At 62.4% G+C, this 57,671-nt stretch carries 51 protein-coding genes (2 of these 51 running past the window's edge); 26 read left to right on the top strand and 25 right to left on the bottom strand.

From position 1 onward, the window contains the following. Together PQR62_RS06645 and PQR62_RS06640 are read right to left on the bottom strand one after the other, a co-directional pair. Positions 1–1,210, bottom strand: partial view of a methyl-accepting chemotaxis protein gene (locus tag PQR62_RS06645; RefSeq protein ID WP_408156063.1) — the 5' portion only. It extends 359 nt beyond the left edge of the window; the window shows 1,210 of its 1,569 coding nt (coding positions 1–1,210); the start codon lies at positions 1,208–1,210; its stop codon lies beyond the left edge, outside the window. Between the two features lie 201 nt (positions 1,211–1,411). Then, positions 1,412–2,320: a LysR family transcriptional regulator gene (locus PQR62_RS06640; protein WP_408156061.1), complete on the bottom strand. Its 909-nt coding sequence runs from the start codon at positions 2,318–2,320 to the stop codon at positions 1,412–1,414. A gap of 155 nt (positions 2,321–2,475) precedes the next feature. On the opposite strand from PQR62_RS06640, the gene PQR62_RS06635 reads away from it, so the two are divergent. Next, positions 2,476–3,294, top strand: coding sequence for a putative hydro-lyase (locus PQR62_RS06635; protein ID WP_408156058.1), 819 nt, complete (start codon positions 2,476–2,478; stop codon positions 3,292–3,294). 15 nt (positions 3,295–3,309) lie between these two features. After that, entirely contained in the window at positions 3,310–4,197 is an 888-nt protein-coding gene (locus PQR62_RS06630; RefSeq protein WP_408156056.1) for a DMT family transporter, read from the top strand. A 13-nt stretch (positions 4,198–4,210) separates the two neighbouring features. On the opposite strand, the gene PQR62_RS06625 is transcribed toward PQR62_RS06630, so the two are convergent. From PQR62_RS06625 to PQR62_RS06610, 4 genes are all read right to left on the bottom strand, one after another. Beyond that, positions 4,211–5,695 carry an efflux transporter outer membrane subunit gene (locus tag PQR62_RS06625; protein WP_408156053.1) on the bottom strand — a complete coding sequence of 495 codons (1,485 nt, stop codon included), beginning with the start codon at positions 5,693–5,695 and terminating at the stop codon, positions 4,211–4,213. Continuing rightward, a complete protein-coding gene (locus PQR62_RS06620) occupies positions 5,692–6,936 on the bottom strand; it encodes an efflux RND transporter periplasmic adaptor subunit (RefSeq protein WP_408156051.1) in 1,245 nt (414 codons plus the stop codon). Before PQR62_RS06620 ends, PQR62_RS06625 begins: the two co-directional genes overlap by 4 nt. Before the next feature lie 4 nt (positions 6,937–6,940). Further along, entirely contained in the window at positions 6,941–10,156 is a 3,216-nt protein-coding gene (locus PQR62_RS06615; protein ID WP_408156049.1) for an efflux RND transporter permease subunit, read from the bottom strand. Positions 10,157–10,510: 354 nt separating this feature from the next. After that, positions 10,511–10,765, bottom strand: coding sequence for a hypothetical protein (locus PQR62_RS06610; protein ID WP_408156047.1), 255 nt, complete (start codon positions 10,763–10,765; stop codon positions 10,511–10,513). A 68-nt stretch (positions 10,766–10,833) separates the two neighbouring features. On the opposite strand from PQR62_RS06610, the gene PQR62_RS06605 reads away from it, so the two are divergent. Beyond that, entirely contained in the window at positions 10,834–11,730 is an 897-nt protein-coding gene (locus PQR62_RS06605) for an oxygenase MpaB family protein (protein WP_408156045.1), read from the top strand. On the opposite strand, the gene PQR62_RS06600 is transcribed toward PQR62_RS06605, so the two are convergent. Continuing rightward, a complete protein-coding gene (locus tag PQR62_RS06600; protein WP_408156043.1) occupies positions 11,727–12,533 on the bottom strand; it encodes a sulfite exporter TauE/SafE family protein in 807 nt (268 codons plus the stop codon). The two genes, PQR62_RS06605 and PQR62_RS06600, sit on opposite strands and share 4 nt — an antisense overlap. 488 nt (positions 12,534–13,021) lie before the next feature. On the opposite strand from PQR62_RS06600, the gene tauA reads away from it, so the two are divergent. The 4 genes from tauA (at position 13,022) to pdxR (ending at position 17,469) form a co-directional block, all read left to right on the top strand. After that, positions 13,022–14,023: a taurine ABC transporter substrate-binding protein gene (gene tauA, locus PQR62_RS06595; protein ID WP_408156858.1), complete on the top strand. Its 1,002-nt coding sequence runs from the start codon at positions 13,022–13,024 to the stop codon at positions 14,021–14,023. A gap of 63 nt (positions 14,024–14,086) precedes the next feature. Then, a complete protein-coding gene (locus PQR62_RS06590) occupies positions 14,087–14,872 on the top strand; it encodes a taurine ABC transporter ATP-binding protein (RefSeq protein ID WP_408156041.1) in 786 nt (261 codons plus the stop codon). Positions 14,873–14,946: 74 nt separating this feature from the next. Next, positions 14,947–15,819: an ABC transporter permease subunit gene (locus tag PQR62_RS06585; protein ID WP_408156040.1), complete on the top strand. Its 873-nt coding sequence runs from the start codon at positions 14,947–14,949 to the stop codon at positions 15,817–15,819. A 63-nt stretch (positions 15,820–15,882) separates the two neighbouring features. Next, positions 15,883–17,469, top strand: coding sequence for a MocR-like pyridoxine biosynthesis transcription factor PdxR (gene pdxR / locus PQR62_RS06580; protein WP_408156039.1), 1,587 nt, complete (start codon positions 15,883–15,885; stop codon positions 17,467–17,469). A 33-nt stretch (positions 17,470–17,502) separates the two neighbouring features. Here pdxR and PQR62_RS06575 read toward each other — a convergent pair whose 3' ends face one another. Beyond that, complete coding sequence (locus tag PQR62_RS06575) at positions 17,503–18,966, bottom strand: NAD(P)/FAD-dependent oxidoreductase (RefSeq protein WP_408156036.1); 1,464 nt, start codon at positions 18,964–18,966, stop codon at positions 17,503–17,505. Between the two features lie 2 nt (positions 18,967–18,968). Continuing rightward, positions 18,969–19,373, bottom strand: a complete 405-nt coding sequence (locus PQR62_RS06570; protein ID WP_408156034.1) for a nuclear transport factor 2 family protein — start codon at positions 19,371–19,373, stop codon at positions 18,969–18,971. A 272-nt stretch (positions 19,374–19,645) separates the two neighbouring features. On the opposite strand from PQR62_RS06570, the gene PQR62_RS06565 reads away from it, so the two are divergent. Both PQR62_RS06565 and PQR62_RS06560 read left to right on the top strand, forming a co-directional pair. Then, a complete protein-coding gene (locus PQR62_RS06565) occupies positions 19,646–20,992 on the top strand; it encodes an MFS transporter (protein ID WP_408156032.1) in 1,347 nt (448 codons plus the stop codon). 327 nt (positions 20,993–21,319) lie between these two features. Continuing rightward, a complete protein-coding gene (locus PQR62_RS06560; RefSeq protein ID WP_408156030.1) occupies positions 21,320–23,275 on the top strand; it encodes a hybrid sensor histidine kinase/response regulator in 1,956 nt (651 codons plus the stop codon). Positions 23,276–23,301: 26 nt separating this feature from the next. Here the strand turns inward: PQR62_RS06560 and PQR62_RS06555 are convergent, their stop codons facing one another. The 3 genes from PQR62_RS06555 to PQR62_RS06545 form a co-directional block, all read right to left on the bottom strand. Further along, on the bottom strand, positions 23,302–23,460 hold the full coding sequence (locus PQR62_RS06555) for a hypothetical protein (protein WP_408156027.1): 159 nt from the start codon (positions 23,458–23,460) through the stop codon (positions 23,302–23,304). A gap of 155 nt (positions 23,461–23,615) precedes the next feature. Beyond that, the gene (locus PQR62_RS06550; RefSeq protein WP_408156024.1) at positions 23,616–25,238 is read right to left on the bottom strand and encodes a DHA2 family efflux MFS transporter permease subunit; all 1,623 of its coding nucleotides are present in this window, start codon (positions 25,236–25,238) and stop codon (positions 23,616–23,618) included. Between the two features lie 2 nt (positions 25,239–25,240). After that, on the bottom strand, positions 25,241–26,455 hold the full coding sequence (locus tag PQR62_RS06545) for an HlyD family secretion protein (protein ID WP_408156021.1): 1,215 nt from the start codon (positions 26,453–26,455) through the stop codon (positions 25,241–25,243). Between the two features lie 240 nt (positions 26,456–26,695). Between PQR62_RS06545 and PQR62_RS06540 the strand changes: the two genes are divergently transcribed. Continuing rightward, positions 26,696–28,153 (top strand): efflux transporter outer membrane subunit, encoded by a 1,458-nt coding sequence (locus PQR62_RS06540; protein WP_408156856.1) that lies wholly within the window; start codon positions 26,696–26,698, stop codon positions 28,151–28,153. 97 nt (positions 28,154–28,250) lie between these two features. Here PQR62_RS06540 and panE read toward each other — a convergent pair whose 3' ends face one another. The 6 genes from panE to PQR62_RS06510 form a co-directional block, all read right to left on the bottom strand. Beyond that, on the bottom strand, positions 28,251–29,189 hold the full coding sequence (gene panE / locus PQR62_RS06535; RefSeq protein WP_408156019.1) for a 2-dehydropantoate 2-reductase: 939 nt from the start codon (positions 29,187–29,189) through the stop codon (positions 28,251–28,253). A gap of 153 nt (positions 29,190–29,342) precedes the next feature. Then, positions 29,343–29,717 carry a winged helix-turn-helix transcriptional regulator gene (locus PQR62_RS06530; RefSeq protein ID WP_408156017.1) on the bottom strand — a complete coding sequence of 125 codons (375 nt, stop codon included), beginning with the start codon at positions 29,715–29,717 and terminating at the stop codon, positions 29,343–29,345. A gap of 100 nt (positions 29,718–29,817) precedes the next feature. Then, on the bottom strand, positions 29,818–30,618 hold the full coding sequence (locus PQR62_RS06525; protein ID WP_408156015.1) for an SDR family NAD(P)-dependent oxidoreductase: 801 nt from the start codon (positions 30,616–30,618) through the stop codon (positions 29,818–29,820). Positions 30,619–30,992: 374 nt separating this feature from the next. Continuing rightward, complete coding sequence (locus tag PQR62_RS06520) at positions 30,993–31,838, bottom strand: sulfite exporter TauE/SafE family protein (RefSeq protein ID WP_408156013.1); 846 nt, start codon at positions 31,836–31,838, stop codon at positions 30,993–30,995. A gap of 7 nt (positions 31,839–31,845) precedes the next feature. Next, positions 31,846–33,483, bottom strand: coding sequence for a bifunctional protein tyrosine phosphatase family protein/NAD(P)/FAD-dependent oxidoreductase (locus PQR62_RS06515; protein WP_408156854.1), 1,638 nt, complete (start codon positions 33,481–33,483; stop codon positions 31,846–31,848). Between the two features lie 60 nt (positions 33,484–33,543). Continuing rightward, positions 33,544–33,849, bottom strand: a complete 306-nt coding sequence (locus PQR62_RS06510) for an ArsR/SmtB family transcription factor (RefSeq protein ID WP_408156852.1) — start codon at positions 33,847–33,849, stop codon at positions 33,544–33,546. A gap of 190 nt (positions 33,850–34,039) precedes the next feature. On the opposite strand from PQR62_RS06510, the gene PQR62_RS06505 reads away from it, so the two are divergent. Then, a complete protein-coding gene (locus PQR62_RS06505; protein WP_408156010.1) occupies positions 34,040–34,906 on the top strand; it encodes an MBL fold metallo-hydrolase in 867 nt (288 codons plus the stop codon). Positions 34,907–34,947: 41 nt separating this feature from the next. On the opposite strand, the gene PQR62_RS06500 is transcribed toward PQR62_RS06505, so the two are convergent. Further along, positions 34,948–35,508 carry a TetR/AcrR family transcriptional regulator gene (locus PQR62_RS06500; RefSeq protein ID WP_408156008.1) on the bottom strand — a complete coding sequence of 187 codons (561 nt, stop codon included), beginning with the start codon at positions 35,506–35,508 and terminating at the stop codon, positions 34,948–34,950. Positions 35,509–35,783: 275 nt separating this feature from the next. Between PQR62_RS06500 and PQR62_RS06495 the strand changes: the two genes are divergently transcribed. After that, entirely contained in the window at positions 35,784–36,413 is a 630-nt protein-coding gene (locus tag PQR62_RS06495; RefSeq protein WP_408156005.1) for a glutathione S-transferase family protein, read from the top strand. A 60-nt stretch (positions 36,414–36,473) separates the two neighbouring features. Beyond that, positions 36,474–37,460 carry a pyridoxamine 5'-phosphate oxidase family protein gene (locus tag PQR62_RS06490; RefSeq protein ID WP_408156003.1) on the top strand — a complete coding sequence of 329 codons (987 nt, stop codon included), beginning with the start codon at positions 36,474–36,476 and terminating at the stop codon, positions 37,458–37,460. Positions 37,461–37,564: 104 nt separating this feature from the next. On the opposite strand, the gene PQR62_RS06485 is transcribed toward PQR62_RS06490, so the two are convergent. Continuing rightward, positions 37,565–38,215, bottom strand: a complete 651-nt coding sequence (locus PQR62_RS06485; protein WP_408156002.1) for a 3-oxoacid CoA-transferase subunit B — start codon at positions 38,213–38,215, stop codon at positions 37,565–37,567. Positions 38,216–38,227: 12 nt separating this feature from the next. Then, positions 38,228–38,923 carry a CoA transferase subunit A gene (locus PQR62_RS06480; RefSeq protein ID WP_408155999.1) on the bottom strand — a complete coding sequence of 232 codons (696 nt, stop codon included), beginning with the start codon at positions 38,921–38,923 and terminating at the stop codon, positions 38,228–38,230. Positions 38,924–39,163: 240 nt separating this feature from the next. Between PQR62_RS06480 and PQR62_RS06475 the strand changes: the two genes are divergently transcribed. Continuing rightward, positions 39,164–39,724 (top strand): LuxR C-terminal-related transcriptional regulator, encoded by a 561-nt coding sequence (locus PQR62_RS06475; RefSeq protein ID WP_408155997.1) that lies wholly within the window; start codon positions 39,164–39,166, stop codon positions 39,722–39,724. Between the two features lie 66 nt (positions 39,725–39,790). Here the strand turns inward: PQR62_RS06475 and PQR62_RS06470 are convergent, their stop codons facing one another. Beyond that, on the bottom strand, positions 39,791–40,681 hold the full coding sequence (locus tag PQR62_RS06470) for a LysR family transcriptional regulator (RefSeq protein WP_408155994.1): 891 nt from the start codon (positions 40,679–40,681) through the stop codon (positions 39,791–39,793). A 169-nt stretch (positions 40,682–40,850) separates the two neighbouring features. On the opposite strand from PQR62_RS06470, the gene PQR62_RS06465 reads away from it, so the two are divergent. The 3 genes from PQR62_RS06465 to PQR62_RS06455 all read left to right on the top strand — a co-directional run bounded on the left by PQR62_RS06465 (position 40,851) and on the right by PQR62_RS06455 (position 43,272). Beyond that, positions 40,851–41,786, top strand: a complete 936-nt coding sequence (locus tag PQR62_RS06465) for an MBL fold metallo-hydrolase (RefSeq protein WP_408155991.1) — start codon at positions 40,851–40,853, stop codon at positions 41,784–41,786. 55 nt (positions 41,787–41,841) lie between these two features. Continuing rightward, a complete protein-coding gene (locus tag PQR62_RS06460) occupies positions 41,842–42,453 on the top strand; it encodes an NAD(P)-dependent oxidoreductase (RefSeq protein ID WP_408155989.1) in 612 nt (203 codons plus the stop codon). 111 nt (positions 42,454–42,564) lie between these two features. Further along, positions 42,565–43,272 (top strand): DsbA family protein, encoded by a 708-nt coding sequence (locus PQR62_RS06455; RefSeq protein WP_408155986.1) that lies wholly within the window; start codon positions 42,565–42,567, stop codon positions 43,270–43,272. Between the two features lie 49 nt (positions 43,273–43,321). Here the strand turns inward: PQR62_RS06455 and PQR62_RS06450 are convergent, their stop codons facing one another. Beyond that, positions 43,322–43,987: an HAD family hydrolase gene (locus PQR62_RS06450; RefSeq protein ID WP_408155984.1), complete on the bottom strand. Its 666-nt coding sequence runs from the start codon at positions 43,985–43,987 to the stop codon at positions 43,322–43,324. A gap of 138 nt (positions 43,988–44,125) precedes the next feature. Beyond that, the gene (locus tag PQR62_RS06445) at positions 44,126–45,376 is read right to left on the bottom strand and encodes an MFS transporter (protein ID WP_408156850.1); all 1,251 of its coding nucleotides are present in this window, start codon (positions 45,374–45,376) and stop codon (positions 44,126–44,128) included. Positions 45,377–45,503: 127 nt separating this feature from the next. Here PQR62_RS06445 and PQR62_RS06440 point away from each other — a divergent pair, with 127 nt between their 5' ends. Next, a complete protein-coding gene (locus PQR62_RS06440; protein WP_408155981.1) occupies positions 45,504–46,307 on the top strand; it encodes an AraC family transcriptional regulator in 804 nt (267 codons plus the stop codon). A 93-nt stretch (positions 46,308–46,400) separates the two neighbouring features. Here PQR62_RS06440 and PQR62_RS06435 read toward each other — a convergent pair whose 3' ends face one another. After that, the gene (locus PQR62_RS06435; RefSeq protein WP_408155978.1) at positions 46,401–47,819 is read right to left on the bottom strand and encodes an aminotransferase-like domain-containing protein; all 1,419 of its coding nucleotides are present in this window, start codon (positions 47,817–47,819) and stop codon (positions 46,401–46,403) included. 202 nt (positions 47,820–48,021) lie between these two features. Here PQR62_RS06435 and aptA point away from each other — a divergent pair, with 202 nt between their 5' ends. The 8 genes from aptA to PQR62_RS06395 all read left to right on the top strand — a co-directional run. Beyond that, entirely contained in the window at positions 48,022–49,341 is a 1,320-nt protein-coding gene (aptA, locus tag PQR62_RS06430) for an omega-aminotransferase AptA (protein WP_408155975.1), read from the top strand. Between the two features lie 99 nt (positions 49,342–49,440). Continuing rightward, the gene (locus PQR62_RS06425; RefSeq protein ID WP_408155972.1) at positions 49,441–50,934 is read left to right on the top strand and encodes a CoA-acylating methylmalonate-semialdehyde dehydrogenase; all 1,494 of its coding nucleotides are present in this window, start codon (positions 49,441–49,443) and stop codon (positions 50,932–50,934) included. 820 nt (positions 50,935–51,754) lie between these two features. Continuing rightward, positions 51,755–52,948, top strand: a complete 1,194-nt coding sequence (locus PQR62_RS06420; protein WP_408155969.1) for an ABC transporter substrate-binding protein — start codon at positions 51,755–51,757, stop codon at positions 52,946–52,948. Between the two features lie 206 nt (positions 52,949–53,154). After that, entirely contained in the window at positions 53,155–54,015 is an 861-nt protein-coding gene (locus PQR62_RS06415; protein ID WP_408155966.1) for a branched-chain amino acid ABC transporter permease, read from the top strand. Between the two features lie 8 nt (positions 54,016–54,023). Next, the gene (locus tag PQR62_RS06410; RefSeq protein ID WP_408155964.1) at positions 54,024–55,013 is read left to right on the top strand and encodes a branched-chain amino acid ABC transporter permease; all 990 of its coding nucleotides are present in this window, start codon (positions 54,024–54,026) and stop codon (positions 55,011–55,013) included. Beyond that, positions 55,013–55,810, top strand: a complete 798-nt coding sequence (locus tag PQR62_RS06405) for an ABC transporter ATP-binding protein (RefSeq protein ID WP_408155962.1) — start codon at positions 55,013–55,015, stop codon at positions 55,808–55,810. The genes PQR62_RS06410 and PQR62_RS06405 overlap by 1 nt, the downstream gene beginning before the upstream one ends. Further along, complete coding sequence (locus PQR62_RS06400) at positions 55,807–56,511, top strand: ABC transporter ATP-binding protein (protein WP_408155959.1); 705 nt, start codon at positions 55,807–55,809, stop codon at positions 56,509–56,511. The genes PQR62_RS06405 and PQR62_RS06400 overlap by 4 nt, the downstream gene beginning before the upstream one ends. 135 nt (positions 56,512–56,646) lie before the next feature. Next, positions 56,647–57,671, top strand: the 5' portion of a protein-coding gene (locus PQR62_RS06395) for a Zn-dependent hydrolase (protein WP_408155957.1). The gene runs 244 nt beyond the window's last position; 1,025 of the gene's 1,269 nt are visible here — the first part of the coding sequence; the start codon lies at positions 56,647–56,649; the stop codon falls past the right edge of the window.

The following is a 57,671-nucleotide window of genomic DNA, read 5'->3' as shown; positions in this document are numbered from 1 at the left end:
CCAGCGAGCGCACTTCGGAAGCCACCACCGCAAAGCCGCGGCCCTGTTCGCCGGCGCGCGCCGCTTCCACTGCGGCGTTCAGCGCCAGGATGTTGGTCTGGAACGCGATGCCGTCGATCACGCTGATGATGTCGACGATGCGGCGCGAAGACTCGTTGATCGAGCTCATGGTCTGCACCACCTGACCGACCACGCTGCCGCCCTGGCCGGCGACTTCGGAAGCCGACACCGCCAGTTGATTGGCCTGACGTGCGTTGTCGGCGTTCTGCTTGACGGTCGAGGTCAGTTCTTCCATCGCCGATGCAGTTTCTTCCAGCGAACCGGCCTGCTGCTCGGTGCGCGAAGACAGATCCAGATTGCCGGTCGCGATTTCCGATGAAGCGGTGGAGATGGTGTCGGTGCCTTGACGCACTTCGGTAACGATCTTCAGCAGGCTGTCGTTCATGGCCTTGAGCGAATGCATCAGCTGGCCGGTCTCGTCGGTGCTGGCGGCCCTGATATCGGCAGTCAGATCGCCTTGCGCCACGCGCTGGGCAACATCCACCGCTTGCTGCAAGGGACGCGAAACGATGCGCGCCACCGTGATCGCCAGACCCATTGCAATCACCACGATAGCGGCCAGCAGACCGATGATCCAGGTCTTGGCTGCGGCATAGGTGCTATCGGCTTCGGCATCGGAGCGCTTGGTGCCGTCGTCGTTGATCTTGGCCAGGCCATCCAGCTGTTCGATGGATTGACGGAACAGTTTGTTGGAATCGCCCTTGAACAGATTGCGTGCTTCCTCTTTCTTGCCTTCGCGCGACAAGGCCATGATCTGCTTGTTCACCGCCAGGTAATCGCTCAGCGTCTTTTCCAGCTGGGGAAACAGCACTCGCTCTTCCGGCTCGGAAATCAGCGCCTGATAAGCCGCCTTGTCCTTGTTGATCAGTTCCATGCGGGTCGCCATGGCCTTTTCGGCATCGGCGAAGTCCTTATCGTCGGTTGACATCACGTGCTGCAGCTCGGAGATACGGAAGCGCGGCATCGACGCCTGCATTTTCTGAGCCAGCTTGATGCTCGGCAACCAGTTTTCGGAGATGTCGGTAGAGGCCTTGTTGACGTTGGCAAGTTGCCGGATTGAAAACACGCCGAGCACGATCGTCAGCGCAATGACGACGACGAAAGAAAGAATCAGTTTCTGAGCAATTTTCAGATTGTAGAACCAGCGCATGATGACCTCGACGGATGGATGACTGATGCAAGTGTAGGCAGCTGCAAGCTCAGGCATATCGCAGAGAACACCGTTGTTTCACCCCTGTATCGGTCCTTCCGCGCGTGCTGTGACAGACGTCTGACGCCGGGCTGACAGCCTTGTCAGAAAAGGCGAGCCTGCGCATGATTCAGACGCGGAAAATTACTATGACGCATGCCTTCACTTGCGCACCTGAATCAGTCCGCATTCACCGAATACTTCTTTCGCCAACGGTACGATCTGTTCACGAGCAGCCGGCGCCAGTTCTTGCAGATAGGAAAGAAAATAGCCGATCGGCGGCACCGCAGGACGCGCCTTCAACACTTTGAGCGCGCCGCTGTCGGCGGCTTCCTTCGCCATCAGTGCCGGCACCACGGCGATGCCATGGCCGGCGGCCACCAGCTTCAGAATCAGGGCGATCGAATTGCAGCTGCCGCCCAGGCGCAGGCCGGAGGCATGCGCGCCGAACCAGTTGATCATGGATGATTGCAGCGAAGACGGCGCCGGCAGACTGAGAACGGTGCAGCCGGCCAGTGTCGCCGGATCAGCCTGCCGCCCCGGCGCCTGGAACGAACGCGGCGCCACCCAGCGCAACTCGACGCTGCCCAGCGGCTCGTCCACCACGTGGGCGGCGGACACCGGGCTGCTGAGGATCGCCATGTCCAGCTCGCGCGCATTGAGCTTGCGGCTCAGTTCGGTGCCGATGTCCACCTGCAGCTCGACCCGCAAACCCGTGAACTGCATTTTCAGGCGCGTCAGAAAGGTGCTCAGGCCGGTCATGGCGGACGATTCGTTGACGCCCAGTCGCAGCACGCCCAGGCCCGGCGCATCGCTGCCGAGGCCGCTGCTGAAACCGTCGGCCAGCGCCAGAATCCGCTCCGCCAGTTCGAACAGCGGCCGCGCCTCGGTCTTCAGTTCCAGCTTGTAGCCGCTGCGGTCGAACAATTGCTCGCCGACCAGTTCTTCGAGTTCGCGCAGACGCGCGGTCACCGCCGGCTGGGTCAGGCTCTGGTGCCGCGCGGCGGCATGCACACTGCCCAGGCGAGTGACCCAGTAGAAGCTTTCAAGTTGTTGCAGGCTGGGACGCATGATAAATATTTATTATCGTGAATGGATTCAATCGTAATTATCTTTAATTATCTCCCCGGCCTAAAATTTCTGCCAGATGCTTGCGCCAGGCTTTCCACAGACTGGGCTGCAGGCTCAATTTTTCATCCCCTGCCTTGCCTGCCACGGAGAATCCCATGCTGCACAATCTGAATCTGCCCCAGCCGGCGCTCGACGCCGCTTCCGCTCCGGCCGCCTGCCGCCGGTTGATACGCAGCGGCGCCTGGTCGGCCCCGACCGCCGGTCTGGCGGCGCGCCATGTGCAGGTCAATCTGGTGATGCTGCCGGCCGCCGAAGCCGCCGATTTCGAACGCTATTGCCAGCGCAATCCCAAGCCTTGCCCAGTGCTGAGCATTTCCGAGCCGGGCGAATTTGCGCCGCCGGCCCTGGGCCAGGATCTGGATCTGCGCACCGATGTGCCACGCTACCGCGTGTTCGAAGGCGGGCGCATGAAGGCTGAAGTGGAAGACATCAGCGCACTGTGGCGCGACGATCTGGTGACCTTCGCCATCGGCTGTTCTTTCACCTTTGAGCATTCTCTGATCGAGAGCGGCATTCCGGTGCGTCACATCGAGCAAGGCCGCAATGTGCCGATGTTTCGCACCAGTATTCAGACCAGCCCGGCCGGCAGATTCGCGGGACCGATGGTGGTCACCATGCGTCCGCTGAAGGCGGCCGACGCCATACGTGCGATCCAGATCACCTCGCGCTTTCCGGGCGTGCATGGCGCACCGGTGCATATCGGCGACCCGGCCCTGATCGGCATCAACGATCTGGCGCATCCCGAATTCGGCGATGCCGTCAGCGTGGCCGACGATGAGCTGCCGGTCTTCTGGGCCTGCGGCGCCACCCCGCAACTGGCCGTGCTGCAGGCCCTGCCCTCGTTCTGCATCACGCATGCGCCGGGTCACATGCTGATCACCGATCTGCGCAACAGCGATTACGCCGTGCTTTAAGTTGCCGCCAAGCGCATGCCTTCATCCATCTTCTATGGCGTGCTGGTGGCGCTGATCTGGGGCGCGCAGCCGGTGGTGTCGCGCTATGGTTTTCAACTCGGACTGAATGCCGCCGACGCCACGCTGGTGCGCTATCTCGCCAGCGGCTTGCTGATGCTGCCGTATGCCTGGCGCCGCGGCCTGGGCGATGCCTGCGGGCTCGGCTGGCGCAAGGGGCTGTGCCTGTTCCTGCTGTCCGGTCCGCTGTTCAGCCTGATTCTGATCGGCGGCGTCAGCTATGCGCCGGCCTCGCACGGCGCGCTGATCCATCCGGCGCTGGTGCCGCTGTTCGGCGCGCTGATCAGCCGCTTCGGCCTGCGCCGGCAAGAGCGCTTTTCACTGATCAGCATGGGGCTGCTGCTGGCCGGGCTGTTGCTGATCGGCGGCGATAGTCTGATGGATGGGCATGCGCTGGCTTCCGGCGCCTGGCGCGGCGATCTGCTGTTCGTCCTGTCGGCGCTGATGTGGGCGCTGTACATGGTGCTCAACAAAAGCTGGAACACCAGACCGCTGGATGTGGTGGCGCTGGTGCAGGTCTTGTCGCTCAGCTATGTGCTGCCCTATCTGCTGTTGCACGGCATGCATGCGTTTGAGCATCCGCCCGGGCTGCTGGTGTTGCAGGCCTTCTATCACGGCGTGCTGGTGAGCGTGGTGGGCGTGGCGCTGTTCAATTGGGTGGTGAGCAGGCTGGGCGTGAAGGCACTGATGTTCAACGCGCTGTCGCCCTTGTTCGGCGTGGCGCTGTCATCGCTGCTGTTGCAGGAAAGCCTGAAGCCCTCGCTGCTGATGGGCGCGGCGCTGATCGTCGCCGGTCTGGTGTGGTCGCTGCGCGGCGCCCGCCAGGCGCCTCAGACTCAGAGCTGAATCCGGATATGAATCAGGACGCCGGCCTGGCGGATGGCTGAGCGGCGTCGCCCACGGCAGGCGCCTCGCCGGCCATGCCGCGCTCCTGCCAGTCGCCGCCCAGGGCCTTGATCAGAAACACCGAGGTCAGCAGACGCTGCCCCATCAGTTGCGCCGACTGCCGCTCATTACTGAGCAGCGTCTGCTGCGCGGTGATCACTTCCAGATAAGTGGCGACGCCGCCTTCGTAACGGCTGTTGGCGATATCGAGCACCCGGCTGGCGCTGCGGATGGCCGATTGCGATTGGGCGTAGGCGCGATCCAGCGCAGCGATGCCGGTGATGCCGTCCTCCACTTCCTGCATCGCGGTCAGCACGGTGCGCTTGTAGCCCGCCACCGTGGCCTCGTAATTGCCGCGTGCGAAATCGACCCCGGCGCGCAGGCGGCCGCCGTCGAACAGACTCTGGGTGGCGGACACGCCCAGCGACCACAGCACGCTCGGGGCATTGAACAGCGCGCCCCAGTTGCGGCTGTCGACGCCGTAGGACGGCGCCAGCATGAAGCTGGGATAAAAGGCGGCGCTGGCGACCCCGACCTGGGCATTGGCGGCGGCCATGGCGCGCTCGGCGGAGGCGATGTCGGGACGTCGTTCCAGCACGTCCGACGGCACGCCCAGCGGCACCTGCGGCAGATTGATCGCCGCCAGCGACGGCGCCAGTGAAAACAGCGGCGCCGGCGTGCCGGTCAGCGTGGCGATGGCGTGTTCGTATTGGCCGCGCTGGCGACGCAGCACGTCGACCTGGGTCAATGTGTTGTCGAGCAGCGCCTGCTGCTGGGCGACGTCGAGGCCGGAACTGGCGCCGAGATCATGGCGTGAGGTGGCCAGATCGAGCGCTCGGCGCTGCAGGGCGATGGAGCGCGTCAGCACATCCATTTCCAGATCCAGCTCGCGCAGGTTGAAGTAGTTGCTGGCGAGATCGGCGCTCAGCAGCAGGCGGGTATTTTCAAAGTCGGCCGCCGATTGCTGCGCCGATGCCTGCGCGCCTTCCACTGCGCGCTGCACGCGGCCGAACAGATCGGCTTCGTAACTGACGTTCAGGCCCAGCGCAAAATCGTTCTGCACCGTGGCGTAGTTGGGCGAGTTGTAATTGGTCAGCGGCCGGTTGGCGGAGATGCGGCCGCGCTGCGCACGCGCGCCGAGATTGACCTGCGGCACGGTGGCGGCATCGGCGATGCCGGCGGTGGCGCGCGCCTGCGACAGACGCGCAGCGGCAATCGCCAGCGTCTGGTTGCCGGCCATGGCTTTTTCCTGCAAGGCATTCAGTTGCGCATCGCCGAAACGCTGCCACCAGGGACCGCGCAGCTGCGCATCGTCGGGACGGCTCTGGCGCCATGGCGCTTCAGGTTGCCAGCTCGGCGGCATGTCCACTTGAGGCTTGCGATAGTCGGGTCCGGCGGCACAGCCGGCCAGAGTCGCCACGGCGAGCGTCAGCGCACTCAGCAGCAGAGCGGTGTTCACGACGCGGCCTTTGCTGCCGGTGCGGCTTTTTTGTCTCCGTCCTTGCCTTCCTTGGCCGGCGCCAGGGCAACCTCATCGCCCTCGGCCAGCGAGTCGGATGGATTGAGCACCAGTTTTTCATCGCCGGTGAGACCGTCCAGTACCTCGACCGTGAGGCCGTAATTGCGGCCCAGCTGCACCTTCTTCAGACGGATGTGATTGCCGGCATCGACTGCCGCCACCATCGCACCGTCGCGGCGGAACATCAGCGTATCGGCCGAGATCACCATCGCGCCGCTCGGTTTGAGCGGCAACGCCACCTGCACGAAGGCGCCGGGCAGCAAGGTGTTGCCGGGATTGGCCAGGGCCACTTCAATCTGCATCGCGCGCGTGGCCGGATCGATGGAGCCGGCGGTGCGTGCGACCTTGCCTTCGAACTTGCGGCCGCGCAGTTCGGCTTGCGTGATCACCACGCTCTGGCCCGGCTTGACCAGTTGCGCATACGACTGCGGCACGTTGACGTAGACGCGCAAGGGGTCGGTCTGCGACAGCACGAACAGCGGACGGCCGGCGCCCGGATCGATCAGGTCGCCGACATCCACGTTGCGGCGCGTGATGGTGCCGGAAAACGGCGCCAGCACGCGCTTGAATCCTTCCACCTGCTTGAGGCGGCCGACGTTGGCTTCGGCCGCCGCCAGATTCGATTGCGCCTGCGAGTAAGCGCTGCGGCGTTCATCCACTTCCTGTTGCGAGACCGCGTCCTTCTTGCGCAAGGCTTCCCAGCGCGCCATGGAGCTCTTGGCCAGCTCCATGCTGGAAGCAGCCTGCGCGCGTGCGGCGACGGCCTGCGACAACTGCTGATCGGTTTCCGGCGTATCCAGTTCGGCCAGCAGATCGCCCTTCTTCACTTCGGCGCCGATGTCCTTGTACCAGCGCTTCAGATAGCCGCCGGCGCGCGCCGAGATCGGCGACTGCACGAAGCCCTGCAAGGTGCCGGGCAAGGCCAGCGTCTGGCCCTGATCGCTGCTCCTGGCGGGCGCCGTTCGCACATACTGTTTGGCGCGCTCGGCGGTGCCGGCGTCCAGTTCGCGCGCGTTGGCGGCGCGGCTGACGACGGTGCGCGCAGCGCCCGCAGCCAGCAGCAGCATCACCACCAGCAGGATGATTTTGGAGCGCCTTACCATCTGGCGCCGCGTCAGCAATTCGCCATCGTCGGATGCGAGCGAATGGATGCCGAGTTCGGAATGACGTTCTTGCGACATTGCTTCAGGTCTCCTGTTGCACGGTGCCCGCCGGCGGCAGGCGCTGTTCGCGCTTCTGCTGGCGGCGAACCAGTCGTTGATGCACGCCGGCAAACACTACCGGCACAAAAAACAGCGTGGATACGGTGGCGAACAGCAGGCCGCCGATCACGGCGCGACCCAGCGGCGCGTTCTGCTCGGCGCCTTCACCCAGTCCCAGCGCCATCGGAATCATGCCGATGATCATCGCCAGCGCCGTCATCAGCACCGGACGGATACGCGTGGCGCCGGACTCCAGCGCAGCGGCCAGCGGCGTCGCGCCTTCTTCGCGGCGCTGGCGTGCGAACGACACGATCAGAATACTGTTGGCAGTGGCCACGCCCATGGTCATGATGGCGCCGGTCAGCGCCGGCACGCTCAGCGTGGTGCCGGTGATGAACAGCATCCAGGCGATGCCGGCCAGCGCCGCCGGCAAGGCCGCGATGATGATGGCGGCGTCGATCCACGACTGGAAGTTGACCACCACCAGCAGATACACCAGCACGATCGCCATCGCCAGGCCGACGCCCAGACCGATGAACGAGGCCTGCATGGTTTCGACCTGACCGCGTATCACCACCTGGCTGCCGCGCGGCAGCTTGGGCTTGATTTCTTCCACCAGTTTTTCAACCTTGCCGGCCACGCTCGCCAGATCGGTGCCCTGCACACTGACGAAGACATCGATCGCGGGCAGGATGTTGTAGCGCGAAGCCACCGCGATCTGCCGCCCCTGCCGCACATCGACCAGATTGCCCAGCAACTGCGTATTGGCGTTGCCCAGACCGGCGGCGGCCGCTGCATTGGCGCCGGCGCCGACCGGAATGTTGAGCAGCGAATCCAGCGAATCGACGCTGTACTGCGGCGACTGTACCGCGATGTTATAGACCACGCCGTTCTGCGGATTGAGCCAGAAGGCCGGCGAAGTCTGCGAGCTGCCGGACAAGGCGATCAGCAGGTTCTGGCCGACGTTGGAGGCCGACAGGCCGAACTGCTGCAGACGCGTGCGATCCATCTGCAGATCCAGCGCCGGGCCATCCAGCCGCTGATGCACGTGGGCATCGACCGCGCCCGGCACTTGCCGGATTTTCTTGGTCAGCTCGGCGGCCAGCTCGGCATTGCGCGTCATGTTGGGGCCGGTGAATTGCACGTCGATGGCGGCCGGCAGACCGAAGTTGAGAATCTGCGTGACGATGTCGGCCGGCTGGAAGAAGAACTCGATGCCGGGGAAACGCTTGGGCAATTCGGCGCGCAGCAGGCTCACCAGTTCTTCGGTCGGCCGGTGCCCTTCTTTCAGCGCCATCAGCATTTCGCCGTCGAGCGTGCCGATGGTGCCGGCATTGCTGTACGAAAGATTGATGCCGCTGTTGGGCACGCCCAGATTGTCGAGAATGGTCTCCAGCTCGTCGGCCGGAATCATCTCGCGTATCGCGCGTTCCACTTCGTCGGCGATACGCGCGGTTTCTTCGATGCGGGTGCCGGTCGGCGCGCGCATGTGCAGACGGATCTGGCCGGAATCGACGTTGGGGAAAAAGTCGCGGCCGAGGAAGGGGAACAGCAAGGTCGAGAGCACGCAGAAGCCGAGGAAGGCCAGCGCGAAATTGCGCCGGTGCGCCAGCAGTGAGGACAGCACCAGCGTATAGCCGCGCCGCACGCGCTCGAACTGGCGGTCGAAACTCAGATACACGCGCTGCAGCAGACTGCGCTTGCCGTTGTCGATCTGGCCGTGGCTGCCCATCAGCAGCATCACCAGCGTCGGCACCAGCGTGCGCGACAGAATATAGGAGGCGATCATCGCGAACACCACCGATTCGGCCAGCGGCACGAACAGGAAGCGCGCCACGCCCGACAGGAAAAACATGGGCACGAACACGATGCAGATACACAGTGTGGAGACGAAGGCCGGCACGCCGATCTCGCCGGCGCCGACGATGATGGCGTCATGCAGCGGCTTGCCCAGGTGCATGTGGCGTTCGATGTTTTCAATCGTGACGATGGCCTGGTCCACCAGAATCCCGACCGAGAGCGCGAGGCCGCCCAGCGTCATCAGATTGAGCGTTTCGCCAAGCGCCGCCAGCACCAGCACCGAAGCCAGAATCGACAGCGGAATGGTGAGCGCGATGATCACCGTGCTGCGCCAGTTGCCGAGGAACAGCAGCACCATCGCGGCCGTCAGGCCGGCGGCCAGCAAGGCTTCGCTGATCACGCCCTTGACCGCCGCCTTGACGAACAGCGACTGGTCGAACAGCGGCGTGATCTTGACGTCTTCCGGCATGGTCTGCGCGGCCTGCGGCAGCAGCTTGCGCAGGTTGTCGACGATGTCCAGGGTCGAGGCGCCGCCGTTTTTCAGCACCGACAGCAGCACGCCGCGCGCGCCGTCCTGGCGCACGATATTGGTCTGCGGCGAGAAGCCGTCGCGCACGTAGGCGACATCTTTCAGATAGGTGGTGGCGCCGCCGTTGGTGCGCACCGGCAGCTCGTTGAGGCCGGCCACCGCATCGGGCGAACCGTTCATCTTGACCGTGTATTCAGTGGCGCCGAACTTGGCGGTGCCGGACGGCAGGATCAGATTCTGGGTGTTGATGGCATTGACCACGTCGATAGGCGCCAGCCCGCGCGCCTGCAAGGCACGGGTGTCGAGATCGACGGAAATCAGACGCGTCTTGCCGCCATAAGGAAACGGCACGGCGACGCCGGGAATGGTGATCAGCTGCGGCCGCAAGGTCTGCACGGCGGCGTCGAACACGGTCTGTTCCGGCAGGCTGGGGCTGGACAAGGCCAGCTGCATCACCGGAATGCTGGAGGCCGAATACTTGATCACCAGCGGCGGCGTGATGCCGGGCGGCATCTGGCGCAACTGCGACTGCACCGAGGCCACCACCTGCGCCATGGCATTCTGGATATTCGCCTTGGGCTGGAAGAACACCTTGATCACCGCCACCCCGGACAGCGATTGCGATTCGATGTGTTCGATGTCGCTGACCACGGTAGTCAGGCCGCGCTCGTTCTGGGAGGCGATGCGCTGCCCCATTTCCTGAGCCGACAGACCGTTGTAGTTCCAGATGATGCTGATGACCGGAATATTGATTTCCGGAAAAATGTCGGTCGCCATGGTACGCAGCGTCAGCGGCGTGGCGAGCACGATCAGCATCGCCATCACGATGAAGGTGTACGGGCGGCGCAAGGCCAGCGCAACCATGTTCATGGAAATTCGGTCCCGAATTGATGAAGTGTCTGAAGCAGTCCGGATTATTACCCGTCACGCGCGATCCGGGACCTGCGGACACTACGTATGCAGCGGCATGCGTAACGTCATCCCTCGCGCCGCCGTGGTGCCGGCCAGCCTGTGTGCTTCCCTGCATTTTGCATGCCCGGCCTGCGCGCTGACTGCCGGCGCGCAATGCCGTGCCCCCGTTTTGATGCCTGTGTCTGATGCGTGTCTATTGCTTTGTTGGTGCAATGCATGCCATCCGGCCCGCTTCCCTTTCCTGTGCCGCCGCGCATTTTCCCCTTGCACGACAACCCCGGCTTTGCTTCTATTTCTTCGTGATCAGGCCGATCAGCGCCGGCTATTGTAGCGGCAGCCAGCACGCCGTGCGGCCTTGCCGGCGGGAATTTTTTCTGACAGAAATGTCAGAAAGCGCAGCCGCGCCAGCATTGAACTGCGGCGGCGCAGCAGAAATGCACGTTTGCTCGTTTGGCGGAAAAAGCGCGGCCATTTTTCGCGCGGTCCGACATTCTCATTTGACGGGAATTGCGTGGCGAGCGAGCGCAGCCTGCTCCCCTGCCGCCGGCTGCTGCTGCCGTCCCGCATCTTCGTCCTCGCTATGGCACACTGCTCAACTTACACATAGAGAGCTGCCAGCACCCGCCACCCTCCGCATGGAATTTTTACGCACCCGCATCGAAGCCAGCGTGCTCGCCATCAGCCGGCCGCCGGGCAGTACCGACTTCTTGTTGCCGCCCGGCGATCCCGGTTTGTTCGGGCCGGATTCGGCCGCCTGGCAGGTGCACAGCGATTTCACCGCCATGCTGATCGGCGGCGTCAGCGCGCTGCTGCTGCAGATGCTGCATCCGCTGGCGCTGGCCGGGGTGTGGGATCACTCCAGTTTTCAGAGCGACATGCTGGGACGGCTGCGGCGCACCGCGCAGTTCATCGCCGGCACCACCTTCGGCAGCCGCGCCGATGCCGAGCGCCTGATTGCGCTGGTGCGCCGGATTCACCTCGGCGTCAGCGGCACTGCACCGGATGGGCGCAGCTACCGTGCCAGCGATCCTGCACTGCTGAGCTGGGTGCATGCGGCCGAGGTATCGAGTTTTCTGGAAGCCTATGTGCGCTACCGCAACCCGCACTTTGCGCAGGCGCGGCGCGATCTGTATCTGCAGGAAATCGCGCTGATCGCCGAACAGCTCGGCGCCGAAAACGTGCCGCGCTCGCAAGCGGCAATGCAGACCTATCTGCAGGAGATGCGGCCGCAGATGCAGTGCGACGAACGCACGCGCATGACGCTGCAACTGGTGCTGAACGCACCGGCGCCGAATGCGCTGGCGCTGCCGTGGACGCGGCTGATGATGCGCGCCGGCATCGATCTGCTGCCCGCCTGGGCCAAAGAGAAACTGCAGGTAAAGCCTTACTCGCCGCTGCAGCGCGCATTGCTGCAGCGCTCGGTAATGCTGGCGGCGCAGCCGATCCGCTGGGCGGTGCGCAACGGATCGGTGCATCTGGCGCGCCGGCGCATGGGATTGCCGCCGCAAGCGCCGCCGCTCGCGCACGACTAGGCCACCAGCGCCACCACGCCCGATGCCAGCAGCAAGGCCGCCACGCTGCGGTTGAACCAGATGCGCGGCAGCAGATGATAGATGCGCTCGCCGATCAGCACGCCTGCGGCGAAAGCCGGCACCAGTACCAGCGTCGATAGCAGCAAGGGCACATGCACCTGATGATTGGCTGCGAGGATCAGCACCGCGCCTGAATACAGTACGGCGAAATATCCGAGCAGATTGGCGCGCAGGATTTCGGTGGCGGCCTTGTGTTCCGATGCCGATGCCGCGGCCAGTCCACTGAAGTAATACACCGCAGGCACGCCGCCGATACCGCTCAGCGCGGTCATGGCGCCGCTCAGGATGCCCGCCGCGGTGGCCGGACGCGCACCGCCCCGGTGGTGCCAACGCCAGCCGCGCATGTGCAGCATCGTCACGATCAGCACCACCACCCCCACCAGTTTGTTGAGCCAGGGCAAAGGGTGGCTGGCGATCCAGTGCACGCCCAGCGCCGTGCAGATCAGCGCCACTGCCGCCATGCCGGCCAGCGACCGCCAGCGCACCAGCCGCGACCAGCGCCGCCAGCCTTGCAGCGAGGCGGCGCAATTGATCAGCACGATCAGCGCCCCGGATTCCGGCGACGGCAGCAGCACGCCGAACAGCGGCGCCATCACCAGCGCCGCGCCGAAACCGGTCACCCCCTTGGCCATGCCGGCCAGCAGACTGATCAATGCCAGCAGCAGCATGGCCAGCGGCGGCGCCGACAACATCATGGCGCCACTGCCGAAGCGACCGGCAGGCGCCTGTCTGGCGTCATCCATGAGTCTGAAAGAGAAGGCGCGCAGCCATGCTTGCGCGGCGTGATGGAAATGGTCTGCATGGGCCGGCCTTGATTGAGTTGGCGCAATCATTGCATTGACTGAGACCAATGCATAAGACCAAGAACGGCAATCGATGGGTCCAGCAATGCAACGCACAAAAACGGTGCCGATATCAGATGCGTCGCACAGAAGAAGCGCAGCACCGGCCTGTGTTTGCGCAATCTCCCGCGCGCCGTGCGCCAGGCACCGGCAACGCCGGGCGGCGCATGCCGGGGCGCGGCAGGACTATGCGTCTGGTCCAATCGAAAGCCCGCTGTGGCACCATCGTCTGGCGCGCTTTCTGCGTCACAGTAGATGTGTTGCGGCACACCATGCCGACAGCTTCCTTGCTTAAATCACATCTCACTGAGGGGTATCACATGAAAGCATCCGTATTGCGCCACACCGTCGCCGCCGTCTGTCATGTACAAGCAAAAAAATGGGTGCGCATGTCGGCCCGCCTGCTGGCGTCGGCCTGCCTGCTGTGCGCTGCCGGCAGCGCGCTGGCGGCCGACAAGGAAGTCACCATCGCCTTTCAGGACATGATGGTGCCGTGGCGTTATGCGCAGCAGCTGGACGAAGCCGCCAAGGAAACCGGCTACAAGGTCAGCTATCGCAAATTCGGCGGCGGCGGCGATGTGATCCGCGCCATGGCCTCGGGCAATGTGCAGATCGGTGAAGCCGGTTCCAGCCCGGTGGCGGCCGGACTCAGCCAGGGTCTGCCGATCCAGCTATTCTGGATTCTGGACAACATCAACGACGCCGAGGCGCTGGTGGCGCGCAATGGTTCCGGCGTGACTTCGATGGCGCAACTCAAGGGCAAGCGGCTCGGCGTGCCCTTCGTCTCGACCAGCCATTTCCATGCGCTGCTGGCGATGAAGAAGGCAGGCCTGTCGCCGTCCGACGTCAAGGTGCTCAACATGCGTCCGCCTGAAATTGCGGCAGCCTGGGAGCGCGGCGACATCGACGCCGCCTACATCTGGAATCCGGTGCTGGCCAAGATTCAGGCCAGCGGCAAGGTCGTCACCACCTCCGGCAAGATTGCCGCCGACACCGGCATCTCCACCTTCGACGGCTTCGTGGTCAACCGCGACTGGGCCAAGGACAACGAGAAGTTCATGCTGAGCTTCGTCAAGATCCTGGCCAAGTACGATGAGATGTATCGCGCTCATCCCGATCAGTGGACCGGCAGCACGCCGCAAGGCAAGGCCATCGCCACCATCAGCGGCGGCGAGCCGGGCGAAGTGGCGGCAGCGCTGGCGCTGTATCAGTTCCCGACAGCGGCGGAACAGGCTTCTTCCAAGTGGCTGGGCGGCGGCAAGAGCGGCGGCGCGGTGAAGTCGCTACAGGCCACGGCGGAATTTCTGAAGGAACAGAAGACCCTGCAGAACCTGCTGCCGGACTACTCGGTCGGCGTGACAGATCAGTACGTCAAGGCCATCGCCAGGTAATTTCAATGCCATGCGGCGCATCGCCCTTCGCGGTGCGCCGGTTTTGATTCTCGGAGATCGAGCATGCTGGAAATCAACAATGTGTCCATCGAATACGCTGCGCGCAAGGGTCCGCCCAGTCTGGCGCTGGACAATGTTTCGCTGTCGATTGCGGCCGGCGAATTCGTGGTGGCGCTGGGCGCCTCGGGCTGCGGCAAGACTACGCTGCTCAACACCATAGCCGGCTTCATTCCGGCCACGCGCGGCGAAGTCCTGCTCAACGGCGCGCCGGTGGAAGGCCCCGGCCACGAGCGCGGGGTGGTGTTTCAGAAGCATGCGCTGATGCCGTGGATGAACGTGGTGGAAAACGTGGAATTCGGTCTGCGCCTGCGCAAGATGCCGCTGCACGAACGGCGCCGCATCGGCCTTGAATGTCTGAGCAAGGTCGGCCTGCTGCAGTCGGCCTATAAACAGGTCTACGAATTGTCGGGCGGCATGCAGCAGCGCGTCGGCGTGGCGCGCGCGATTGCTTCTTCGCCCTCGGTGATGCTGCTGGATGAACCGCTGGGCGCGCTGGATGCCTTCACCCGCGAATCGATACAGGAACTGCTGCTCAACTTGTGGGACGAGGCCAAGGGCGTATTTTTCTTCATCACCCATGATGTGGAAGAAGCGCTGTTCCTCGCCACCAGACTGATCATCATGGCGCCGCATCCGGGCCGCGTGGTGCATCAGATGGAATTGCCGTTCGCGCGCCAGTATCTCGACACGCGCAACGCCCGCGCCACCAAGGCCAGCCCGGAATTCATCGCGGCCCGCGAGAAGGTCTTGACGCTGGTGCATGAAAGCTCGTCGGGGGGCATGCACTGATGTCTTCATCATCGTCTTCCCTGCCGCCCTTAGCCACATCAACATCCGCCGGCGCGCCGCCACTGGAGTCGTCCATGCAATCCGATCCCGCTGCTTCCGCTCAGGCTCATGCTCCGGCTTCCGCCGCCAGCCTTGCCCGCAAACGCAAAAAGGCCGCACGCAATTACGGCGTGCTGGGTCAGGGCAGCACCTGGGCCATCAGCAGCATCACCATTCTGGCCTTGCTCGCGCTGTGGTGGCTGGCCACTTCGCTGAACTGGATCAAGCCGCTGTTTCTGCCGACGCCGCGCGCCACCTTCGACGCCTTCGTCAGTGCGCTGCAAGGCAATACCCAGGGCGATACGCCGCTGGCGCAGCATGTGCTGATCAGCATCACGCGCGTGATGTCGGCCTTCGTGCTGGCGGTGCTGACTGCTGTGCCGGTCGGCATTGCCATGGGCACCTCGCGCATTGCGCGCGGCATCGCCGATCCCATCATCGAGTTCTACCGGCCGCTGCCGCCGCTGGCCTATCTGCCGCTGATCGTGATCTGGCTCGGCATCGATGAAAGCGCCAAGGTCACGCTGATTTATCTGGCCTGCTTCGCGCCGCTGGCGATGGCCTCCAAGGCAGGCGTGCGTTCGGTCGCGGTGGAACAGATCAATGCCGCGCGCTCGCTCGGCGCCAGCAACTGGCAGGTGATCCGCCTGGTGGTGTTGCCGGCGGCGCTGCCGGAGATCCTGACCGGCATGCGCATCGCCATCGGCTTCGGCTGGACCACGCTGGTGGCCGCCGAAATGGTGGCGGCCACCGCCGGCATCGGCCAGATGGTGCTCAACGCCTCCAACTTCCTGCGCACCGACGTGGTGATCATGGGCATCGCAGTAATCGGCGTGCTGGCTTATGGCATCGATGTGCTGATGCGCAAGCTGGAGCTGCGCCTGATTCCCTGGAAGGGAAAGATGTAGCCTTGGCGCGCGGCACGTGACCGGACACGGCCATGCCTGGACAAAAAATTCTTGGAGAAAACAGTGCGCAGCAGCGACGCCCATCAGGTCATGTGGCACCAGATTTTTCCCGAGCCGGACCGGCGCGGAACGACGCTGCAGAGCCAGCTGCGGGTCTGCTTCGTCGATGCGGTGCTGGACGGCCGCCTGCTGGCCGGCATGCGCCTGCCGTCGAGCCGCGAGCTGGCGGACATGCTGGCGATCTCGCGCAATACGGTGGTACTGGTTTACGAAAAACTGGCGGAAGACGGCTATCTGGAAAACCGTCCGCGCAACGGTTACTACGTCAGCGATGAGTATCTGCGCCACGTGCGCGAGTCGACCGCCTACAGCGCGACGACCAGTCCGAATCATCAGAATCAGCCCGCCAATGATCTGCGCCACGGTCAGGCAGTCGACTGGCATGCGCGCATGTGCCCGCTGCCGGCCATGAAGTGGCTGGACAAACCCGGCGACTGGCAACGCTATCGCTATCCGTTTCTGTACGGCCAGTTCGATCCCTCGCTGTTTCCGATTGCCGACTGGCGCGAATGCAGTCGCCAGGCGCTGGACGTGAGCTCGATACGCGGCTGGGCGCCGGACGCCATCGACAGCGACAACGCCTCGCTGGTCGATCAGCTGATCAAGCGCGTGCTGCCGCGTCGCGGTATTGCCGCCAAGCGCGAAGAAGTCTTGCTGACAGTGGGCGCACAGCAGGCCCTGTATCTGGTCAGCGAATTGCTGGTGCCGCCCGGCTCGACGGTGGCGGTGGAAGACCCAGGCTACATGGATGCGCGCAACATCTTTCTGCGGCGCGGCGCCTTGCTGCAGGGACTGGGACTGGATCGCGACGGCGTATTGCCCGATCCGGCCGTGCTGGCTTCATCGCAGACCGTGTATTGCACGCCCAGCCATCAATGCCCGAGCGGCGTCACGCTCAGCACCGAACGCCGGCTGGCCTTGCTGGCCTGGGCCCGCGAGCACGACGGCATCCTGATCGAAGACGATTACGACGCCGAAATGCAATACGCCGGCAAGCCTTCCCCGGCCCTCAAAGCCATCGACCATGACCGCCGCGTGATCTACATCGGCAGCCTGTCGAAAACCTTGTCGCCGGGATTGCGCATCGGCTACGTGGTGGCGCCGGCCGAGGTCATCGTGCAGTTGCGGGTGCTGCGGCGGCTGATGATCCGCCATCCGGCCACCAACAATCAGCAGGCGGCGGCGCTGTTCATTTCGCATGGTCACTACGACCGTTTTCTGCATCTGATGCGGGATGAACTGGCGCGCCGCGCCGCGCTGCTGATCGAGGCCGTGCGCAGGCACCTGCCGGAGATGGATTTCGTGGCGCCGGACGGCGGCTCGGCCTTATGGGGATCGTTCAACGGCAAGGCCGGCACGGAAGTGAATGCGGTCAATGCGGTCAACACGATCGATACGCGCGAGCTGCGCAAGACCGCGGCTGAGCATGGGATTCTGTTCGAATCCGGCGAAGCCTTCTTCCTGTCGCAACAAGGGCAATTCAATTGCATACGGCTGGGGTTTTCTTCGATTCCGGCCGATCGCATTGAGCCGGGCATCAAGGAGCTGGCGGCCTTGCTGCCACGACGGCGCGGTCTGAAGCTGGCCTGATTTCGGCCGCATCCGCTTGCAAGCGGATGCGGTTCACAACCATTCGTCCCGCAACCAATACCAGCGATACAGCATGTTCTGCCCGAGGCGGCGGAACGGCGCGGCCCATTCGCCCTGATTCGGAAACGGCAAAGGACTGTCGTAGATCGGCAGATCGATACTGGCATCGTGCTTGCCGGCCACGCGTTCAGCCATGCGGCGCCCGGCATGCGCGGAGAACGACACGCCGTTGCCGCCATAACCGAGCGCGTAGTAAATGCTGTGCGCCGGATCGGGCTGCACCACGCGCGGCATCATGTCGTGGCTGACATCGACCCAGCCCCACCACGAGTAATCGATCCGGATGCCGGCCAGCGCCGGAAACTTGCGCGCCAGGCCATCCACCAGCAGACGGTAGTGGGCGTCCTTGCCGGCATCGGCGCCGGTGATGGAACTGCGGCTGCCGATCTGCACCCGGTTGTCGGGCAGCAGACGATAGTAGAAACGCAGGGTGCGGGTATCGGTCAGGGCCTGATGCGTGAGGAAATTGGTGGCCTGCAGTTCGGCCGGCGTGAGCGGGCGCGTGACGATGGAATTCGACAGCACCGGAAACACCCGGTTTTTCAGCAGCGGCGTGAGACCCGGCGCAGCGTAAGCGCCGGTGGCAATCGCCACCGCACGCGCCCGCACCACGCCGCCCGGCGTGCGCAGATGATGCACGCCGCCCCTGGTCTCCCAGCCGGTCACCGGGCTCGACGGATGTACTTTGGCGCCCAGCGCGCGCGCCTTGCTGAGATAGCCGAAAGCCAGCTTGAGCGGATGCACGCAGATGCCTTCCGCCTCGTGCATGGCGCCGGCCGCTTCCTGATCGCCGCACCAGTCGCGCCGCACTTCGTCGCCGCTCAGAATGCGCGTGTCGTAGCCGAACTGTTCGCGCATGACGCGCGCCTCGTTCCCCAGAAAGGCCATCTTCTTGGGGCGGTGCGCGATGTAGAGATGGCCGCCGGGTTGCGGGTCGCAATCGATCTGCGCCACCAGATCCTTGAAGGTGTCGAAGCCGTAACGGATTTCTTGATCCAGCCGCAAGGCGGTTTTCAAACCCCAGCGCTCTATCCATTGCGAACGGTACAAGCGGCCGCTGGCGTTTTGCCCTTGTCCGCCGTTGCGGCTGGTGCAACCCCAGGCGACCTGATTGGCCTCCAGCACCGTGGCGCGGATGCCGTGCTCCTGCGCCAGAAACAAGGCCGTGGCGAGGCCGGTGAAACCGGAGCCGATGATGACCACGTCGGCATCGACATCACCGGCAATCGGGCCATCGTCTTCAGGCGGCTGACCGGCGCTGGCGACCCAGTAGGTCGGCGCGTAAGCGCGGTTGTGGCCGATGCCGGGCGAGACCAGCGGATCGTAGCTGGGATCGTAGGGCGCAGCAGCCGGAGCAGCGGCGGCGGTAATTGCAGAAGAAGTGGCGAAGGCAGAGTAAGGGCTGTGCATGGCGGCGTCCGTCGGGTTCTTCGACATGCTCAGGCCGGCAGACGCGGACGGTCTTTGCGGAACACATTCTTTTCCAGAATCTTGCCGTCGCGGAACACGAACAGATCGACGCCGTCGGACTCCGAACGCGTGCCGTCGGCGGCGGTGCCGGTGAAGGTCCACTCCGACACCCCGCGCTGGCCGTCGGCGCTGAGCCAGTGATGGCCGTTGCGCCACTGGGCGTCGGGAAAGTTGGTCCAGGCGCCGGCGAAAGCCTTGCTGACCGCAGCGTGGCCGACGTGGCGCGTGCCGCAGGCATCCGGCCCGGCGGCGGTGAGGAAGACGCACTCTTCATGCATGAAACTCATCAGGGCCGGCAGATCGTGGCGGTTCCAGGCGTCGGAAAACGCCTGCAGTATTTCGATCGTAGCGCTGCCTTGCTTCTGTTGCGACATGGATAACTCCCGGACTGATGGCCCCGGACAGGGCGATGGACACAGACTAAAGGCGCGCTGGATCCAGCCATAGAGCCAGGACCCGTTTTCGATCAGGCCAGCATGTTCAATGACGACCGGCAGATAGACGCGACCGACAATTTTCATCGACATTTCTGCTCGACATTTCGCCGTGCAGATTTGTGGCAATGGCATGGAAGCTGCTTCTCCACAAGTGAGCCGTCAGCGCTCACCCACGCGCCATTTGCCCACGCCGCCCAAGAGGATCCGCCATGACCATTTCTTCCACCGCAGCAACACCGCCGGGCGCAGATGCGCCGGCGGAACGCGATCAGACCTTCCGCCGCATCGTCTGGCGCATCATTCCCTTCGTCACGCTGGTGTGGTTCCTGGCCTGGGTCGACCGCGTCAACGTCGGCTTCGCCAAGCTGACCATGATGAGCGATCTGCAATGGTCGGATGCGGTCTACGGCGCCGGCGCCGGCATCTTCTTCATCGGCTATTTCATCTTCGAGGTGCCGAGCAATCTGCTGCTGCAAAAGATGGGGGCGCGCACCACCATCATGCGCATCACCATAGGCTGGGGCATTACCTGCATCCTGATGGCCTGGGTGCAGTCGCCGACCCAGTTCTACATCCTGCGCTTTCTGATGGGCGCGTTCGAAGCCGGCCTGCAACCGGGCGTGATCCTGTATCTCACGTTCTGGCTGCCGACCCATCGGCGCGGCAAGGCGCTGGCGATCTTCGTCTCGGCTTCGGCAGTGTCGCTGGTGGTGGGCAGTCCGCTGGCGGCCTACATCATGGAGTCGACACAGGGCCTGGCCGGCTACAAGGGCTGGCAATGGTTGTTCCTGGTGGAAGGCATTCCTTCGATTCTGGCCGGGCTGGCGGCTTACTTCGTGCTGACCGATCGTCCGGCCGATGCCCGCTGGCTGAGCGCACGCGAGAAGGCGCACGTCGCGGTCGAACTCGATGCCGAAGATCAGGCGCTGGGCCCGCGTGAACACAGCTTCTTCGGCTCGCTGCGCAGCGCGCGCATGTGGGCGCTGATCATGGTGTTCTTCTGCATCATCGCCGGCAATGCCACGCTGGTGTATTACGGCCCCAGCCTGGTCAAGGAAGTCGGCGTGACCGATATCAAGACGCTGGGCTGGGTCATGGGCGGCATCTATTGCTGCGGCTGGGCGGGCATGGTGATCAACGGCTATCTGTCGGACCGCTTCAAGGAGGTGCGCGGCCACACTGCCGCAGCCGCCGCCATCGGCGCGCTGGGTCTGTTGCTGGCAGCTTATTTCCTCAATGAAAAAAGCATGATGGGCGTGATCCTCTCGCTGGCGCTGTCATCGGCCGGCACCATGGGGGCGATTCCCGTGTACTGGCAATTGCCGGGCCGCTATCTGTCGGGCAGCGCCATCGTGATCGGTCTGGCGGTGATCAATTCGGTCGCCAATCTGGCCGGTTATTTCTCGCCGCAACTGCTGGGCTATCTGAAGACCTCGACCGGCCGCTATAGCCAGGGACTGACCATGATCGCGATTGTCGAATTCATGGCGGTGGGCATGATCTTCCTGTTCATCGGTAAAGCTGCGCCGGTGCCGACGCCTGCGCTGGCGCGCTGATCACGGCGGGCGCAAGGAAAGCTTGCTTTAACGACAAGCTTTTCGGCCTTGCATCTGCCGCACATCCAAGACCGTCGCCGGAATTCTGCGGTGACGGTTTTTTTGATCCGGCCGCAAGTTTCTAGCGCCTGGAAAAAACAGCTGCACGCGAGAACCTCAGGCTTCAGTAAAATGTCCTATCCCCCGGATCAACGAGAGTTGCAGGCAGATGGCTTCCTTACTGGAACAGAACATGGCAAACAGGCTGGTTGCATTTCCCCTCCCCTCTGGCCCTGCCCAGACGCTTGCCGACCATGCATTGGCCTGGCCCATGCGGAGTAAGGCCGCATGAGCGAGCTGCGTCCTTCCCGCATATTGCTGATCGACGACGGCGCCGATGCGGAGGCCTTGCCGGGCCTGCTGCAACTGCTCGAAGTCGCGCCCACGCTGGCGCTGTCGCGCGAGGAAGCGCTGATCAAGATCGGGCAACTGTCCTTCGCGGCGATCCTGTTGACGCCCGGCATGGCGGCCGCGCACGGACTGGAACTGGGACGCCGGATTCGCGCCCATCCCGAATCGCAATGGACGCCGCTGATCTTCTTCACCTCCAGCGCCTTTGCCTTCGACAGCGAACAGGCCTGGTCGCTGGAGGCCGTTGATGTGATCGACCTGCCGGCGCCGAAGGCCGCGCTGCAATCCAAACTGCGCTTTCTGAGTGAACTGTTCCGGCGTCGGCAAACGCCGGCGGCTGATCCGGCCTCATCGGCCGACGCCGAAGACGAACGCCTGCGCGCGCAGCAGGAGTCGGAACAACAACTACGCACCTACGAAACCATTCTGTCCAACACGCCCGATCTGGCCTACGTGTTCGACCTCAACTATCGCTTCACCTACGCCAACAAGGTCTTGCTGCAAATGTGGGGCCGCAGTTGGGAAGACGCCATCGGCAAGAATTGTCTGGAGCTGGGCTACGAGCCCTGGCACGCCGAAATGCACGGCCGCGAGATCGATCAGGTGCGCGCGACCGGCAAACCGATACGCGGCGAAGTGCCCTTCAATGGCGAATTCGGACGCCGCATCTACGATTACATTTTCGTGCCGGTGTTCGGGCCGGACGGCGAGGTCGAAGCCGTAGCCGGCACCACGCGCGACGTGACCGAACGCAAAGAGGCCGAAGAAAGCCTGCGTCTGAGCGACCGCCGCAAGGATGAATTTCTGGCCATGCTGGCGCATGAATTGCGCAATCCGCTGGCGCCGATCAGCACCGCCGCGCATCTGCTCAAGGTACAGGCCGGCGACAACCTGCGCATCCGCCATGTGAGCGACATCATCTCGCGCCAGGTCAAGCACATGACGGTGCTGGTCGACGATCTGCTGGATGTCTCGCGCGTGACGCGCGGGCTGGTGGATCTGGAGCAGGACGATCTGGATCTGAAGCTGGTGGCGGCGAATGCCACCGAACAGGCGCGGCCCTTGTTCGAGACGCGCAAGCATGTGCTGCACATGCGCATGGATGCCGGCGTCATGCAGGTGCGCGGCGATCGCACGCGGCTGATTCAGGTCATCGTGAATCTGCTCAACAATGCCGCCAAGTACACCCCGCCGGGCGGTGAAATCGGGCTGGACCTGAGCACCGCCGGCGATGTGGTGAGCATCAGCGTGACCGACAACGGCATCGGCATGGATGCCGAACTGCTGCCGCATGTGTTTGAATTATTCACTCAGGCCGAACGCACGCCTGACCGCTCCCAAGGCGGACTTGGCATCGGTCTGGCGCTGGTGCGCAGCATTGTCGCGCTGCATGGCGGCGAAGCGCAGGCGTATAGCGAAGGCCCAGGTCGCGGCAGTCGGTTTTCATTTACCTTACCGCGGCTGGAGCAAAAAGCGGAGGCGCCCGACGCGCGTGAATTTCCGGCAATGGAAGCGGCCGCCGACCCCGTGCAGCCGCTGCGCATCATGATCGTCGACGACAATCTGGACGCCGCGCAGACGCTGGCCAGCTTGCTGGAAACCCAGGGCCATCGGGTACACGTCGCCGCCAACGGTGCCGATGCGCTCAACGATGCCGCCAAGCGCATGCCGCAGGTATTCATTCTGGATATCGGCCTGCCCGACATGGACGGCTACGAACTCTCGCGCCGTTTGCGCTTGCGTCCGGAGATCGCGCACGCCATCTATATCGCCCTGACCGGCTACGGCCAGACGCATGACAGGCTGCTGTCAAAGGTGGCCGGGTTTCACCATCATTTCGTCAAGCCCATGGACATGCAGCAACTGCAGTCAATACTGGCGAAGCTGGGCTGATCCGGGGATGATTCCGCCAGGCCGTTTCAGTTGAAGCGGTCCATCAGCGCCGAGACCAGATAGGCCACGATGGCGGCGGTCACCGACCACACCACCAGGCGGTATTGCGGAATGAAGCGCGTGATGAACGGCAGCAGGAAGTACAGCACGACGCCGATCAGGATGCAGGTGATGATTCTTTTCATGGACGAAGCAGGAAGCCGTTAAAGGAAGTTGCGGCTGCCATGATAATGCGTTTTCAGACCGCAGGGGCTCCGATCTTGGCAAGAGGCAACTGCGCCTGATTCTGTATTCCCCGGCTGATCCGGCGCCCCGCCTCTTTCCTGTTCCGACTTTCCTTTCAATGCGCGTCCGGCGAAGGGGCCTTGGGCGCCGCCACCGTGCGCATCAGCGGCACCATCAGCGTGGCCAGCAGGAGGCATAGCATCACTGCGAAGAAGGCATCGGCAAAGGCCTGGGTCTGCGCTTCGCGCAGGGTCAGGCGCGCCAGATTATGCAGTGCGCCGCCAGCTTCGTTGAGGGGATCAAGTCCGGCTGCCAGCAGACCGGCGCCGCCGTTTTTCAGCATGTCCTGCATGGCCTCGTTACCGGCCTGAAGATGTTCCGCCAGCCTGAGAAAATGCAGATTGGTACGGTCATTGAGAATGGTGCCGCACAAGGCAATGCCGATGGCGCCGCCCAGATTGCGCATCAGATTGAACAGGCCGGATGCCAGCTTGAGCCGCTCCGGCGCCAGCGATCCCAGCGTCAGCGTCACCACCGGCGCTACCGAAAATTGCTGCGAAAAACCGCGCAGCGCCTGCGGCAGCAGCAATTCATGCCAGCCCCAGTCATGCGTGATGGGGGTGAAGTTCCACATGCTCAGCGTGAAGCAGGCGAGGCCGAACATCATCAGCCAGCGCAGATCGTAGCGGCGCGCAAAGAAGGCATAGACCGGAATCGCCAGTACCTGAAAAATGCCGGTGGAAAAAATCGCCAGCCCGATATCCAGCGCGCCGAAACCGCGCACGCGCGCCAGAAACACCGGCGTCAGATAGATGGTGGCGAACAGGCCGAGGCCGGTGACAAAGGAAAAGAAACAGCCGAGCGCAAAGTTGCGTTCTTTCAGCGCGCGCAGATCGACCACCGGTCGCGCAAAACTGAGACTGCGCCAGATGAAGGCAATGCCGCTGATGGCGGACACCCATGCGGTGGTGCGGATCAGATCGTCGCCCAGCCAGCCATAGCGAGGGCCCTCCTCCAAGGTGTATTCGAGGCAGCCGAGAAACAGCGCCATCAGAATCATGCCGGCATAATCGGCGCCGCGCAGCAGCGACAGATCAGGCTTGTCGATACGCACCAGCATAGGCACCACCACCGCAACGAAGATGCCCGGCACCAGATTGATGAAGAACAGCCAGTGCCAGGAATAGCTGCTGGTGATCCAGCCGCCGATGGTCGGCCCCAGGGTAGGCGCCAGCGAGGCCAGCGCACCGACGGTCGCAGCCGCCAGCACGCGCTGATTGCCCTGAAAATAGAAGAAGGCGGAAGTGAACACCATGGGAATCATCGAACCGCCGAGAAAGCCCTGCAGCGCACGAAACGCGATCATGCTGTTGATGTCCCAGGCCATGCCGCACAGCAGACTGGCGAGCGTAAATCCGACCGCCGACGCGCTGAACAGCCAGCGCGTGGACATCACGCGCGAGAGCCAGCCCGACAGCGGGATCACGATGATTTCGGCGATCAGATAACTGGTTTGTACCCAGGCGGTTTCATCGGCTCCGGCCGACAAACCGCCGCCGATGTCGGCCAGCGAGGCCGAGACGATCTGGATATCGAGCAGCGCAATGAACATGCCGACGCACATGCTGGCGAAGGCGAAGATCCTGGTGCGGGTGCTGAGCTCAAACGAGGTCACGACGGGCGTGGCGAGAGCTCCTCCCTGCGCCGGCGAACCTGCTGCTGCGTTGGCGACGGCCATGATCAGCTCCGCCTGGGGCGGACAGCATCTTCATCGGCGCGCTCTTGCCTGGCCTGAGCTTGGCTTTTTGAAGATTCGCGCTGATCGACTTCGGCCGTCACGGAAAGTCCGGGGCGCAGTTTGCCGAGGCGCGCATCTTCGCCGTCCAGCATCACGCGCACCGGCACCCGCTGCACGATCTTGGTAAAGTTGCCGGTCGCATTTTCCGCCGGCAGCACGCTGAACTGGGCGCCGGTGGCCGGAGCCAGACTCAGCAGATGGCCGTGAAACACGCGCCCGGGTAACACATCCGCATGAATCGTGACCGGCATGCCCGCTTGAAATTGCGCGATCTGGCTTTCCTTGAAATTGGCATCGACCCACAGGCCTTGCTCCGGCACCACGGACAACAGCTGTGCGCCTATGGTGGCATAGGCGCCGGCGCGGGCGCGCCGATTGCCGATCACGCCATCGACCGGCGCGCGCAACTCGGTGTAGCCGAGATTCAACTGCGCCATGTCACGCTCGGCGTTGGCTTGTGCCAGTGCGGCCTGCGTGCGCTGCTTCTGCGCAGCCAGTACATCCAGCTGCGCCTGTGCCGCGTGCAAAGCCGCGAGCGCTTTCTGGCCGTTGGCCCGGGCCTGCTTGTAATCGGCATCGGCCTTCTGGAAACTCTGCAGCGACACCACCGCCTTTTCCGACAGATTGCGATAGCGATTCTGGTCGTCGCGCGCGCGCTCGGTTTCGGCATTGACGGCGCGTGCGCCGGCTTGCGCCTGTTCGATCACGGCGTATTGCAAGCGACGTTCGGCGTCGATATTCTCCAGCGCCGCCTGCTGCGCAGCGACCTGCGCTTCGGCGCGCGCCAGCGCGGTGCGGTAGTCGCGGTCATCCAGCTTGACCAGCAGCTCGCCGGCGCGCACCTGCTGATTGTCGGTCACCAGCACGCGTTCGATGTTGGCGGCGACCTTGGGTGCGATCACGGTGATGTCGCCGCCGACATAGGCGTCATCGGTGCTTTCCATATAACGGCCGACGCTGAGCCAGTGCTCAAGATAAATACCCGCAGCAATCAGGACTGCCAGCACGACGACGAGCTTTGCGATTCTGGCGCGCGAGGTCTTGTGCGAGGTCTTGTGTTTCGCGCCATTTATTTCGGCGCCGGCCTGCTTGTGCGCAGGCGTGGTTGGTGTGCTCACCGCCGCTTCCGGTACGGTCGCCGTAGCTTGTTCCGTCATGCTTGCCTCTGAGAGTTGGAGTGGATGTCTAGCCGCCGGCATGCGCATTGCACTGCTCGGCAATTCCTTCTGATTGATCAGCCCCTTCATTTCCTGCGTGCCTGAAATTAACAGTTGCTTTCAATTTGATAGTGAGTTTAAACTTCAAACTATCAATTTGCAAGTCACTTGTTATTTTCGTTGTTCCGACCGGAAAAAATCATGCGCACACCTTCCGTCTTACTTCATCTGAGCAGGCATATGCACCGGCGCCTCGGCCGCCGTACTGCGTTCGGTCTCAGTGCGCAGGCGCTGGCCGTTGCGGCCTTGCTCAGCGCCTGCGCCAGCGGCCCGGACTATCAGATGCCAGCCGCTTCCGATGCGCCCTTTCACAACGCCGCATTGCTGCAACAACGCGATGCCGGCGATAGCGCAAGCGCCATGCCGCCGCTGGATCAATGGTGGGAGGGATTCAAGGACCCGCAACTGACGGAAGTCATACGCCGTGCGCTCGATCAGAATCTCGATCTGGCCGCTTCGCTGGCGCGCGTGGAACAAGCGCGGGCGGCGGCCGAGGTCAGCGGCGCGCGTAAATTGCCGCAGGCGGCCTTCAATTCCGACGCCGCACGTGCGCGACAATCTCTGCAGAGCCCGCTAGGGAAAATCGCCAGCAGGCAGCCCGGCTACGAGCGTACGCAAACCTTGTATGAGGTCGGCGCCGGCGCCAGCTGGGAACTGGATCTGTCGGGAGCCTTGCAGCGCGGGGTGGAAGCCGCCGGCGCCGAACAGCAGGCGGCTGAAGCGCAGCACATGGGTGTGCGCATTTCGATTGCGGCCGAGGCTGCCGATGCCTACTTCCGCATACGCGGCGCGCAGGCGCGCATCGGCCTGGCGCGGCATCAGGTCGACACCAGCAATGAATTGCTGCGCATCGTGCGCCTGCGTCTGCAGGATGGCATGTCCACCCGCGGTGAAATGGCGCAGGCTGAATCGCGTCTGGCGCAGACCCGTTCGCTGTTGCCGCCGCTATATACCGAGCTGGAACGGCAACTCAACCGGCTCGATGTATTGATGGGTGCAAGGCCGGGGACATACTCGCAACAGCTTGGCGGGCCCGCCGGCCTCACCGTGGTGCCGGTCATCAGCGTAGCTGACGGCAGCGCTGCACTGCTGCGCCGGCGACCGGATGTGATCGCAGCCGAACGCACGCTGGCGGCATCGAACGCGCGTATCGGCGTAGCCATGGCTGAGTACTATCCCAAGCTTTCTTTATCGGCGCTGGCCGGCTTCCAGAGTCTGGGAGCAGCCGGACTTTTCAGTGCTGACAGTGTGCAAGCGCAGGCCGGTTTCGGTCTGCGCTGGCGCCTGTTCGACTTCGGCCGCGTGGATGCGGAAATCGCACATGCCAAGGGGGTGAACGCCGAAGCACTGGCACGCTATCGCCAGGCCATGTTGCATGCAACCGAAGATGTGGAAAACGCCATCGCGACACTGGCTCAGCTGGAGTTGCAGAGCAAGGAATTGAATGCCGAGGTCGATGCGCAGGTGCGCGCGCGGACGGCATCGGAGGAAGCTTACAAGGGCGGCGTGGTCAGCCTGTCGGAGGTATTGACTGAAGATCGCCTGCTGCTGGCGGCGCAGGATCAGCTGGCGCAGGTGCACGCCGACAATGCACGCGCGGCGGTGTCGGCTTTCCGCGCTTTGGGTGGCGGCTGGTAAGTGCCGCTGAGCGCGCCTGATTCGCGCGGCGAGACGCTGTGACTGCCGTGACATCGGTCTGCTACGCCGCCACGGCAATCACATCCGTGCGCCGATTTCAGCTGGCGAGCGCCAGTCGCTGATTACGCGCTTCATAGGCTTTCAGATGCAGATAGGCCAATTGCAGCAGCGTGGTCTTGGCGCCCTTGGCTTCACCGCGGCGGATCAGATCGCCGACGACATGGTCGGCTTCAATGCGGCCGTTGTTGCTGATGTCGCGGAACATGGAAGCGGTCATGCCCGAAGCGTGATCGCCCAGCATGGCGCGCGTGCGATGGAAGAAGGCTTCGCTCGGCGCATGCTCGTAGGCGGCGGCCACGCCGCTGCATTCTTCCAGCACGCTTTCCAGAAATTGCTGGCCGCCCGGTGCGTGCAGGATATCGCCGACGGCAGAACGCATCATGGAAGTGGTGCTGGCCAGGGTCGCCAGCATGATCCATTTTTCCCACATCGATTGCATGATGTCATCGCTCTGGACCGTATCGAAACCGGCGCCCGACAAGGCGTCGAATATCCTGGCTGCGCGCCCTGGCGCCACACTGTCGCGTTCGCCGAAGGTCAGCGTGTGCGCGCTGTTGAGATGTACGATCGCGCCGTCTTCATCAAGCGTGGTGGCGATCAGGCACAGACCGCCCAATATCTTTTCGGCGCCGAAACGTTCGCTCAGGACATCCAGATGTTGCATGCCGTTGAGCAAGGGCAGGATGGAAGTCTGCGGTCCGATGGCGGACGCCACCGATTCGATGGCATTCTCCAGATCGTAGGCCTTGCAGCTGAGAATGACGAGATCGAAATCCGGTCTGAGCTCTGCGCTTTGCAGCAGTTTGGGTGCACGGATGTCCAGATCGCCTTCGGGACTCTTGATCTGCAGACCATTGGCGCGCAGCGATTGCGCGCGTTTTTCACGTACCAGAAATGTCACATCGCGCCCGGCTTGATGCAGACGTCCGCCAAAATAACCGCCGACGGCACCGGCTCCCACGATCAAAATACGCATGGTGCAATCTCCTTTGCGAGATGAGTTTTGATTATTGATATTCCCCGGCGCTGGCGAAAAAAACAGACGCAAATGCGGACGCGACGCAAGCATGATCAGTGGATGAAACATCGCGGCGCGGCGGCCAGGCCGGCTTTGCTTCCTTGTGCGGGCTTATTGTGCCCGCTTTCCGGAATTGTTTCTGACAGCACTTTGGTCTTCGGGTTCGCTACAGGGAAGATGAACTTCGCCCCAGCGCCTGAGCGCTTCGAGCACCGGCTGCAGGGAGCGGCCTTTCCCGGTCAACAGATATTCGTCGCGCGGCGGGTGCGCGCAGTATTGATGACGTTCCAGCAGGCCGGCCTCGACCAGCGCCTGCAGACGTCGCGTCAGCATGGTCGGCGATATCTGCAGGCGCTTGCGAAACTGGTCGAAGCGGGTCTGGCCCAGCATGGCCTCACGCAGAATCAGTATGCTCCACCACTCGCCGATCAGCTGCAGCGTGCAGGCGACCGGACAGTCGGCATCGGCGAAGGATTTATGTCGCATGAATGAGGGCCGGACGAAAACTGTCGCAGTATGGACGACAACAGCGAGATCGTCCGGCGCAGTGAAAGTGCGATGAGACCGGCATTGATCTGAGCAGTGATCAAGCCTGCTTGTAACGCGCAGCGGCATGCTGCAATGACAGATTCGGCCCCAAGGCCATACGCGCATTCTGCAGCGTTTGCCAGTCGGCGATATCGGGCAGCGACGGAATCGTGACGACTTCGCCGAGATCGAGGCCGGCTAGCGCTGCATCCACCATCTCGTCCACGTTCATCAACATCTCGGCCGGCATCGCGTTGATGTCCGTGCCGGCGCGCTCCCAGATTTCAGTGCGGGTGGCGCCGGGCAATACGGCCTGCACGCGCACGCCATCGGCGCTCAGTTCGCGCTGCATGGATTGCGTCAGATTCAGAACGAAAGCCTTGGTCGCGCTGTAGGTGCCGTTGAACAGTTCCGGCGCCAGGGCGAGTACCGAGGCGATGTTGATGATCGTGCCGGACTTGCGCTGGCTGAAGGCAGTTGCGGCTGCGGCGGCCAGACGATGCACGGCGACGACATTGAGTTGAATCATGGTTTCGTAACGATCAACGTCGGCAGAAATCAGTGTTCCGTCGATGGCCATGCCGGCATTGTTGAGCAGCAGCGTGATGCCGGCGTCGTCGCGCAGGCGTTGCTCCACTTTCAGCAAATCGGCGCGCACAGTCAGATCGGCTGCGAGTACATCAGCCTTGACGCCGGTGTCGGCCTGCAACTTCTGTGCGAGCTGCTGCAATCGCTGCTGATCGCGCGCAACCAGAATCAGATCGTAGCCGCGATGGGCCAGACGTTCCGCGTAGGTGGCGCCTATGCCGGTAGATGCGCCGGTAATCAGTGCGGTGCCGGCTTTGGATGTGTGTGTCATGAAATGCTCCTGTACAAGTTTGTGTCGTGAACTGATTCAATCAGCGAACCCTGGATGAAACCTGAATCCGGCACTGACGCTTTGCGCTGCAGAAATGTTGCTTACGCACAGCGTGTTGATGCGAGGCCGAATTGAAATGAAGAACTCAAACTAACTTTCATAAAGATAGTAAGTAGCATTATAGTAGTAAGATCGCGACTGTCAAGCGCGTGCCCTGAATCAACAGGAAAGCGTGTGGATCAGAAGACGACGCGCGGCTTATCGGGCGATAGCCGGCAAGGAGTCAAGAGTGGAGATGTAGGCGGGATGCCAAAATCGGCGGTGAGGCAGATCCGCACAGTTGTGCAGATCTGGCCTTCAGCGCGCAAGTCTGATCAGGCAGCGGGCAAGATAAAAGGAAGATTGGTACGGATCAGCAAGAACAATGCGACCGCGAAGACGACCAGCGCAAAGATACGCTGCAATAGTCTGGCGGGAATCAAGGGCATCAGCACGCGCCCCAGCAGCATCCCGGCCAGCGCGGCCATGACGAAAATCCATCCGCCGGTACCGATGCGTACACCGTGTATCAGCATGCCGATCACGGCGCTGCCGGAGACCAGCGCGATCACCATCAATGAGGTCGCGACGATGCCGTGCATGCCGACATTGCTGAAGCGGCGAAAGGCCGGCACGATCAGAAAGCCGCCGCCGACGCCGAGCATGCCGGTCAGCAAACCGGCGCAGGATCCGATACCGGCGAGCGTCAGCGTACAGCGCAGATCCCATTTGAGTTTTCCGGTGGCGGGGTCGAGCATGCAATTCTTGTGGCGTACGGACAATGCCTGCGTGTGCTGCTTTGCAAGCGCTCCGGACTCGCCCGCGCTGTTGCGCGATTGCGCCAGCATGCGCACGGCCGCGATCAGCATCACCAGCGCAAACACATTCATCAGCCAGCGAGTCGGCGCGTTATGCGCGATCCAGATACCCAACGGCGTCAGCAATGCGCCGGCCGCAGCCATCAGCAAGGCCGCCTTGTAGCGCACGATGCCCTTGCGCAGGCCGTCGAGACTGCCAAGCAATGCTGCCGCGCCCACCGCCAGCAAGGACACCGGCGTCGCATCGGTCAGACTGAAACCCAGCCCCAGGACCAGCGCCGGCACCGCCAGGATGCCGCCGCCGGCGCCCGTCAGGCCGAGCAGGCAACCGATTGCCGTTCCGAGTAGCAAGGTCAGCAGCATGTTGCGCTCAGACGCTGGTCGCGGTCAGCCACTCGCGTCCCTTGAGCATCAACTGCCAATACACTGTCGGCAACACGCTGGTTTTAAGATACCAGGCGCTGCGTCGGGCGATCGTAGGATCGAGCGGAAAGGTCGGCAACAGCTTGCCGCCGTAGCCGAATTCGGCCAGCACGATCTTGCCTTTCTCCACCGTCAGCGGACAGGCGCCGTAGCCGTCGTAGCGTTTCGGCAGCGGCAAGCCTTTGCGCAGCGCCAACAGATTCTCGGCCACCACAACGATCTGCTTGCGCACGGCCGCCACCGTTTTTGCATTGGGTGCAGAACAGACGTCGCCCAATGAAAAGACATTCGGATAGCGCGGATGCTGCAGGGTGGCATGATCGACGTCGCACCAGCCGGCAGCATCGGCCAGCGGGCTGTTGCGTACCACGTCGGGCGAAACCTGCGGCGGCACCACATGCAGAAAGTCGAAGGATTTTTCCACGCGCTGCGTATTGCCTTCAGCATCTTTCACATCGAACCAGGCCAGCTTGCGCTGACCGTCTACACGCACCAGATTGCTGGAAAAGCTTAGTTGCGCGTCGTACTTGCGCACATAACTCATCAGCGCCGGAACGAATGCCGCGACGCCGAACAAGGCGCCACCCGCATTGCAAAACTCCACCTCGATGTCGCGCAGCACACCCCTGCGCAACCAATGATCGCAAGAGAGATACATGGCCTTCTGCGGTGCGCCGGCGCATTTGATCGGCATCGCCGGCTGCGTGAATATCGCCTTGCCCCTGCGCAGCGCCGAAACCAGTTCCCAGGTGTAGGGCGCCAGATCGTAGCGGTAGTTGGAGCTCACGCCGTTGCGACCCAGCGTCTCTTCCAGGCCTTCTATTTTGTCCCAGGCCAGTTGCAGTCCGGGGCAGACAATCAGTTGCTGATAGCCGATACGCGCGCCGTTCGACAGACCGACCACCCGCGCATCGGCATCGAAATAGGAGGCGGCGTGCGGCAACAGGCTGGAGCCCGCAGGCAGCAGCTCGGCCACCGGGCGCGCGGTCTTGCGCACGTCATAGGCGCCGGCGCCGACCAGCGTCCAGGCCGGCTGATAGTAATGGGTGGAGGCCGGCTCGATGATCGCCAGCTGCAATCCGGGTTCGCGCCGCAGCAGACTGGCGGCGACACCTATGCCTGCTGCACCGCCGCCGACAATCACGATGTCGAAGCGCGCGTCGTCGGCCGGCGCCGGGCTGGCTGACGCCGCTCCGCAAGCCAGCCGAGCGGGTGGTTCCGGGTTCTCTGATTCTGTTGCGGCCGCAGGCTCCGGCATCTGTACCTGACTGAACAGATTCGCCGCGCGACCGCCGCTCAGACAATAGGCGAACACGGGGGCCGGCAAAGTAGCCAGCGCATGGCGCATGGCCGATGCCTGTTCTTCGCCGCGCGTACCTTTGGCGACCGGCAGATAGCTGAAGGCCAAGCCGATTGCTGCCGCCTGCGATGCCAGTTGCTTGCTGGACGCATGTTGCCCGCCATCTTCTTCATCCGGCCGCACGCAAATCAGCGAGCGAAATCCGGCAGCGGCAATCTGTTCCAGCTGAGCCACATCGATCTGGCCGGCGACGCTGAAACCGGCACTGAGTTGGCGGAATTGAATGGACATGGCGCAGTTCTCGTGAAATGGTGTGACAGGTAAATACGATGTGCCCTGAGCGACTTAACTGCGCAAACGTCGCATGACCTTGCCGCAATACAGGCTGGACAGCGTCTGCATGACCTGCACGACTTCAAAACTGGCAAGGCTGTAGTAGATGTATTTGCCTTCACGCCGGGTATTGACCAGACCTTCTTCACGCAACACGCCCAGTTGCTGCGACAAGGTCGGCTGATGGATGCCGATCTGCTCTTCCAGATCGCCGACATTGCATTCGCCCTGGGTCAGTTGGCAGAGAATCAACAGGCGATCTTCGTTCGCCATGGCCTTGAGCAGCGCGCAGGCCTTGCTGGCCGAATCGCGCAGCATCAACGCGCCTTCCGGCGAGATGCCGGTGGCGCCGGCGGATGCGTTCGGGGTGTCGTTTTGCTTCATCGTTCAGGATGCGACCGCAGTCGTTATCGATTGAAAGTGCGGAGGATGGCGAACATATTATTGACAGACAAACTATGAGTCAATAATATATTTTTTTATATATTGTTATCAGCGAGGCCTTGCCATGCAGCAAACACCGGTCGCATGCGTGCAGCATTTTTTCGACGCCAATACCTCCACCTTCAGCTATGTGGTGTACGTCGAGGACGGCGGCGAATGTGCGATCATCGATCCGGTGCTCGACTACGACGCCGCTTCGGCGCGCACCTCGACTGCGTCGGCCGACAAGCTGATCGACTTCATTGAAGCCCACGGACTGAAGCTGCAATGGCTGCTGGAAACCCATGCCCATGCCGACCATGTCTCGGCGGCGCCGTATCTGAAACAGAAACTGGGCGGCAAGATTGCCATCGGCGAGCGCATACGCGAGGTGCAGAAGGTCTTCGGCGGCATTTACAACATGAGGCCTGAAGCTGAAGCTTTCGATCACCTGTTCAGCGCCGGCGAACTGTTCAACATCGGCACGCTGCGCGCGCAAGCACTGCATGTGCCGGGCCACACGCCGGCCGATGCCGCTTACCTGATAGAAGGCAGTATGGCCTTCGTCGGCGATACCATGTTCATGCCGGATGTCGGCACCGCGCGCTGCGATTTCCCGGGCGGCAGCGCCGCCACCTTGTATGCCTCGATCCGCCATCTGCTGGCAATGCCGCCGGCCACTGCATTGTTTCTGTGTCACGATTACCCGCCGACCGGACGTGAGGTCATGCACACCACTACAGTGGCGGAACAGCGCGCGCACAATATCCACGTCAAGGATGAGATCACGGAAGCGGAATTCATCGCCATGCGTACCCGGCGCGATGCGACGCTGAAGTTGCCGACGCTGATGCTGCCGGCGATACAGATGAATATTCAGGCGGGTCAATTACCCGCAGAGGAAAGCAACGGCACGCGCTATCTGAAGCTGCCGATGAATCTGAGCTGGTGAAACCGATACAACAAGCAAACAAGCCTTGACGCAGGAGCCGTTCAGCGCGCGAGTAATATTTCCGGCAATTTGCGCAGGGTCCGCGCGAACGGTGCATTGCTGCCCAGCGTGCGCGACACGATCAGGGCTCCCTGCACCATCACCATCGCATCTTCGGCACGCCGCGCCGCCTCGGCTGCATCGATACCGTCTTCTTCCATCACGGCGCTCAGTAGTTTGATGGTATTGCCCATGCTCTGCCTGAGCATCTGCTGAAAATACTCGGCCGCCTCACCTATCGAAAACAGTTCGGTCAGACAAGGCAGCGCGCCCTTTTCATAGAACTCACTCAAGGCAGCACAGTATTTTTTGAGGCGTTTTTCGGGCGGCCCGTCTTTGCTCAGATTCGGCAGCACCGTCTCTCGCATCCAGCCGCCGACCACCTCCATCGCCGCGCGCGCCATGTCGACTTTTCCCTCGGGGAAATAGTGATACAGACTGGACTTTCCCAAGCCGGTTGCCTCCGACAAGCTGGCCAGACTCGCGCCCTGATAGCCGGAACGGCGAAACTCGGCGAGGAGGCGTTGCGCGACTTCTTCACGCGACAAGGTGGCTGCGGGCATGGCGAAATATTCTCTCTGGTTTGACTGAAATCCTGGCCGTTCAGGCTGTTCGAACAACACGGACTGTGCGTCGCATTATAGCCAAGCACATCAACAACGGCGCCTCAAAATATTTGACATGCCGTTTTTCTTCATCTATTGTACCGATCGTTCGGTTCAGATTCAAGCAATTGCCGCTGAATGAACTCAACAACAGTTTTTCCTGCACTCAATCATTCGCATGCCGGGCATGCGGATGGACATCAACCCGATCAGAACCTATCCAGGAGCACTCCATGCATCCCAAGCCAGCCATCCGTCTGTACAGCTTTCCCTTGTCCGGCCACGCGCACCGCGTGCAATTGATGTTGTCCCTGCTCGATCTGCCGCACGACATCATCAACGTCGACCTGCAGGGCGGCGAGCACAAACAGCCCGCCTTCATCGCACGCAATCCGCGCGGCCAGGTCCCGGTGCTCGTAGACGGTGAGATCACGCTGTACGACTCCACCGCGATTCTGGTGTATCTAGCAAAGCAATACGGCGACAAGCAATGGCTGCCCGAAGACCCGCTGACTGCTGCGCAGGTTCAGCAGTTTCTGTCGCTGGCCAGCGGTGAAATATTTGAAGGGCCGAATCGGGTTCGGCTGGTGAAATTGTTCAAGCGCGAACTGGATTACGACCTCGCCCTGCAAAAAGCGAAAGCTGTACTGCAGTTGCTGGAGACACACCTTCAGCAACGCGATTTTCTGGTCGGATCGGGCCCGACCATTGCCGACGTGGCCTGTTACGCCTATGTCGCGCACGTGCCGGAAGGCGGGGTCGAGCTGACGCCCTATCCTGCAGTACAGGCATGGCTGCGCAAGATTGAGGCCTTGCCACGCTTCGTCGGCATGCCGAAGTCGCCGCATGTGACGGCGGCGTAAACCGCCCCGAGAGCAACCCGACATTCAACAGCATCTGCGCCTCGGCGCATGGAGAATCAGATGAAAGAATTCAATTTCTCAGGCGCCGGCCAGGGTGCTCCGGATGCAGCATTCCATCATGGCGAAATGGCGGCGCAGGAGCGTGCCGGCATGCGCGAGAAAATGGCAGGCATCGGCCCCAAGGTGATACGCAACTTCATGCCTGAACAGCATCGCGAATTCTTTGCGCAATTGCCGTTCATCGTGGTCGGCACCCAGGATGCTGTGGGTCTGCCGCAGGCATCGATCCTGGTCGGCAACCCCGGCTTTGTGACGTCGCCCGACGAGCGTCGCCTGCAGATCCATGCCGCACCGCTGCCAGGCGATCCGGCCGCCGTCAATTTTCATGCGGGCGCGCCTGTTGGCCTGCTCGGCATCGAGCCGCACACCCGCCGGCGCAATCGCGCCAATGGCGTGATCGGTGCGACGGACGGACAGGCCATGGAGATCGATATCCTGCAGAGCTTCGGCAATTGCCCGAAGTACATACAGGCGCGTGTCGCTGCGCCGGCCAGGCCGGCGGATTATCCGGCGCCGGTCATCGAAGCAGGTCTGCTGAATGCGGCAATGCGGGCATTGATAGCAAAGGCCGATACTTTTTTCATTGCCACGGCGGTGAACAGCGAAACCCAGGGCAGACATGGCGCCGACGTTTCGCATCGCGGCGGCAAACCCGGCTTCGTTCGCCTCGGCAAAGATGCGCAAGGCGCCGATACGCTGACGGTGCCCGATTTCATCGGCAATTCCTTCTTCAACACCATCGGCAATCTGCTGGTGCATCCGTATGCCGGTTTGCTGTTTCCCGATTTCGAGCGCGGCGATCTGCTCTATCTGGCCGTACACGCCGAGATCATCTGGGAGGGTGAAGAGGTCGCAACCTATGCCGGCGCCCAGCGTTTGTTGCGACTCACGCTCAGGCATGCGCGGCTGACGCCGGCAGCCTTGCCGCTACGCTGGGGGCCGGCTGAACAATCGCCGTTCCTGAACGCGACCGGCGGCTGGCATTGAGTGCGGCATCGCCCATGCAAGCAAACGAAGCGGTCATCAAACTGAAACGGCAATAAAAAACGCGCATGTTTTGCATGCGCGTTTTTCTTTGAAGCGGCCTGAATTTAAACCGCGCTGACGTCCAGTTCGGCTTCCGTCTTTTCGATCACTTCTTCCTTGCTGACGCCGGTCGCCAGCTCGATCAGCTTGAGGCCGTTCGGTGTGACGTCCAGCACGCCGAGGTCCGTGATGATGCGGTTGACCACGCCGACGCCGGTCAGCGGCAGATTGCATTCCTTCAGAATCTTCTTCGAAGTGCTGCCATCCTTGGCCTTGGCCACGTGTTCCATCAGCACCACCACGCGGCCGACGCCGGCCACCAGATCCATCGCGCCGCCCATGCCCTTGACCATCTTTCCGGGAATCATCCAGTTGGCCAGATCGCCCTTGCCGGACACTTGCATCGCACCGAGAATGGCGATGTTGATCTTGCCGCCGCGGATCATGCCGAAGGAATCGGCGGAGCTGAAAAAGGACGAACCGGCGATGGTCGTCACGGTTTGCTTGCCGGCGTTGATCAGGTCGGCATCCACCTTGTCTTCGGTCGGGAAGGGGCCGATGCCGAGCAGGCCGTTTTCCGATTGCAGCCATACTTCGATGTCGCTCGGCACGTGATTGGCCACCAGCGTCGGCAAGCCGATGCCGAGGTTCACGTAGAAGCCGTCCTGCAATTCTTTCGCTGCGCGTGCAGCCATTTCATCTCTGGTCCATGCCATGTTCTTGTCTCCTCAGGTGCGCACGGTGCGTTGTTCGATGCGCTTTTCCGGCGTGGCGTTGACCACGATGCGGTGCACGAAGATGCCGGGGGTGTGGATCTGGTCCGGGTCGAGCTGGCCGACTTCGACCAGTTCTTCGACTTCCACCACCGTCACCTTGCCGGCCATCGCGACGTTCGGGTTGAAGTTGCGCGCGGTCTTGTTGAACACCAGATTGCCGGCCTTGTCGGCCTTCTGCGCCTTGACCAGCGAAACGTCGGCCACCAGCGAACGCTCCATCACATATTTGTCGCCGTCGAATTCGCGGATTTCCTTGCCTTCCGCCACCAGCGTACCGACGCCGGTCTTGGTGAAGAAGGCCGGGATGCCGGCGCCGCCGGCGCGCAGCTTTTCAGCCAGCGTGCCTTGCGGCGTGAATTCCAGTTCCAGTTCGCCGGCCAGATACTGGCGCTCGAACTCTTTGTTTTCGCCAACGTAAGAAGCGATCATTTTCTTGATCTGGCGCGTGCTCAGCAACTGGCCGAGACCGAAACCGTCGACGCCGGCATTGTTGGAAATGGCGGTCAGATTCTGTACGCCGGAATCGCGCAGGGCGGCGATCAGCGCTTCAGGGATGCCGCACAGGCCGAAGCCGCCGACGGCAACCGTCTGCCCGTCCTTGACGATGTCTTTCAACGCACTGGCGGCGTCGGGATAAACTTTATTCACGAGTCTCCTTTCGGGTTCTTTTGGCGCCGCACGCATGAGTGCGCGCGGCATATTGCCGGACTGCTCGCATCCGTGACAGACATGAGGTTCCATTTAGATGGCGCCAAACATCATAGGACAGCGAAATAGGCCATACAATACGGTAAAACTACCTGGCGCAGCGCAGCATTCGCGGCCAGGTGCACGGCAGCAGATGAGGGGCTGCCGGATGCCGAACAAGCATACACCCGCAGCAAAGACATGAGCAAAGTCCCGACCATCGATTTCGAACAGGTATTCATGCACGCGCCTATCGGCATGTGCGTGTCGCACAACCGCGTGATCCAGCAGGCCAATCTGGCGATGGCCGCCATGTTCGGCTACACGCCGCAGGATCTGGCCCAGACTTCCTTCCTGGAAATCTATCCGACCGCCGACGAGTTCGAGCGCACCGGCCAGCGCCTGGTGCCGATCCTCAACGAAAAGGGTTTTTACTCGGACGAACGGATCATGAAGCGCGCCAGTCAGGAAATGTTCTGGTGCCACGTCACCGGCCATTCGCTGGTGCAGGGCGATCCGCACGCAGCCGGAATCTGGACCTTCGAAGACGTCAGCGCCAAGCGGCCGATTGCGCCCGGACTGACGCCGCGCGAACGTGAAATCGCAGCGTTGCTGGTGGAAGGCAAGACCAGCAAACTGATCGCACGTCAGGTCGAGCTGAGCCCGCGCACGGTGGAAATGCACCGTGCCCGGCTGATGCGCAAGTTTGCTGCATCGACCTCTTCCGAACTGGTGCACAAGCTGCTCAGCATCACGCCCTGAGTTCTTGTTTGCAAGACGGATCCCGCCGGCAACATTGCCGCAAACTCCGCTAACTTATCCGGCGCATCAAAGCTCCAACTTCGCAAACCGTTCCGCCAGAAAATCCAGCATGGTGCGCAAGGTCGCCGGCATATGCTTGCGCGAGGCGTAGACCGCATACATGTCGAGCAAGGTCGGCTCGTATTCCGGCAACAGCTGCGCCAGTTGCCCGGAGCGGATCAGCGGCGCCGCCGAATAGGCCGGCATGTGGCCGATACCGACGCCGGCCAGCACCGCCTGCAGCAATACCGTCACTTCATTGGCGCTAATGCTTCCGCTGACAGCCACCGAGGCCGGCACGCCGTCGCGCTCGAACTGCCACAGGCTCTTGCCGACATAGGAATGGGTCAGGCAATTGTGCAGGGCCAGATCCTCGACCCGCGTCGGCGTGCCATGCCGGCTCAGATAGGATGGCGCGGCGCAGATCACCGAATGGCACACGCCCAGCTTGCGCGCGATCAGATTCGGCTCGAGCCGGGTGGTCATGCGTATCGCCAGATCGATGCGCTCCTCCACCAGATTCACGGTGCGGTCCAGCGCCACCAGGTCCACCGCCACCTGCGGATAACGCCGGCCGTATTCGACCACCGCCTGAATCAGCAAGGTCTGCGAAAACGAGGTGCTGGAGGTGATGCGCAACAGGCCGCGCGGCGCATCCAGCGGCTCGGCCACGGTGTTGCGCAGGTCCTCCGAATATTCCAGCATCTGACGGCAGCGCGGCAGGATGTCGGTGCCGGCCGGCGTCAGGCTCAGGCGGCGCGTGGTTCTGTGCAGCAAGCGCTTGCCGACCCACTCTTCCAGCTCCGCCACATAGCGCGACACCACCGGCCGCGACAGATCGAGCTGCTGCGCCGCCGCCGACAGGCTGCCGCAATCGACCACGGTCACGAACACCTGCATGGCGGTCAGTCTGTCCATGGATGTCCTTGACGACGAAGAGCGGCATCGAAGCTGAAAAAATGAACAATAGGCAAGACTTCACTCATCTGAACGATTTAAGAAACAAACTATGTTCAATTATGCTGTTTTTCGAACATAAATAAAGCCCTAAGCTTCGTTCATCACCTTTTTATTCCGAAAGCCAGCAATGACGAACGCACCGATCAACACCACCCGCCGCCTGACATTCAGGCTGGCTGCCGCCCTGGCCGGGCTGAGCCTGCTCTCCGCCGGCCCGGCGCACGCCGCCGAAACCAAGACCGCAAGCGCGCCGCAAGCGCAAGCACTCAAGCTGCAGCCCTACAACGCCGGCGCCAAGGGCTTGTTCCCGGTGGCCTCGGTATTGATCGAAGGCCGGCGCGACGCGATTCTGGTGGATGCGCAATTCGGACGCGCGCAGGCTGAAGAGCTGGTGCAAAAGATCCGCGACAGCGGCAAGCGCCTGACCACGATCTACATCAGCCACGGCGATCCGGATTATTACTTCGGCCTGGAAACCATTCATGCCGCCTTCCCCGAGGTAAAGATTCTGGCCACCGCGCCGACCATCGCCCACATCAAGGAAACGCGCGCCGCCAAGCTGGCATTCTGGGGCCCGAAGATGGGCGCCGATGCGCCGGGCGCCACCATCGTGCCGCAGGCACTGAAAGGCGACCACCTGACGCTGGAAGGCAAGCGCCTGCAGATCATCGGTCTGAAGGGGCCGCAGCCGGATCGCACGGTGCTGTGGATTCCATCCATCAAGGCGGTGGTCGGCGGCATTCTGGTCAACGGCAATCGCCATGTATGGGTCGCCGATACCCAGAGCCTGCAATCGCGCAAGGACTGGCTGGCCGGCCTGGCCCGCATCGAACAGCTCAAGCCTGAAATCGTGATCCCCGGCCACTACGCGGAAGGCGCGCCGTTGAATCTGCAATCGGTGAAGTTCACCGAAGACTATCTCAAGGCCTTCGACGAAGAGAACGCCCGCACCGCCAACTCGGCCGAGCTGATCGAGGCCATGAAGAAACGCTTCCCGGACGCCGGCCCGACCTCCTCGCTGGAGCTCAGCGCCAAGGTGATCAAGGGCGAAATGAAGTGGTAAGCAGCCATCGCAGCATCAAACTCAGCACAACACTCATCCACATAAAGGACATCACATGAACATCGCCATCATCGGCGCCAGCGGCAATGTCGGCAGCCGCATTCTGGAAGAAGCACTGCGGCGCGGCCACAGCGTGACGGCACTGGCGCGCAACACGGCGGGCATCGCCGCCCGCGCCGGCGTCACCGCCAAAAACGTCGACGTGCTCGACAGCGCCGCGCTGAGCGCCGCCGTCCGGGGGCACGACGCCGTGATCAGCAGCGGCCGCTTCGCCGCCTTCAAATCGGCCGACGTACTGGGCCCGCTCAAGCAGGCCGGCGTCAAGCGTCTGCTGGTGGTGGGCGGCGCCGGGAGTCTGGAAATCGCACCCGGCAAGGCGCTGCTCGACCTGCCCGACTTCCCGGCCGAATACAAGCCGGAAGCCAGCGCCGGACGCGTGTTCCTGGAAGAATTGCGCAACGAAAAGGAACTGGACTGGACCTTCATTTCGCCGTCGGCGCTGTTCGTGCCGGGCGAGCGCACGACCACCTTCCGTCTGGGTAAGGATGCGCTGCTGACCGCTGCCGACGGCAAGAGCTGGATCAGCTACGAGGACTATGCCATCGCTCTGCTGGATGAGCTGGAACAACCCAAGCATATCCGCCAGCGCTTCACGGTCGGTTACTGATGCGCTGATAATCAGGGCTCAGGCGCCAGCGATCCGGTCGCGCGCGCAGCCATCGCGAGCACGCCGTCTTCCTTGTGAAACGGCGTGCTTGTCTATCTCACGGGGAAAAAAGTGAACGCCACTTTGCATTACATTTACGATCCGCTGTGCGGCTGGTGCTACGGCGCCGCGCCGCTGGTGGCTGCCGCGCGCACGGTGTTGCCGGTGGCCGCGCATGCCGGCGGCATGATGGCCGGCAGCAGCAGTCAGCCGGTCACGCCGGCGCTGCGCAATTACGTGATGCCGCACGATCAGCGCATTGCCGGCATGACCGGCCAGAGCTTCGGCGAGAACTACTTCAACGGCTTGCTGCAAGACAGCGGCGCAGTATTCGATTCGGGCCCGCCGATTGCGGCGATCCTGGCGATGCAGGCGCTGGACGGTCGCGGACTCGACATGCTGAGCGCGATCCAGCTGGCCCATTATCGCGACGGCAAACGCATCGCCGATGTCGCGGTGCTGCGCGCGCTGGCGCAAGACCTGAATGTCAACCCGGAAGAGTTCGACCGCGCCTATCGCCATGCCGAAAACGAGGAACTGGATCAGCACATTGCAGACAGCCGCGCATTTCTCAACGAGGTCGGCGGTCGCGGCTTCCCCACCTTCGTCCTGCAGCGCGGCGATGAGCTGAGCGTGCTCGATGCCGGCCGCTGGCTGGGCCGGCCGGATCACTGGCTGGAATTTTTGCAGATGACAATTGCGGCAGATCGCTCTGCAGAATCGTCCGCACAAAATGACGATGCCGCGCAATGCGGCATCGATGACAAGAACTGCGGCTGAAGCAGCGTGGCGCCCGGTCTGCACACGCAGACCGGGCGCCTTCAACAAGCTACACAGGCAAACCCAGCGCGCGCAATTGCGCGGTCGTCTCCGCCGCATCGACATGATGGATCGCGTGCCAGCCGAGCGCACGCGCAGCTTCCACATTCTTCGCCACATCATCGATGAACACCAGCTCGGAAGGCTGCAGATGGCTCAGGTGCCGGCTGTAGCGCTGCAGCGCAATCTCGTAGATGCGCGCATCCGGCTTGATCACACGCTCGTCGCCCGACACCACGATGTCGATGAACAGCTGCAGGAAATCGTAGTTGTCGCGGGCGTAGGGAAAAGTCTCGGCCGACCAGTTGGTCAGCCCGAACAGCGGCACGCGCTGCGCATGCAAGTTGCGCAACAGGCTCACGCCTTCATCCAGCGGACCGCGCAGCATTTCTTTCCAGCGATCGTAGAAGGCGCGGATCAGGCTCTCGTGCTGCGGATGCTGCGCCACCAGAAGCTCGGTGCCGTCGCGCAGGCTGCGTCCCGCATCCTGCTGCACGTTCCAGTCGGAAGAGCAGACTTCCTGCAGAAACTTGATGCGCTCGTTGTCGTCGGCAATCAGGTGCTGATAGACGTGCAGCGGACTCCAGTCGAACAGCACGCCGCCGAAATCGAACACCACGGCGCGGATGCCGCCGGTGCTGAGATAGTCTTTCTGGAAGGAATCTGAAATAGCCATACGCTCCTGCAATTTGAACAGTGGAAGCGAAGATTGTAGAGGAGTCTGGCAATGAATGCGGCGATGCAGCGCTTCAGATCGCAATCATCCCTGGACTATCGAACCCAAAACCGATAGCACAGGCGCGCCCTCATTCGCTCAGACCCTGGCCTCTTTCAGATTCGGCAGCAACGCCGTCAGCAAACCCACCAGCGGCAGGAAGGAGCAGATGCCGTAGACGAAGCGGATGCCATAGAGGTCGGCCAGATGGCCCAGCAGCGCGGCGCCGATGCCGCCGAAACCGAACATCAGGCCGAAGAACACGCCCGAGATCAGCCCGACCTTGCCGGGGATCAGCTCTTGCGCATAGACCACGATGGCCGAAAAGGCGGAAGACAGGATCAGGCCGACGCAGACCGACAGCACGCCGGTCCAGAACAGATTGGCATAAGGCAGCAGCAAGGCGAAGGGCGCCGCGCCGAGGATGGAAAACCAGATCACCGTCTTGCGTCCGAGCTTGTCGCCGATGGGGCCGCCGAAGAAGGTGCCGACCGCCACCGCGCCGAGGAACAGGAACAGCAGATATTGCGAATCCGCGACCGGCAGCTGGAAGCGGTCGATCAGATAGAAGGTGAAATAGCTGGTGAAGCTGGACATGTAGAAGTACTTGGAAAACACCAGCAGCGCCAGCACGATCAAGGCCCTGCGCACCGCTGCCGGCGCCAGCTGATGCCTGGCCGCGGCCCTGGCCTTCTTGATACTGGTCGCCAGATGATGGCTGTACCAGTTGCTCATGCGCAGCAGGATCACGATCGCCAGCACCGACAACAGGCCAAACCAGGCCACATGACCCTGACCGAAGGGCACCACGATGGCGGCCGCCAGCAGCGGTCCGAAGGCCGAGCCGGCATTGCCGCCGACCTGGAAGGTCGATTGCGCGAAACCGAAGCGGCCGCCCGAAGCCAGCCGCGCCACGCGCGAGGCTTCAGGGTGAAAGGTGGAGGAGCCGATGCCGATCAGCGCCGCCGCCAGCAGACAACTGTAGAAACCGCCGGCCATCGCCAGCAGCAGTACGCCGATCAGCGTGAAGACCGCGCCGCAGGACACCAGATAGGGCTTGGGATGTTTGTCGGTGTACATGCCTATCCACGGCTGTATCAGCGAAGCGGTGATCTGAAAAGTCAGCGTGATGAGCCCGACCTGGGTAAAGCTGAGACCGTAGTTGGCCTTGAGCATCGGATAGATCGACGGCAGCACCGCCTGGATCAGGTCATTGATCAGATGCGCGAAGCCGGCCGCCAGCACGATGCGCAGCACCAGCGGAGAGTTGCCGCTGGGCGCCGCGGCGGCAGATGAAGATGAAGAAGCTGAGGCGGCCGCAAGGGCTTCGCCGGAAGAGTTTGCATTCATGGTGATGATCAGGACAAAGTGAGCCGGCGTCGGCGCGACGCGCGAGGAGTCGTAAAACAAGCGAGGCCTCAATGGTATATTGGCATCCATTCATGGCAATGCCATTTTTCATCGAATAAGTGACATCATGGTTCTACGCAAGGTCAGCACCAGCACCGACGCCGCCCGTCTGCAAACGCTGCCGCAGACGGTGGTGGCCTTCAGCCGCGAGCTGGCGCATGACGAATTGCTGGAGCAGCATTCGCATCCGCGCGGGCAGTTGCTGTACGCGGTCGAAGGCGTGATGCAGGTGCGCACGCCGCAGGGTCTGTGGGTCATTCCGCCGCAACGGGCGCTGTGGGTGCCGCCGCATGTGGCGCATGAAATCCGCATGCTGAGCAAGGTCAGCATGCGCACGCTTTATATGCGGCAGGAGGAAGCCGAACGCATTGGTCTCGATTGCCTGCTGCTGGAAGTCAGCGGTTTGCTGCGCGAACTGATTCTGGCGTTGCTGGCCGAAGCCAGCGATTACGACAGCGCCGGGCGCGGCGGCCATCTGGCGCAGTTGATCCTGTCCGAAATCCAGAGCGCCGAACGTATTGCCCTGTCCATTCCCTGGCCGCGCGACCGCCGCCTGCTGGCCATCTGCGAGGCCCTGCTGCACAACCCGGGCAGTCCGAATGCGCTGGAGGACTGGGCCGCGCAAGCCGGCGCCAGCCCGCGCACGCTGATCCGGCTGTTTCCGAAAGAAACCGGCCTGCATTTTCGCCACTGGCTGCAGCAAGTGCAGATTTCAGATGCGCTGCTGCGGCTGGCGCGCGGTGAGAGCGTGGAACGCATCGCTCAGCATCTCGGCTATCGCAGCACCAGCGCCTTCAGCAGCATGTTCCGCCGCGTCATGGGCAAAACGCCGGGACACTATGCGGGGGAAGCCCGGGCGCGACGCTACTGAGCTGGCGGAAAAAGGCGACTGTGTCGCACTGTATTGCTTGCGATTGTCGGCAATCGGCGTTTCGTCGACGGTTGACGATCACCGCGCCGCCGCTCACAGCGTTCTGAAAAACTCGAACAGCTCCGGCACGTCCGCATAACCGACGTTGAAGCGGAACGAAGCCTGCTGCGGCGTCGACAGGTGAAAGAAATCCCCGGGCGCCAGCCAGATGCCTTTTTGCCGCGCACGGTCGGCAATCTCGCGCGCCGACAGCTCGCTGCCCTCCAGCGTGGCCCAGGAAAACATGCCGCCGCGCGCCGTAGTGAACGGCGTCAGGCCGGCTTCGCTGAGCTTGGCGTTGAGCTTGGATTGCGCGCTCAGCAGCGTGGCATTGAGCGTCTGCACGTGACGGCGGTGATGGCCTTCGGTCAGCACGTTATGCACCAGGCGCTCATTGATTTCGGAATTGGTCAGCGTCAGCACCATCTTGGTATGCACGATCTGGCGCGCCAGATCACGCTGACAGGCGATGTAGCCGACCCGCAGCGAAGGCGCGATGGTCTTGGAATAGCTGCCGACATAGATCACCCGCTGCAAACCGTCCAGCGCCGCCAGAAGCGGATCGGTGGCCTGCCCCAGTTCGCGGAAGATATCGTCTTCCACTACCCAGAAACCATGCCTTTCGGCAGCCTGCAGCACGCGCATGGCGCAGGCCGGGGTATACGACGTGCCGGTCGGATTGTGCAGCACGCTGGTGGTGAAGAACAGCTTGGGCCGGTGCGTGCGCGCCAGGCTTTCCAGCATCTCGGTATCGACCCCGCCCGGGGTGCGCGGCACGCCGATGACGTTGAGCCCGGCCAGCCGCAGCATGGCGATCAGATTGCAATAGCCGGGGTCGTCGATCATCACGGTATCGCCATGCTGGGTCATGGTGCGGATGATCAGATCGAGCGCCTGCGTGGCGCCGTGCGAGGTCAGGATCTGGTCGATGCTGACCTCCAGCGACCAGTTGGCCAGGAACTGTGCGATCAGCTGGCGCAGCGGCGCATAGCCGAAGGGATGACCGTAGCCGACCTGCTGCGAACCCGGCGAGCGGATGATGCGACGCTCGGCCTGATGCAAGCCTTCATCGTTGAGCCATTTGCCGGGCAGCCAGCCGCAACCGGCCTTGATCGGCACGCGCTCGTCGGCAAACATTTCCGACAACAGCCAGGCCGAGTCGATCACCGGCTCCGGCGCCGAAAACGCCAGCCGGGTGCTGGCCGGCGCGCCGCGTGCGGAAACGAAGAAGCCGGCGCCGCGCCGCGCCAGCAGCAGACCGCGCGCCACCAGTTGCTCATAGGCTTCGACCACGGTGGAGGCGCCGATGCTGTGGCTGTCCGCCAGTTGCCGCACCGAGGGCAGGCGCTCGCCGGAACGCAATTCACCGCGCTCGATCAGCTGCGCCAGACCGTCGGCCACCTGCTCCACCAGCCGGGCGGCGGTGTTTCTCTGCAAATCCAGTTGCACGCTCTCGCGCGGCGCCTTGGCCATGTCGCATCTTCCTTTTCAGCGGCGTCGCCGTTGGCATCCCTCAGGCTGCCGGCGAGCAAATATGGGCAACACAGTTTACCGAAACTGCCAATACAGTTTCCTAGCTAATTCAAAAGTGTATCTAACAATACTGACGCTGTCTCGCAATAATCATCCATCCCGGGAATTGTCCCGCCTCTTACCCTTACCGATGGTGCCCACGATGACGACCACTCCGAAGGACGGCCTCTCCGCTTACTGGATGCCCTACACCGCCAACCGCAACTTCAAGGCCAGCCCGCGCATGCTGGTATCGGCAGAAGGCATGTATTACCGCGACGACGCCGGCAATGCGATCCTGGACGGTACTGCCGGCCTGTGGTGCGTGCCGCTGGGCCACGCCCAGCCGAAGATCGTCAGCGCCGTGCAGAAATCGGTGGCGACGCTGGATTACGCGCCCTCCTTCCAGCTCGGCCACCCTAGCGCCTTCGAACTGGCCGAACGCCTGAAGAAATATACCGGCGGCCGTTTCTCCAACGTGTTCTACACCGGCTCCGGCTCGGAAGCGGTGGACACCGCACTGAAGATTGCGCTGGCCTATCACCGCGCACGCGGCAACGCCACCCGCACCCGTCTGATCGGCCGCGAGCGCGGCTATCACGGCGTCGGCTTCGGCGGCATGTCGGTGGGCGGCATCGGCGGCAATCGCAAGACCTTCAACTCGGCGCTGCTGCAAGGCGTGGATCACCTGCCGCACACCCACAATCTGGAAAAGAACGCCTTCACCAAGGGCGAGCCTGAATACGGCACCCATCTGGCCGATGAGCTGGAACGACTGGTCGCGCTGCACGACGCCTCCAACATCGCCGCAGTGATCGTCGAGCCGGTGGCCGGCTCCACCGGCGTGCTGATTCCGCCCAAGGGCTATCTGAAGCGCCTGCGCGAGCTGTGCACCAAGCACGGCATCCTGCTGATTTTTGATGAAGTGATCACCGGCTTCGGCCGCCTGGGTACGCCGTTCGCGTCCGATTACTTCGATGTCGAACCGGACATCTTCACCACCGCCAAGGGCCTGACCAATGGCGTGGTGCCGATGGGCGCCGTGTTCGTCAAACCTGAAATTCATGACGCCTTCATGAGCGGCCCCGACGGCATCGAGCTGTTCCACGGCTACACCTATTCCGGTCACCCGCTGGCCTGCGCGGCCGGTCTGGCATCGCTGGACATCTTCGAACAGGAAGGCATTCTGGAGCAGGCGCAAAGCGTGGCCGGCTATTTCCAGGAAGCGGCGCATGCGCTGCGCGGTCTGCCGCATGTGATCGATATCCGCACCATCGGCCTGATCGCCGGCATCGAACTGGAATCGCGTCCGGGCAAGGTCGGCGCGCGCGCCTACGAAGCCTTCACCCGCGCATTCGACGACGGCGCGCTGATCCGCGTCACCGGCGACATCATTGCACTGTCGCCGCCGCTGATCATCAACAAGCAACAGATCGACGAGCTGTTCGGCAAACTGAGTGCGGTCCTCAAGAACCTGGCCTGATCTTGCCGCCACGAATGCGGCGGCCGTCGTGCCGCCGCGCTGACGGCCACCACAGCAGACACAATGCATCAACCTGAGCACAGGAACCTAAAAGGAAACATGGAAAAGATTACTCACTACATCAGCGGCCAGCGCGTCGACACTACCAGCGACCGTTACGCCGATGTGTTCAATCCGGCGCTGGGCGTGCCGGTTGCCCGCGTGGCTCTGGGCACGGCGGAAGAAGTCGACGCTGCGGTCAAGGCCGGCGTCGCCGCGTTCCCGGCCTGGTCCAACACGCCGCCGCTGACGCGTGCCCGCGTGATGTTCCGTTTTCTGCATCTGATTCAGCAACGTGCCGACGACTTCGCGCGCATCATCACGCGCGAGCACGGCAAGACCTTCTCCGACGCGCAGGGCGAAGTGGCGCGCGGCATCGAGATCGTCGAATTTGCCGCCGGCATTCCGCAAATGCTCAAGGGTGAATACACCGACCAGATCGCACGCGGCATCGATGCCTGGTCGATGCGCCAGGCGCTGGGCGTGGTGGCCGGCATCACGCCGTTCAACTTCCCGGCGATGGTGCCGATGTGGATGTTCCCGATTGCGATTGCCTGTGGCAACTGCTTCGTTCTGAAGCCATCCGAACGCGATCCTTCGACTGCCTTGCTGATCGCCGATCTGCTCAAGGAAGCCGGTTTGCCTGACGGCGTGTTCAGCGTGATCCAGGGCGACAAGGTCACCGTCGATGCCCTGCTCGATCATCCGCAGGTCAAGGCCATCAGTTTCGTCGGTTCGACCCCGATTGCCGAATACATCTACGCGCGCGGCAGCGCCAAGGGCAAGCGCGTGCAGGCTTTGGGCGGCGCCAAGAATCACATGGTGGTGATGCCGGATGCCGATATGCAACTGGCCGTCGATGCCTTGATGGGCGCCGCCTACGGCTCCGCCGGCGAACGCTGCATGGCGATTTCGGTGGCGGTCGCGGTCGGCTCTGCCGGCGACCAGCTGGTCGCGGCACTGGCTGAGCGCGCACGCACGCTGAAGATCGGAGAAGGCATGAGCGAAGGCGCGGAAATGGGTCCGGTGGTGACCGCCGCCGCCAAAGAGCGTATCGAAAACCTGATCGGCAAGGGCGTGGAGGAAGGCGCCAAACTGGTAGTCGATGGTCGCGGTCTGAAGGTCAAGGGCTTTGAAAACGGCTTCTTCGTCGGCGGCACCCTGTTCGATCACGTGACGCCGGAAATGACCATCTACAAGGAAGAAATTTTCGGCCCGGTGCTGTGTGTCTTGCGTGCACCGGATGTGGCCAGCGCGGTCGAACTGATCAATGCGCATGAATACGGCAACGGCGTCGCCGTCTACACCCGCGACGGTGGCGTGGCGCGCGAATTCGTCCGTCAGATCGAAGTCGGCATGGTCGGCGTCAACGTGCCGCTGCCGGTACCGATGGCCTTCAGCAGCTTCGGCGGATGGAAGCGCAGCCTGTTCGGCGATCACCACATGTACGGTCCGGAAGGCGTGCGTTTCTACACACGTTCCAAAGCCGTCATGCAGCGCTGGCCCAATACTGCCAGCGCCGGTGCGGAATTCGCTTTCCCCCAGATGAAATAAGCGCAGCAGGATAAGACAAGGGCATGATGCACACCATCATGCCCTTGTTGTTTCAGGCCTCCATAAATGCATGCGCGAAGTCTCATCGATGCTGCGCCCGGCATGCATTTCAAAACGTATTTTCACTTGATGTTCAGCGCAGCATTCAGGCAATATTTCTCAGAGCATGAGAAGCCTTGTCATGAAATTTTTTACGCATTTCTCATAGACGATTCTGTATGGTTTTCGCATTGATACAGAACTGCGGGTTGTTGGTGCAGATGCAGAACCTGATGGTGCAGTCGAGTGTAGAAATTGCACCTCGACGGCGACAAGAAATCAGATGAAAGCAAGCGCAGGACAGAAGAAAAAATATCAAGCCGCAGCAAGGGAATGAGACTATGATTTCGCATCGGTTTGCGTGTGCTGTTGATGTACTGAAGCACGCGCATCCCGGCCAAGGAAACGCATGAAATTCCTGGCGAAAGCGCAATTCCTGAATCACGGAATCAGCGAGGAAGAAGCAAATAAGCGGCGCAACAGACGCCCATAAAATTAAACAAGGAGGAGACCGCATGATCTGTCCCGTCATGTCGCAAGAGCCGACTGCACGCCTGGCGCTTCGCTTGCGTATGCGGCATTGATCCCCGTCACCAGCAAGGCTGTTTTTGCTTACGCAAATACGGCGTGATTTGTCTTGCCCGCAAGGATCGTGCAGCGAATTCCGCAGCCGATTTTCTTCTCATTGCCCCGATGATTATTCACGCATCATGGGCATGGAACTTGCGTTGAACTACCCAGATGTATCCTGTCAATGTCTGTCCTTTCTGGAGATGTGAATATGATCAAGCGTCGTGATTTTCTGAAGCTGTCCGCACTTGCCGCACCTGGCGCCCTGTCTTTCAGCGATGTGTTCGCGCAATCCGATGCGATTTCCTTCGGTTGCCCGGTGCCGATGTCGGGCCCGTTCGCCGCCAACGGCAAATACGCCGACATGGGCATGAAGCTGGCGCTGCAGAAATACGGCAAGGTGCTGGGCAAGAATCTGAGCTACACCACGCTGGACACTGAAGGCAAGCCGGCCACCGCCGTGCGCAAGATGCAGGAAACCATGGAAAAGGGCACGCGCTTTTTCGCCGGCGGCATCCTGTCGGGCGAAGCGCTGGCGATGGGCAAGGAAGCGGAGAAAGGCGGCAGCATTTTCATCACCACCGCCGGCGCCGATGAAATCACCGGCAGCGATTGCAATCGCGCCACCTTCCGCTGGTCGGTGCCGACCTTCGGCGCCATCGAACAGACCGTGCGCCCGCTGCTGGAAAAGCTGCCGAACGCCAAGCGCTGGTACACCATCACGCCGCAATACGTGTTCGGCGACGGCCTGCTAAGCGCGGCCAAGGCCATCTTCAAGGAAAAGGGTATCGAGCACGTCGGCAACAGCTATCACTCGCTGGCCGAAAAAGAATTCAGCGGCTATCTGACCAACGCCATGGCGGCCAAACCCGACGTGCTGCTGCTGCTCAATTTCGGCTCGCAATCGTCGGATACGCTGCGTCAGGCGGTCAGCTTCGGCATGAAGAACAACTGTACGATTCTGATGGCCTGGGCTTCGGGTCTGGAACAGTTCGAGACCCTGGGCGCCGACATCTGCGACGGCGTGTACTTCGGCGCGCAATACTGGCACGCCATCGATTCGCCGTTCAACAAGGAATTCGTCAAGCTGGTCAACGACAACCTGAAGATCGATCCCAACTACAGCCTGGCCGGTTCCTACATCTGTACCAAGATCATGCTGGACGCCATCATCAAGGCCAACAGCACCGATCCGAAGGCGGTCATCGCGGCCATGGAAGGCATGAAGTACGAAGGCCTGACCGGCACCGAGGAAATCCGCAAGGGTGATCACCAGGTCATCAAGAACTACTACCTGCTCAAGGGCAAGGCCAAGTCCAAGATGGCCAACAAGAACGATTACGCCGACATCATTTCCTCCGGAAAATCCTTCCTGGCGCTCGACAAGACCCTCTGCAAAATGTAGTCGAATCGCTCATGGCGCTACGGCGAAGCCGTAATCGGCAGCGGGCGGTGCGCGCAATCCTCGCGTACGCCAAGTACGCTCGGTTGCTGCGCTCCGGCCGCTGCCGGCTGACGGCTCCTCGCTACGCGCCATGAACGATTCGGGTGGCGCGGGAGAATTTTTCTTTCGCCGCTTGTGGTTATCACAGACTTTAGTCACGAGGTTTCATGAATATTTATTTGCTGCAGATCGCGAACGGCATCGGCATCGGCATGTTGTATTTCTTGCTGGCGGTGGGCTTGTCTATCGTGTTCGGCTTGCTGCGCTTCGTCAATTTTTCGCACGGCGCATTCTTTTTGCTGGGAGCATATCTGTGCTTTCAGCTCGGTCAGATGGGCCTGAATTTCTGGTGGTCGCTGCTGGTGGCGCCCTTTGTGGTGGCCTTGTTCGCGTGGGTGGTGGAGCGCTTCGTGCTGCGCCACATCTATGCGCTGCCGCATCACTTCCATATTCTCTTTACAGTCGGCCTGGCGCTGGTGCTGCAGGAGGCGGTGATCTCTTACTGGGGGCCGCTGGGCAATAATGTTTCGCCGCCGGATGTGCTGCAGGGCGTGGTGATGGCCGGCGGTTTCGTGTATCCCAAGTATCGTCTGTTCGTGATCGCTTTCACTGCGGTGATGGCGCTGCTGCTGTGGTGGATTCTGGAAGGCACGCGCCTCGGGTCCATCGTGCGCGCCGGCAGCGAATCGACCGAGATGGTGTCGCTGCTCGGTCTGAACATCAATCGCATCTTCAGTCTGGTGTTTGCGCTGGGCGCCTTCACCGCCGGTCTGGCCGGCGCGCTGGCGGCGCCGATCCGCGGCGTCGAACCCTTCATGGGAGTGGAAGCGCTGGGCATCGCCTTCGTGGTGGTGGTGATCGGCGGCCTCGGCAGTTTTTCGGGCGCGCTGGTGGGCGGCATTCTGGTCGGCATCGTGCAGAGCGTGATGAGCACGGTGTGGTCGGAAGGCGCGCACCTGATGATTTACATCGCGATGGCGGCGGTCATGCTGCTGCGTCCCAACGGCCTGCTCGGCCGCGCCAGCTAGGAGACCCCATGAAACATATCGTGCATTTCCGCTTCACGCTGCTGGCCGCGCTGGTCGCGCTTTTGCTGCCCCTGTGTGTCAGTTCCGGCACGCTGGCGACTGAAGTACTGATCTATGCGCTGGCGGCGCTGGGTTGCAACCTGCTGCTCGGCTACACCGGTCTGATGTCCTTCGGTCAGGGCATTTTCTTCGGCGTCGGCAGTTACGCCACCGGCCTCGCCTTGCTGCATCTGAAGGCGCCGCTGTTGCTGTCTTTGTTGATCGCCATGCTGATCGGCGCCCTGGTGGCGCTGCTGGTGGGCTGGTTTTCGATTCGTCAGCGCGGCACCTATTTCGTGATGCTGACGCTGGCCTTCGCCCAGATGTTTTACTTTCTCGCGTACACGATGAAGGATGTCACCGGCGGCGATAACGGCCTGCTCGACATTCCACGCCCCAGCCTCTCCTTCTTCGGCCAGACGCTGCTGCCGACCTCGACCTCGTGGCAGTACTACACCTTTGTCGCGGTGCTGTTCGTGCTGGTGTTCTGGCTGCTGCAACGGGTGGTCGATTCGGTGCTGGGCCGCACGCTGCTGGCGGTGCGCGACAACGAGGCGCGCGCTTCTGCGGTGGGCTATGACATCACGCTGCTGAAGCTGGCGGCGTTCGTGATCTCGGGTGCCGTCACCGGTCTGGCCGGCGGTCTGCACGCGATGATGACCGGCGTCGCGCCGCTGTCCAATATCGAATACCACACCAGCGAATCGATCTTGATCATGACCGTGATCGGCGGCACCGGCAATCTGTTCGCCTCCGTGCTGGGCGCTTCGTTCTATGTGCTGGTCGGCAACTGGCTGTCGAGCCTGTGGCCGCGCTGGCTGATGCTGCTGGGCTTCCTGCTGATCGGCGTCAGCCTGTACATGCACAAGGGTCTGTTCGGCCTGGCGCAATCGCTGCTGCGCAAGCTGCAACCTGGCAAGAATCAAAGCGCGGCCGCTGCGATCAAGGAGAACCATTGATGAGTACTGCAACGCCTATCCTGCGCGCACTCAATGTGACCAAGCGCTACGGTAAATTCACTGCGGTCAACGGCATCACGCTGGACATTCTGCCGGGCACCGTGCATTCGGTGATCGGCCCCAACGGCGCCGGCAAGACCACGCTGTTTCACACGCTGACCGGCACCACGCCGATCACTGAGGGCAGCATTCTGGTGGAAGGCGAGGAAGTCTCGCATCTGCCCGGCTACAAGCGCGTCAAGAAAGGCCTGGCGCGCTCGTTTCAGGTGACCAGTCTGTTCCCCAATCTGAGCGTGCGCGAAAACCTCAGGCTGGCGGCCCAGGGCCGTCATCCGGCGCAGGCGCTCAACCCATGGCGGCGCCCCGAACTGCTGCGCCGCGCCTGCGATATCGCCGAGCAATTGCTGGTGCGCCTGAGTCTGCAAGCGGTGGCCGAGCGGCTGAGCGCCGAGTTGTCGCACGGCCAGCAGCGGCGGCTGGAAGTCGGCATGGCGATGGCCGGCGAGCCCAAGGTGATCTTTCTGGATGAGCCGACCTCGGGCATGGGCATTGACGACATCGGCGACATGAAGCGTCTGATCCATAGCCTGCGCGACAGCTACACGGTGGTGCTGATCGAGCACAACATGGATATCGTGATGGATATCTCGGATCAGATCACGGTGATGCAGCAGGGGCAGATTCTGGCGCAGGGCAAACCGGCCGAAATCCGCAGCGACGAGCGCGTACGGCGCGCCTATCTGGGCAGCATGATTACCGGCGGCAAAGCAGCGAATGCCGGAAAGGAAAGCACATGATCCTCAAGCTCGAAGACATTCATGGCTACTACGGCAAGAGCCACATCCTGCAGGGCATTTCGCTGCAGGTGGCGCAAGGCGAAGTAGTCACGCTGCTGGGCCGCAACGGCGCCGGCAAGACCACCACGCTCAAGAGCATCGTCGGCGTGGTGGCGCCGACGCAGGGCAAGGTACTGTTTCAGGGTGACAATGTTGCCGGCCTGCCGCCGCACAAGATTGCCGCGCGCGGCGTCTGTCTGGTGCCGGAACATCGTGGCATCTTCAAGCTGCTGACGGTGGAAGAAAACCTGACCATGGCGGCGCGCAAGGAGTCGGCCTGGGGCCTGGAAGACGTGTACAAGATCTTCCCGCGCCTGAAGGAGCGCCGCAAGAACGGCGGCGGCCAGTTGTCGGGCGGCGAGCAGCAGATGTTGGCGATTGCGCGCGCGCTGATGACGCATCCCAAGGTGCTGATGCTGGACGAGCCGGTGGAAGGTCTGGCGCCGGTGATAGTCGACGAGATCGTGGCCCAGATCAAGCTGATCAAGGCCACCGGCATGTCCATCATTCTGGTGGAGCAGAATCTGGAAGTCTGCACCCAGCTGGCGGATCGCCACTACATCGTGGAGCAGGGACGCATCGCCTACAGCGGCAGCAATCAGGAATTTCTGGCGGACGACGGTGTCAAGGATCGCTATCTGGGCGTGAATCTTGCTGCCTGATAGCGGGCCTCACATCGGGAAGCCGACGAACAGGGAAGTTGAAGGGTCAGAATTTTTTTTCTTACCCCATCTCAAATTGATCTGATTTTTCAGACCTATTTTTGATCCCCAAGCCTATTGAAAACGGAGTCAGACATGAACACCAAGAACGCACAATCTCCCGCCATCGCCGCCCTGCGCATCGACGGCCAACGCCTTTGGGATTCTTTGATGGAACTGGGCGCGATCGGCGGCACCGCCAAGGGCGGCGTATGCCGGCTGGCGCTGACCGACCTCGACAAGCAGGGCCGCGACCTGGTGACATCCTGGGCCAGGGCGGAAGGCATGAGCGTGGTAATCGATCAGATCGGCAACATCTTCATGCGCCGCGCCGGCCGCAACAACGCTCTACCCCCGGTGATGACCGGTTCGCACATCGATACCCAGCCGACCGGCGGCAAGTTCGACGGCAACTACGGCGTGCTGTCCGGACTGGAAGTGATCCGCACGCTGAATCAGCACAAGATAGAAACCGAGGCGCCGATCGAGGTCGCGGTGTGGACCAATGAAGAGGGTTCGCGCTTCGTGCCGGTGATGATGGGCTCGGGTGTATTCTGCGGCGCCTTTACGCTGGAACATGCCTACGGCGCCACCGATGTCGACGGCAAGAACGTGAAAGATGAACTGACGCGCATCGGCTACATCGGCGAACAGAAGTGCGGCGACCACCCCATCGGCGCCTACTACGAAGCGCATATCGAACAAGGCCCGGTGCTGGAAAATGCCGACACCGTGATCGGCGTAGTGCCGGCGGTGCTCGGCCTGTCGTGGTACGACTGCACGGTGACCGGTTTCGAATCGCACGCCGGCCCGACGCCGATGGAAATCCGCAAGGACGCGCTGCAGGTATCGACCTACATCATGCAGGAGGTGGTGGCCATCGCCCATCGCTATCCGCCTTACGGCCGCGGGACGGTAGGCCAGGTGCAGGTGATGCCGAACAGCCGCAACGTGATTCCGGGCCAGGTGAAGTTTTCCATCGACCTGCGCAATGTCAGCGACGAGACGCTCAACACCATGCACGAAGATCTGCTGGCTTACCTTGAGCAGACGCGTCAGAAGACCGGCCTCAGGATCGAGCTGGAACGCGTTTCCTATTTCCCGCCCTGCCCCTTCCATCC

This window comes from Herbaspirillum lusitanum, assembly GCF_046025995.1.
GTDB classification, from domain to species: domain Bacteria; phylum Pseudomonadota; class Gammaproteobacteria; order Burkholderiales; family Burkholderiaceae_D; genus Herbaspirillum; species Herbaspirillum lusitanum_A.
The sequence above is the reverse complement of the archived record's forward strand: the minus strand, read 5'-3'. Positions and strand labels throughout refer to the sequence as shown.

Coding starts and splice junctions, on each gene's coding strand:
- PQR62_RS06640 (WP_408156061.1), bottom strand. CDS start 2,320: ATGCGTCCCAGCCTGCAACAACTTGAAAGCTTCTACTGGGTCACTCGC.
- PQR62_RS06635 (WP_408156058.1), top strand. CDS start 2,476: ATGCTGCACAATCTGAATCTGCCCCAGCCGGCGCTCGACGCCGCTTCC.
- PQR62_RS06630 (WP_408156056.1), top strand. CDS start 3,310: ATGCCTTCATCCATCTTCTATGGCGTGCTGGTGGCGCTGATCTGGGGC.
- PQR62_RS06620 (WP_408156051.1), bottom strand. CDS start 6,936: ATGTCGCAAGAACGTCATTCCGAACTCGGCATCCATTCGCTCGCATCC.
- PQR62_RS06615 (WP_408156049.1), bottom strand. CDS start 10,156: ATGAACATGGTTGCGCTGGCCTTGCGCCGCCCGTACACCTTCATCGTG.
- PQR62_RS06610 (WP_408156047.1), bottom strand. CDS start 10,765: ATGCGGGACGGCAGCAGCAGCCGGCGGCAGGGGAGCAGGCTGCGCTCG.
- PQR62_RS06605 (WP_408156045.1), top strand. CDS start 10,834: ATGGAATTTTTACGCACCCGCATCGAAGCCAGCGTGCTCGCCATCAGC.
- PQR62_RS06600 (WP_408156043.1), bottom strand. CDS start 12,533: ATGGATGACGCCAGACAGGCGCCTGCCGGTCGCTTCGGCAGTGGCGCC.
- tauA (WP_408156858.1), top strand. CDS start 13,022: ATGTCGGCCCGCCTGCTGGCGTCGGCCTGCCTGCTGTGCGCTGCCGGC.
- PQR62_RS06590 (WP_408156041.1), top strand. CDS start 14,087: ATGCTGGAAATCAACAATGTGTCCATCGAATACGCTGCGCGCAAGGGT.
- PQR62_RS06585 (WP_408156040.1), top strand. CDS start 14,947: ATGCAATCCGATCCCGCTGCTTCCGCTCAGGCTCATGCTCCGGCTTCC.
- PQR62_RS06575 (WP_408156036.1), bottom strand. CDS start 18,966: ATGTCGAAGAACCCGACGGACGCCGCCATGCACAGCCCTTACTCTGCC.
- PQR62_RS06570 (WP_408156034.1), bottom strand. CDS start 19,373: ATGTCGCAACAGAAGCAAGGCAGCGCTACGATCGAAATACTGCAGGCG.
- PQR62_RS06565 (WP_408156032.1), top strand. CDS start 19,646: ATGACCATTTCTTCCACCGCAGCAACACCGCCGGGCGCAGATGCGCCG.
- PQR62_RS06560 (WP_408156030.1), top strand. CDS start 21,320: ATGAGCGAGCTGCGTCCTTCCCGCATATTGCTGATCGACGACGGCGCC.
- PQR62_RS06555 (WP_408156027.1), bottom strand. CDS start 23,460: ATGAAAAGAATCATCACCTGCATCCTGATCGGCGTCGTGCTGTACTTC.
- PQR62_RS06550 (WP_408156024.1), bottom strand. CDS start 25,238: ATGGCCGTCGCCAACGCAGCAGCAGGTTCGCCGGCGCAGGGAGGAGCT.
- PQR62_RS06545 (WP_408156021.1), bottom strand. CDS start 26,455: ATGACGGAACAAGCTACGGCGACCGTACCGGAAGCGGCGGTGAGCACA.
- PQR62_RS06540 (WP_408156856.1), top strand. CDS start 26,696: ATGCACCGGCGCCTCGGCCGCCGTACTGCGTTCGGTCTCAGTGCGCAG.
- panE (WP_408156019.1), bottom strand. CDS start 29,189: ATGCGTATTTTGATCGTGGGAGCCGGTGCCGTCGGCGGTTATTTTGGC.
- PQR62_RS06530 (WP_408156017.1), bottom strand. CDS start 29,717: ATGCGACATAAATCCTTCGCCGATGCCGACTGTCCGGTCGCCTGCACG.
- PQR62_RS06525 (WP_408156015.1), bottom strand. CDS start 30,618: ATGACACACACATCCAAAGCCGGCACCGCACTGATTACCGGCGCATCT.
- PQR62_RS06520 (WP_408156013.1), bottom strand. CDS start 31,838: ATGCTGCTGACCTTGCTACTCGGAACGGCAATCGGTTGCCTGCTCGGC.
- PQR62_RS06510 (WP_408156852.1), bottom strand. CDS start 33,849: ATGCTGCGCGATTCGGCCAGCAAGGCCTGCGCGCTGCTCAAGGCCATG.
- PQR62_RS06505 (WP_408156010.1), top strand. CDS start 34,040: ATGCAGCAAACACCGGTCGCATGCGTGCAGCATTTTTTCGACGCCAAT.
- PQR62_RS06500 (WP_408156008.1), bottom strand. CDS start 35,508: ATGCCCGCAGCCACCTTGTCGCGTGAAGAAGTCGCGCAACGCCTCCTC.
- PQR62_RS06495 (WP_408156005.1), top strand. CDS start 35,784: ATGCATCCCAAGCCAGCCATCCGTCTGTACAGCTTTCCCTTGTCCGGC.
- PQR62_RS06490 (WP_408156003.1), top strand. CDS start 36,474: ATGAAAGAATTCAATTTCTCAGGCGCCGGCCAGGGTGCTCCGGATGCA.
- PQR62_RS06485 (WP_408156002.1), bottom strand. CDS start 38,215: ATGGCATGGACCAGAGATGAAATGGCTGCACGCGCAGCGAAAGAATTG.
- PQR62_RS06475 (WP_408155997.1), top strand. CDS start 39,164: ATGAGCAAAGTCCCGACCATCGATTTCGAACAGGTATTCATGCACGCG.
- PQR62_RS06470 (WP_408155994.1), bottom strand. CDS start 40,681: ATGGACAGACTGACCGCCATGCAGGTGTTCGTGACCGTGGTCGATTGC.
- PQR62_RS06465 (WP_408155991.1), top strand. CDS start 40,851: ATGACGAACGCACCGATCAACACCACCCGCCGCCTGACATTCAGGCTG.
- PQR62_RS06460 (WP_408155989.1), top strand. CDS start 41,842: ATGAACATCGCCATCATCGGCGCCAGCGGCAATGTCGGCAGCCGCATT.
- PQR62_RS06450 (WP_408155984.1), bottom strand. CDS start 43,987: ATGGCTATTTCAGATTCCTTCCAGAAAGACTATCTCAGCACCGGCGGC.
- PQR62_RS06445 (WP_408156850.1), bottom strand. CDS start 45,376: ATGAATGCAAACTCTTCCGGCGAAGCCCTTGCGGCCGCCTCAGCTTCT.
- PQR62_RS06440 (WP_408155981.1), top strand. CDS start 45,504: ATGGTTCTACGCAAGGTCAGCACCAGCACCGACGCCGCCCGTCTGCAA.
- PQR62_RS06435 (WP_408155978.1), bottom strand. CDS start 47,819: ATGGCCAAGGCGCCGCGCGAGAGCGTGCAACTGGATTTGCAGAGAAAC.
- aptA (WP_408155975.1), top strand. CDS start 48,022: ATGACGACCACTCCGAAGGACGGCCTCTCCGCTTACTGGATGCCCTAC.
- PQR62_RS06425 (WP_408155972.1), top strand. CDS start 49,441: ATGGAAAAGATTACTCACTACATCAGCGGCCAGCGCGTCGACACTACC.
- PQR62_RS06420 (WP_408155969.1), top strand. CDS start 51,755: ATGATCAAGCGTCGTGATTTTCTGAAGCTGTCCGCACTTGCCGCACCT.
- PQR62_RS06415 (WP_408155966.1), top strand. CDS start 53,155: ATGAATATTTATTTGCTGCAGATCGCGAACGGCATCGGCATCGGCATG.
- PQR62_RS06410 (WP_408155964.1), top strand. CDS start 54,024: ATGAAACATATCGTGCATTTCCGCTTCACGCTGCTGGCCGCGCTGGTC.
- PQR62_RS06405 (WP_408155962.1), top strand. CDS start 55,013: ATGAGTACTGCAACGCCTATCCTGCGCGCACTCAATGTGACCAAGCGC.
- PQR62_RS06400 (WP_408155959.1), top strand. CDS start 55,807: ATGATCCTCAAGCTCGAAGACATTCATGGCTACTACGGCAAGAGCCAC.